Raw genomic sequence first — 55,922 nt, 5'->3', positions numbered from 1 at the left:
TACGGACTTCTTCCACAGCCGGCGTCGGCAGCGGGGGTAGGGAAGCTGCGCAGAGCTGACGGTAATGAACGACGGCGGCACTTGGGGCGCCGTCGAACACTATCCTTCCGTCATCCACCACCAGCACCCGGTCCATGTCCTGAACGAGGTCCAGGTCATGGGTGGACATCACCACCTGCTGTTCCAGTCCGGCAATGGTGCGGCGCAGGAGTTCCCGGTTCCGAAGGTCCAGCAGAGTGGACGGTTCATCGAGTACCAGTACGGACGGCGCAACCGCCAATACCGTCGCGAGGGCAAGAAGCTGCCGTTCCCCACCGGAAAGTTCATAGATGCTTTGGTCAGCAAGGGGCAGCAATCCAAAGCGCTCCAGGGTTGACTCAGCGGTCCGTCGACGCTCGTGCGGGTTCCGGATGGAACGCCTGAGTGACAGCTCCACGTCCTCCCGCCCGGTCGGCATCACCAGCTGGGAGAGCGGATCGGTAAAAACAAAACCCACTTCCCGGCGAACAGAGCGGACGTCCCGTACGGTGTCTTTTCCCTTGACGGTCACTTTGCCCGTGCTGGGCTCCATCAGGCCGTTCAGAAGCCTAAGCAGGGTTGACTTCCCTGAACCGTTCGCTCCGATCACACCCACACGCTGCTCAGTCAGCGTCAGGGAGATCCCGCTCAGCAGCACCTTGGATCCGGCGGTGCCGTCCGCGACGACCTCGACGCCCACCTGGTTGAGGACTATGGATTTCACGGCAGGCGGCTTTTGCTCCTGGCCGGACGGACCAGGAGGTCGGGGAAGGCTTTGTGAAGGGCGAGGGCGATGGTTACAGCGAGAACATTCTTAATGATGTCGCCGGGGTAGAAGGCAAGGTCGGCAAGAACAGCCTTCGACAGTTCGAGCTTGGCGTTGACCACCATTCCCAGCACTCCCAGAGCGTGAACCAGCACGATGCTGCTGACCATGGCAGCGCCAAACAGCAGGACGCCGCGGTTCTTCACTGTGCGCTGGATGATCACGACAGCGAGCCAACCCACCGCGGCGGCGGCTAGCGGGAACGCAATAATGTAGCCCGCCGATGGTCCGGCCAGAATACCCAGACCGCTGCGCCCGCCACTGAAGATGGGCAGCCCGGCCAGGCCCAACAGCACGTAGAGTCCGACGGCGGCAAAAGCACGTCCCGGTCCCAGCACCAGTCCGGTGAGCATGACCGCCAACGTCTGCAGGGTAATGGGTACGCCGAGCCCGCCGACGGGAATAGCGGCAATCAGAGCCGAGCCCGCAACGAGCGCGGCGAAAACAGCGATGAGACCGAGATCCGTGGCGTTCCAGCGCTTGCGTTGCACCGGTGAAGGAGTGGTGACGGCATTGTCAGTTTGGGTCATGGTTAATCCTGTTCTCGGGTGCAGGCAGGAACCGCCGGCACATAACTACGTCTGGATTCTGACGATACGTCCCGCCGACTACGCGTTTTTTGTAGGGGGTCTACTAATCCCGGGACGCGGCATTGTTTTTTGTGAGGACCAGCTCCATGCATACGAGCCCTGAGCGGCTGTCCCAGGACTGAACATCCGCGAACCCGAGGCGTCGGTAGGAACGCAGCGCAGGCTCGCGCCAGGGCCATACGGTCAGGCGCACTGCCGGCGATTGGAAGTCCTCCGCGACGCGCAGTGCCTGCTGAAGAAGAGCCGAGCCGATCCCGAGGCCTCGGGCTGACGGCACCACCCACAACCGCTTCACCTCACTTGCGTGGGCGTCAACCGTGAGCACGAGCATCCCCACAACGTCAGGGCCATCGGCGGCGATGAGGACGTGGGAATGCGCGAAGGCTCCTTCCGGATCATCGATTTCATCCTGGTATTTTGAGGGCAGCGGCAGTCCTTCGGCGTGTACGCCGATCCCGTGGATCGCCTTCTCCCGCTCGGTTTGGCGGTGATACTGCTCGAGGAGTTGTCCCACCGCCGCTTTATGCTGTGCTTCGGATACGTTTGCTGGGATTACGGTGTACATCCGCCGAGCCTAGCGGTATAGGAGGAGTGTGGCCCATTCTGCCGTTAACCTCTGCGTTTCAGGCGTTGCTTGCCCTGCCGGTAGACTGGTAGAGGCCGTTCTCTCGGCTACCTGCCCCGGCCCCAACAGATCCCATCCGTTGTGCTGCGGCGTTCCCTGTTGTGAAAGGCATTACCTGCTGTGATTACCGTCCAGGATCTTGAACTGCGCGCCGGCGCCCGTCTCCTTATGGACCAGGTGAGCTTCCGGATCGACAAGGGAGACAAGATCGGCCTGGTAGGCCGGAACGGTGCAGGAAAGACCACTCTGACCCGCGTCCTGGCGGGGGAAGGCCTGCCGGCTGCGGGAAAAGTAACGCGCAGCGGTGAAATCGGTTACCTGCCGCAGGACCCGCGCACCCCGGACATGGAACAGCTTGCGCGCGACCGTATCCTGTCCGCCCGTGGCCTTGACGTCGTGGTAGGCAAGCTCAAGCAGACCCATGAGGATATGGCCAGCGATGACGCCACCATCCAGCGCAAGGCCATGAACCGTTACGACCGCCTGGAGGCCGAGTTCCTCGCGGGCGGCGGCTATGCAGCAGAAGCTGAAGCAGCGTCAATCTCCTCGAACCTTGCACTGCCGGATCGCATCCTCAATCAGCCGCTCAAAACGCTGTCCGGTGGCCAGCGCCGTCGCGTTGAGCTGGCCCGGATCCTCTATTCAGGCGCCGAGACCATGCTCCTTGACGAACCGACAAACCACCTTGACGCCGATTCCATCTCCTGGCTGCGCGACTTCCTCAAGAACCACCAGGGCGGGCTGATCGTGATCAGCCACGACACCGAGCTACTCGAAGCCACCGTCAACAAGGTCTTTCTGCTGGATGCGAACCGGGCGCAGATCGACTTCTACAACATGGACTGGAAGCGCTACCTGCTCCAGCGGGAGACCGACGAGCGCGCACGAAAGCGCGAACGCGCAAACGCCGAGAAGAAGGCCCAGGTCCTGTTTGACCAGGCCAACAAGATGAGGGCCAAGGCAACCAAGGCCGTCGCCGCACAGAACATGGCGAAGCGGGCCGAGCGCCTGCTCAAGGGCTTGGAGGCTGTGCGTGAAAACGACCGCGTTGCCGCCCTCCGGTTCCCCGATCCCTCACCCTGCGGCAAAACGCCGCTTACCGCCGAAGGCCTCAGCAAGTCCTACGGCTCACTGGAGATCTTCACCGACGTCGATCTTGCCATCGACCGCGGCTCCAAGGTGGTCATCCTCGGACTCAATGGAGCGGGCAAAACCACCCTGCTCCGCATGCTCGCCGGCGTCGACAAGCCGGACACCGGCGAAATTGTCCCCGGGCACGGGCTGAAAGTGGGCTACTACGCCCAGGAGCATGAGACGCTCGACGTCGAACGCACGGTCCTGCAGAACATGCGCTCTTCTGCTCCGGACATGCAGGATGCCGAAGTGCGTGGCATCCTCGGCTCGTTCCTGTTCTCGGGGGACGACGTCGACAAACCGGCAGGCGTCCTCTCCGGCGGCGAGAAAACCCGCCTCGCCCTGGCCACCATTGTGGCGTCCAGCGCGAACGTACTGCTCCTTGACGAACCCACAAACAACCTGGACCCCGCCAGCCGCGCCGAAATTCTGGGTGCGCTGCGCAACTACAGTGGCGCCGTCGTCCTCGTCAGCCACGATGAAGGGGCAGTCGAAGCACTCAACCCGGAGCGTGTGGTTCTGTTGCCGGATGGCGTTGAAGACCTCTGGAACGAGGACTACCTGGATCTGATCACGCTGGCCTAGCAGGCCCTCGCCCGCAAACCAGCACCGGTCCGAAGGACAGCGTCCGGGATATTGTGGGCTGAGGTGAGCCCCGGTAGGCTGGGCGGAGGTCAAGCAGCGGCCCATGACTCTTCCTCACAGGGGTAAGAACATGGACCGTGAAATGCCTGTTGACCCATCCCACCGAAGCCTGCGCCCAACACTGACGCATCGCGCCGTGCTGCCCCCAGGCGGACAGACGTGAGCGGAACATTCGAACTCCTGACCGACGACACTGGCCAGTTCCGGGTGGTGCTCCTTTCAGATCAGACAGTGACGGCCTACCCGGAGCCGGTTAATCCTGCCGCAGGCGGCGCTGGCCTACGAATTTATCCCGGCCTGAAAACGAGATGGAAGGCGTCATGAACCTCAAAGACGAGTGGGAAAGGCTGGATTCGGAGACACGGAAGTGGCTGCTGGAGAATCCGGGATGCGTGATTCTCCCGCGAACCATGTCAGCAAGAATCCGCAGGGACGCCGCCGGGAAGATTGCGTGCGACAGGCACGGCCAGATCCCGCTCTCCAGGGAGGACCTGGACTTCATCCGGGACCAATCACACGGCGCCGGCTCAGTCACGGCGGAGCACCGGTTCTTTGATGCAAATCAGCCCTAAGGAATGATCAGCGACCGCCCGCGCGGAACTCCGGCGATCCAGTCAGGATCAGCATCAGGCGATCCGGGCGACGCGGCTTTGCTGGCACAGCGGATAGTCCTGCAGGAAAGGCGCCAGGCGCTCCTGCATGACCGCAAAATCGGAGCCGTACATGTACAGAGCGGGTTCCTGCGGCCCTTGCCAGTGGAGTGCCGCCACCGACGACCCGAATCCCTTGGCGTGCCGTGACATCGCTGCGTCGAAGGCATCTTCGATATCAGCGCGATTCAGGGGCTGCAGACGGGCGTTCAACGTGGCGATGACGATCGAGGGTTCCTTCTTCTTCTTCTTGGACGGTCCAACTATTTCCCGTGGGTTCCTTTACGGTAGAAGGGCTTTCGGCACAGGACAAACACCGGCTGCGGGGCCTTCTGAGGGAAGTGCCGCGAGCCCGGGCCAGGTGAAGGATATCCTGAAGGGCCGCGTTTTCAGCGGACGTCCATAACCTCTGCGTCAGTAATTCGCTGCAGGTCCCGGTAGGTGATGGAGAACATGGAGTTGTGGTCTCCGGCTCCGGCCCAGAGGATCTCGTGCTGCTCGAGTGTGGAGTCCAAAAGCGTCCGTATCTTGTGCGGGTGACCCAGTGGGGCTACTCCGCCGACTTCCTGCCCTGTGTGTTCACGGACGAAGCGGGCCGTGGCGCGCCGTATCCGTCCGGAGCCCAGCTGTGATGCGACGTGGTCCGTGTCCACCCGCGCGGCTCCACTGGCAAGGATCAGGAGCGGGCCGCCGTCGAGTTCGAATATCAGGCTGTTGGTGATGGCCGCGAGCTCGCAACCCAGCACCGATGCTGCAGCGGACGCCGTCGGCACTTTGGTCTCAAAGACCTTCACCGTGTCCCGGACCCCGGCCTCAACCAGGGCTCGCTGCACATTGGCAACAGCGTCCGGATTCATCGCAGATACTTCCTGTCAGTAGCCCTGCGCGTCCAGAATGGCATCTTCCTCTTCCTCGGAGGTTGCTTTCCTGGCTTTTCGGGGGAGCGGACGACGACGGTTCGGCGCTACGACGGCATGCTCGTCGTCAATGTCGCTCCCTGAGTGTCCTGCCAGATCTTCCTCGGCGTCAAGTGCCGCGTTCCTTGCCTGCTGCCTTGCCGCATAGCCGAAACCGACGAACATCAGGATGCCGAACGCAAACCACTGCAGGGAGTAGGAGAGGTGCGTGCCTTCCTCCACGGACGGTTTCGGGAAGGCGACCGGCATGTCTGCTGCGGAAGGATTTTCACCGGCGAGTTGGCCGTAAGCGCCGGTCATCAGGGGATAACCGAGCTCTGCTGCGTAAGTGGGGAGATCAATGCTGGCAAGCTGGCCTTCCGGGGCGCCACGTTGAAGTTGCGGTTCACCTGCCTTGAGGCGCACCACGACTGTGACTTTTCCTGCAGGAGGGTCCGGTATGGCATCCGGCCTGCCCGGATTGTTGTTCCCGATGGGCAGCCAGCCGCGGTCCACCACCACCGTCTCACCCGTCTCAAGCCGGAAAGGGACGAGCACCTCATAACCGGGCTGCCCGTTGAGAGGCCGGTTGCGCACAATCCGCTCGCCCTGAGTGTCGTAGGAGCCTTTCAGCTCAACCTGCGTCCACTCACGTTCCGGATCCAGGTGCTCAAACTGGTCACGGGCTTCTGAGAAGGCCAGCGGTTCTGCTGAGTAGTTGCTCGTCACCCTGTTGATCTCCGCCAGGGTTTCCGCCCGCCTGTCCATCTGCCAACGGCCCAGAAAGACACATGCCGAGGCAAACACTGCAGCCAACACCAAATAGCCCAGCCACTTGCTGGAAAAGAGAAAGCGGTACATTCAGTGGTCCCTGCCTGCCGGGAGATTTGCGCGACCGGAAGGAAGTTCACCAAGTTCCAGGGTTTGCTTCCAGAGTCCCCGCGTCTGCAGGTATTCCTCAAGCCAGGTCCGGTGCTCCTCGCACGCCAGCCAGATCTTACGCCGTTCCGGAGTATGGATTTTCGGATTGTTCCAAAGCAGCTGCCACGAGGCTGCGTTACGGCAACCCTTCCGTGAACACCTGGCCTCGGGGATAACGGTGTCGCCCCCGGCAAGATCAAAAATACTCATGAAGCTGCGCGTTCCTCGCCCTCTACGTTGTCCCCGTTGTCTTCCAGGAGTTCTCCCTGCAGCACCACAACCTGGTCATCAGCGTCCGAAGCCTCTTGCGCGAGATCCGGCATGTCTAACTCAGCCAAGGGGGCTGATTCCAACAATGAATCGCTGTGAATTTCCGCCTTATCGCCGCCGTTTGCAATGACAACAGCAATCCAAGGAAGGAACACAGCACCGGCAACAGCAATGAGCTTCAACCAGCCGTCCAGAACGAAGACGAGGACAAGGCAAACCATACGGATACCCATGGCCACCGCATACTTGATCATCCGCTGACGCATCTCTTCAGAATGCGCCGTGGCGGCATCGGTGATGCTGTGTACCTCGGCGTCACCTGAGGCGTTGTCCGGCTCCCTGGCTGCCCGGGAGGCCCGTCGGTGTTCAAGTGTCACGGCTGATAATCACGCTCCAAAGGCTTGCTTCAATTCTCTCACCATCGGAAGGGCCACCCAAACGGAGGCTAAGATCGGAGGCGGTAAACCCAGCCCTCACCGCGGTGCCGTACGCCGCAGAAAACCGGAGCCCCACATGACTGAAGCAGTACCCGCCGGCCGCAGCGTCCTCATCACCGGGGGAAACCGTGGAATTGGCCTTGCCATAGCCGAGGCGTTCCTGGCTAATGGTGACCGGGTGGCCGTTACCTTCCGCAGCGAGTCAGACCTTCCGGCGGGGATCCTCGGGGTCAAGGCGGACGTAACGGACGAGTCCTCAGTGGATGCAGCCTTCACTGAAGTCGAAGCCGCCCACGGACCTGTTGAGGTCCTGGTCGCCAACGCCGGTATCACCAGGGACACCCTGCTGATGCGAATGAGCGAGGACGACTTCACTTCCGTCATTGATACCAATCTCACCGGCGCCTTCCGCGTCATCAAACGGGCTTCAAAGGGCATGATCAAAATGCGGAAGGGGCGTGTGGTGCTCATCTCCTCCGTCTCCGGCCTCTATGGTGCGCCGGGCCAAATCAACTACTCCGCTTCGAAAGCGGGGCTGGTTGGCATTGCGCGTTCCCTTACCAGGGAACTCGGCTCGCGAGGCATCACGGCCAACGTGGTCGCACCCGGTTTCATCAACACTGATATGACCGCTGAACTCCCTGAGGCGACCCAAAAGGATTACCTGACCAAGGTTCCCGCAGGCCGCTTTGCTGAAGCCACTGAAGTCGCCAACGTGGTCCGCTGGATCGCCGGGGACGAGGCTGCCTACATTTCCGGCGCTGTGATTCCGGTCGACGGCGGCCTGGGAATGGGACACTAGCCGGGGCCCTCCCGACCAGGACGTCTGACCGCCTAACCCCCCGGGACTTTCTGCCCTAAGCACCACGTCTCTGCGGGTGTGTAATGGGCGTATCGACCGGCCCCAAAAGCACAGGCCGGATCCCGAGGAGGAACACAATGGCCGATCTCAAGTGGGCGCCGTCAGACGTCATGGAACCCATCCGGCGGTTCCTGGACGGCGATCTCACATTCTCGTCCATCCGGGTGGAGCAGTATATGGAGGGCGACAGCATGGTGGTCAAGGCTGAACTGCCGGGCATCGATCCTGAGCAGGACCTTGACGTCTCAGTTGCCGACGGCATGCTGCAGATCAAAGCTGAGCGCCAGGAGAAGTCTGAGCACAAGGCCAAAAACAGCTACCGTTCTGAATTCCGTTACGGCTCATTTAACAGGAGTATCGCACTACCGCCCGGCGCCAGGGAGGAAGACATCACGGCCCAGTATAAGGATGGTGTGCTGGAAGTGCGGGCACCTGCCAAGGAGCCGTCGGAAAGCGGGGAGAAGCGCAAGATCCGAATCGACCACAGCTGACGCCCCTCCCGGCAGGAGAAATCCCGAGTGCAACAGGTTTCACGGCGCGGGCAGGCGGTTAAGTCTGCCTGCGCCATTTCATGCCTTCAGCCAATGCCGATGAAAGCCGGCGAGCGGGAGCCCGCGCCTCAAACTAGGGCGGGCGTTCTTCTTTGTTGAGGTCGCACAAGCGAATTCATGCGGGCCGCTGGCATGATGGACTGCGGACGAACTGACTTCAGAGATTGTGACAAGAGGAGCTTGTATGGGACTGCTGGACAATAAGACCGCCATCGTGACGGGTTCGTCACGGGGTATTGGTGCTGAGGTCGCCAAGTACCTGGCGGCAGAAGGTGCCGCCGTCGTCGTGAACTACAGGCAGAAGGCCCCTCGGGCGAACAAAGTGGTGGCTGAGATTGAGGCTGCCGGCGGGCGGGCAGTTGCCGTAGGCGCGGATCTGACCACCCAGGAGGGTGTGCAGGCCCTCGTTACCGCCGCGATGGAGAACTTCGGCTCCCTTGACGTGCTTGTCCTGAACGCCTCCGGCGGAATGGAGTCAGGCATGGAGGAAGGCTACGCGCTGAAACTCAACCGCGATGCACAGGTTAACCTGCTCAACGCAGCTGCACCGCTCATGGCCGAGGGTTCCCGTGTGGTTTTCGTTACAAGCCATCAGGCGCACTTCATCGACTCCGTCGCCACCATGCCCGAATACGAACCTGTAGCCCGAAGCAAGCGTGCCGGCGAAGACGCACTGCGCGAGCTGGTGCCGCACCTGGCTGGGAAGGGTATCTCCCTCGTAGTGGTATCCGGGGACATGATTGAAGGAACCGTCACGGCGACCCTCCTGGACCGCTCAAACCCGGGTGCTATTGAGGCACGCCGCGCCGAAGCAGGCAAGTTGTACTCCGTCTCGGAATTCGCTGCTGAGGTTGCCAAAATGGTGACGGCCGACGTCGAATCCGGTCACACGGAATATGTCGGTGGCGCCGACTACTTCGGTAAGACCCTGAGCTGACCTCAGGAAGCGGCTGATCTCTAACGGCGGGGCTGGTTTTCTGTTTGCAGCCAGCCTCGCCGCAAGGGTCACACTCCGGCTATGTACCGGACTGCATCCAGGTAGGGCATGTTGATCGCGGAATCAGCAACGGCCCGCACGGCGGGCTTTGCGTTGAAGGCGACCCCGATCCCTGCCGCACCCAGCATGTCCAGGTCATTGGCTCCATCGCCGACTGCAATGGTATTTTCCATGGCCACCCCGTCCGCCGCGGCCCATTCACGCAGGTACTTTTCCTTTGCTGCACGGTCAATAACGGTGCCGAGGACTTTCCCGGTCAGCGCGCCGTCCACGATCTCCAATTCGTTGGCGATCCAGTGGTCAAGGCCCAAGTCTTCGGCGATTGGCTGCAGGATCTGGTTGAATCCGCCGGACACGACAGCCACTGTATGGCCAGCTGCTTTGAATGCGGCGACCAGCTCGGCAGCACCCTCGCTAAGCTTCACTTCGGCCCGAACGGAATCGACGACGGCGGCAGGCAGCCCGGCGAGTACAGCCACCCGCGCGTGAAGGCTTTGCGCGAAGTCCAATTCTCCACGCATGGCCGCCTCGGTGACTGCAGCCACCTCCTCGCGTTTTCCGGCGTAGCCGGCCAGGAGTTCAATGACCTCCTGTTGGATCAACGTGGAGTCGACGTCCATGATCAGGAACTTCCGCGACGCGTTCCGCAATGACGCCGGAACGATCGCAATATCCATGGTTTGCAGGCCGGAGCCGGCGATGCTTTCCCGAAGTTCGGCGATGTCAGAGGCCATGCCCTGCTCCACAGTGAAGTCGATCGTATGGACTTCGTACCGGCCATCTCCCGCGCTGGATTCGGCGGTCAGAGTTGCTCCCGATTCAACCAATACCGAACGCAGCTGCTCAAGGCTGTCGGAGGACAATTTCAGGCCGTAGCTGACCGCAGTCACGTTCGGAGTCATGCCTGTAATCTTAGTCAGCGCCGATGCACAGCCCGAATTCGTTTCGTTCAAGGTCCGGTTATCAGTCGCCCCCCATTTTGTCCTAGTGTCTACTCCTATGAGTGATGTTCTTGAAATGGCTGCTGTCAGCGTTGTCCGTGGAGCCAAAACCCTTCTGAACAAAGTCGACTGGCAGGTCAGGGAAGGCGAGCGCTGGGTCATTCTCGGCCCCAACGGAGCCGGCAAGACCACTCTGCTTCAGATCGCGGCCGCCCGCCTTCACCCCACGAGCGGCATGGCCGGGATACTCGAGGAAATCCTTGGTGCCGTGGACGTCTTTGAACTGCGCCCCCGGATCGGGTTGTCCTCCGCCGCCTTGGCCACTCAGATCCCCGAGCACGAAAAAGTCCTTAACGTTGTGGTGACTGCGGCCTACGGTGTCACTGGCCGTTGGCGTGAAGGCTATGAGAAGGATGACGAACGCCGGGCCTTCACCTTGCTCAACGAATGGGGGATGGGCCCCCTGCTTAACCGCACCTTTGCCTCGCTGTCCGAGGGTGAGCGCAAACGGGTCCAGATTGCCCGCGCCCTTATGACTGACCCCGAGCTCCTGCTCCTGGACGAGCCCGCGGCGGGGCTGGACTTGGGCGGGCGTGAGGACTTGGTTCACCGTCTCAGCGAGCTCGCCAAGGACGACGCCGCGCCCGCCATCGTGCTGGTCACGCACCACCTCGAGGAAGTCCCTCCCGCATTCACTCACGCCATGCTGATGCGGGATGCAGCTGTGGTGGCTTCCGGCCCCATCCAGGAGGTTCTCACTGCCGAGCACTTGAGCGAGACCTTCGGATTGCCGCTGGACGTGAGTGTGAACGCCGGGCGCTACACGGCGACCGCGCGCCGCTAAGCGCCGGCTCACAGCCACAGCGTGGAGCTTCTCAGCGGTATCTTTATCTTTTTGGCCGGCCTATGGGCGGGAACCATCAACAGCGTTGTCGGTTCAGGCACGCTGGTTACGTTCCCCGTGCTGATCGCCTTGGGAATGGCCCCTGTGACAGCATCCATCAGTAACGCCACCGGACTTGTGGCAGGAAATGCCGCCGGAGCCTGGGGTTACCGCAAGGAACTGGTTGGCCGCGGAAAGCAGTTGATTAGGCTTTTGCCGGCCTCGCTCCTGGGAGGAATTACCGGGGCATGGCTGTTGCTGCAGCTTCCAGAGCAGGTCTTCCACTATGCGGCACCCGTGCTGATAATCCTCGCGCTGCTGATGGTTGTGTTCCAGCCGAGGCTCCAGCGGTGGGTCCGGGAGCGTGAAGAGAATCCGGAGCACGCTCTCCGGGACAAAAGCCATGGCATCATCCTCTTGGTGCTGGTTTACCTGGCCGGCGTCTACGGCGGCTACTTCGTTGCAGCCCAGGGCATCCTGCTCGTGGGCATTCTGGGAATTTTCCTGACAGGCACCATCCAGAACGCCAACGCAATGAAGAACATTCTGGTGCTTGGGGTCAACATGGTGGCCGCAGTGTCCTACCTGATCTTTGCTTTTGGAAGGATCAACTGGGCAGCTGTAGGCATTATCGCGGTCAGCTCGGTGATCGGTGGTTATTTCGGGTCGAAAGTGGGCCGCAGGCTTTCCCCGACGGTCCTGCGAGGCGTTATCTTCACCCTGGGGCTGGTTGCCCTGGGCTTCATGATCGCGAATCTGCTGGAATAATCGGGCAGTGACTTTCCATTACCTTGAATCCGCCGATGACCCTCTGGTGTCCGATTACACCCAATTGACGGATGTGCACCTCCGCAAGATCCGGGAGCCTGCCGAGGGTATGTACATCGCGGAATCATCACGGGTACTGCGGAGGGCTTTGGCTGCCGGTCACCGTCCCAGATCCTTTTTCCTGGCGGAGAAATGGCTTGCCAATCTCAGCGATGTCTTCGAAAAGTATCCCGATGTGCCTGCCTTCATCGGAAGCGCCGCCCTGCTGGAAGAGATCACCGGCTTCCACCTGCACCGGGGCGCCATGGCCGCCATGGAACGTCCTGCGCCCATTCCGCTCAGCGAGCTGCTCGCCGGGGTCCGCCGGGTAGCCGTCCTTGAAGACATCGTGGACCACACCAACGTCGGCGCGATCTTCCGTTCCGCCGCCGCCTTGGGAATAGACGCCGTCCTGGTTTCCCCGCGCTGTGGCGACCCCTTGTACCGCCGAAGCGTCCGGGTGAGCATGGGCGCCGTGTTCCAAGTGCCCTGGGCGCGGCTCGAATCCTGGCCTGGCGACCTGGCTGCGCTCCGGGACCAAGGCTTCACCCTGGCAGCGCTGGAACTCACAGAGGACGCCGTCGACGTCGATGCCCTGGCAAGGGAGAACCCCGACAAACTCGCCCTGGTGCTGGGCACCGAGGGCGCCGGAATGAGTTCGGAGGCACTGGCCGCCGTCGACCTGGCCGTGAAGATTCCCATGCGCGCCGGTGTTGATTCCCTCAACGTGGCTGCTGCCTCTGCGGTAGCGTTCTGGGAGTTGCGTGCCCGGCCCTGACGTCCAGGGACAGTTCGTCAGCACTGCACTTATCGGGTAGTATTGATAGCTGGTTGTTGTGCGCCTTCAGGCGTATGCCCGGCCATCCCATTCATACCTGGCAGCTGGCCAAATCCAGTTGCGTGAACGAAGGTCCCATTATGAAGTCTGATATCCACCCGAAGTACGAAGCTGTTGTTTTCAACGACCTGGCTTCCGGCGTCAAGTTCCTGACCAAGTCCACCGTGTCTTCCAAGAAGACCATCGAGTGGGAAGACGGCAACACCTACCCGGTCATCGACGTCGAAATCTCTTCCGAGTCCCACCCGTTCTACACGGGCAAGCAGCGCATCATGGACTCTGCAGGCCGCGTCGAGCGCTTCAACGCTCGCTTCAAGGGCTTCGGCGGCAAGAAGTAACACTTCTCCCCAGAATTCTCTGAAAAAGCCCGCACCGGCAACGGTGCGGGCTTTTGCGTTCCTGGGGCAGGATTGAGGGTATGACTTTTCAGCCTGAAGCCGGCCCCGCAGATCACCACAGTAACGGCGATTCCCGCCGGCATGGAGAGTACAAGGTGCCCGGCGGCAAACTCGTGGTGGTGGACTTCGACGTCCACAACGGCCGCCTTGCCAACGTTTCCGTGAGCGGCGACTTCTTCCTCGAGCCGGACGAGGCCCTGCTGGACATCAACGGGGCCCTGACAGGGTTGCCCGAGGACGCGGCTGCAGCCGACATCGCGTCGACGATCACCGCCGCGCTTCGGGGGGATGCAGCACTTTTCGGATTCTCGGCCACAGCGGTGGCCGTGGCGGTCAGGAGGGCCCTGGCGAAGGCGACCTCCTGGTCCGATCATCATTGGAACGTCATTGCACCCGTGATCCTGCCGACGCACGTCAACGTTGCCCTCGATGAGGTCCTCACGGAGGAAGTAGGAGCGGGGCGGCGGAATCCCACCCTGCGGTTCTGGGATTGGGAAGAACCGTCCGTTGTGATCGGGAGTTTCCAATCGGTGCGGAATGAGATAGAGCCCGACGGCGTTGCGCGCCATGGCGTAACGGTGGTCCGCAGGATCAGTGGCGGGGGAGCGATGTTCATGGAAGCAGGGAATTGCATCACCTACTCGCTCTACCTGCCTCAAACCCTTGTGGACGGCATGAGCTTCGCCGATTCCTACAGCTTCCTGGACGCCTGGGTCCTGGCGGCATTGGAGAAACTCGGTATCAGTGCCTTTTATGTGCCCCTCAACGACATCGCCACTGACCAGGGCAAAATCGGCGGGGCAGCCCAAAAGAGGCTCGCGAACGGCGGAATGCTCCATCACGTCACCATGAGTTACGACATCGACGCCGACAAAATGGTGGAGGTGCTCCGGATCGGCAAGGAGAAACTCTCCGACAAAGGGACCCGCAGTGCCAAGAAAAGAGTGGATCCCCTCCGCCGCCAGACCGGACTGGCCCGGGGCGAAATCATTAAGGCGATGATGGATGTCTTCACCGAGCGTTACTCAGCAACCCCTTCAGAGCTGAGTGAAGCGGAACTCGAGGCGGCGAAGCAACGGGTGGAAGCCAAGTTCGGCACGCATGAATGGCTGCACCGGGTTCCGTAGAAGCATCGATTGCTCCCCACCGCCCCCTCGCCTCACAGGTTCGGCCGGAACCCCTGCCGACGTGGGCCCCCGGGCCGTTCTGAGCGGTCGAAACGGCAGTCAAGGAGCAATGGACGCTGTTTTTGCTGCACGAGCCTGGGCCACGAGTGCACGATGCAGATGGCTTCGTTGTTCGATGATGATCCGGCGCAGTGCTGCGGGGACTCGCGGGTGCCGGGCGAGCCAGTCGTCGGCACGGACAATCACAGGATGGGCTTCGGGAGCGGTGATATTACCACTAAGGTCCTGCCCCAACGGGAACAGCCCGCGAACGATCCGGGTGGCTATTTCGATGCTTCGTTCGGCCCACACTTGCTCCAGGCAGAGGAAGTAGGGTTCCACATAGTCTTCGAGTAGCCCGGCCGGTGCTGTATTGAAACCGGCGATGGTCGCGCTGAGGAGTTCGTTGGACAGTGACCTTCCGTTGACTGCCTGGTCCCAGGCCGCTGCCTTTGCTGCCGGTTCAGGGCGTGCCGCGAGGGCAATGGCGTGCCCGGCACGGCCTGATGCCGTTTTATCCCGGGCCAGTTCGCTGTCCAACTGCGTCGGGCTGGCCTGCCCCAAGGCGGCCAGAGCGTGCCACAGATTCCAGCGAAGGTCAGCGTCCACAGCCAGCCCCTCCGGAACGGAACTGCCCTCGAGGAGGTTCCGGAGCAGTTGGAGCTGCCCGGGGTCCCTGCGGCTGGTGTCGGCCACGGTGCGGGCCCACGCGAGCTGCTGGTCCGAGCCAGGAGCCGCCGCCTGCAGTTCAGCCGCGGCGGCAGCCAAAAAACGTCTCCGCGTCGATTCCCTGTCGATCGCCGGGACGTAACGCTCCAGGGCCGTGCTTGCATTGTTCAGCACCGTCGAGAGAACACCGCTGCCGGTCTCTGAAGGGGCAAAGGCAAGCACTGCGTCAACGTATCCGGCTGCCGGGGTCACGCCATCGCGCGCGGAATCCCAAAGGGCGGTCCAGCAAAGGGCCCGTGCCATGGGGTCAGGAATGGTATGGAGGGAGGCACGAACCGTGGCCTCAGAGGCAGGATCGAGCCGGACCTTGGCATAGCTCAGGTCATCATCATTGACGAGCAGGAGTGCCGGCCGGCGCTTGCCCTCAAGCCCGGGAACATGGGTCCGGCGCCCCTGTACATCAACGTCTATGCTGTCCGCACGCACCAGGGAACCGGCGCTGTCAAAGTCATAGAGGCCCACCCGCAGGCGGTGCGGCCGCAGTTCTTCACGTCCCGTCACCGGGTCCTCCGCCTCCTGGACGAGGTTCACAGACCCAAGGACGCCGTCGTGCTCCTCAAACTCTGCCCGGACGGTGGAGATCCCGGACGTCTGGAGCCACTGCTGCGCCCAGGTGCCGAGGTCGCGGCCGGAGGCTGTGCTCAGGGCGGCAAGCAGGTCAGTCAGTGAAGTGTTGCCGAAAGCATGATCGCGAAAGTATTGGCGGGAACCGGCGATGAAGGCGTCAAAGCCCACGTACGCCACGAGCTGTTTGAGCACTGAAGCGCCCTTGGCATAGGTAATACCGTCAAAGTTCTGCTTGGCCGCTTCGAGGTCGGGAATGTTCGCGACGATCGGGTGCGTCGTGGGGAGCTGGTCCTGGACATACGCCCAGGCTTTGCGTTTGTTGGCGAAATTCACCCAGGCGGTGTCCCAGTTGGTTGCACGGTCAACCCCGAGAGTTCCCATGTAATCGGCGAAGGATTCCTTGAGCCACAAATCGTCCCACCAGCTCATCGTGACGAGGTCGCCGAACCACATATGGGCCATTTCGTGCAGCAGGGTATTCGCCCTGCCCTGATATTGGGCGCCGGTGGCGCGGGACCTGAAAATGTAGTTCTCCGTGAAAGTCACCAGTCCCGGGTTTTCCATCGCGCCCAGATTGTATTCCGGAACGAAGGCCTGGTCGTATTTGCCCCAGGGGTACGGGTAACCGAAGAGATCATTGAAGAATGCCAGGCCGCTCTTCGTCAGGCGGAAAAGTTCGGCAGTGTCAAAGGATGCAGCCATTGACATTCGGCAGTACAGCGCCAGGGGGACCTCGAGACCTGTCCCGTCGCTTGCGGCGCCACTCCAGTGGTCCGCGGCACGGAAGTAGGGTCCGGCGAGGACTGTGGTGATGTACGTGGACATGGGTTTTGTCGGGGAAAAGTCCCAGCGGCTCGTGGCGGGGTCTCCCGGAAGCGGCACACAGCTGCTTTCGGTGCCGTTGGACGCCACAAGCCATCCTGTGGGCGCCAGAACGTGGAAGGTGAATTCGGCCTTGAGGTCGGGCTGTTCAAAGTTGGCGAACACCCGCCGGGCATCCGCCGGCTCGTACTGCGTGTAGAGGTAGCACTGGCCGTCTGCCGGGTCGAAGAAGCGGTGCATTCCTTCCCCGGAGCTGCTGTAGAGCGCCGTGCCCGCGACTGTCACCTGGTTTTCTGCCCGGAGGTCGTCCAGCCGGATCCGGGCACGGTCAACAACGTCCTCGACAACAAGGTTCTTGCCGTTCAGGACGACGCTGCTGACGTCTCCGCCAATGAAGTCCAGAAAGGTTGAAGCTCCTGGTTCAGACGCCGAGAAGCTAACGACGCTTCGACTGGGATACCCGGCGACATCGGGGTTCGGTGCCTGCGAGAGATCCAGGGCAACGTCGTAGCTCCGGGTAGTGATCAGGGCTGACCGTTTTGCCGCTTCATCCCGCTGCAGATTCTCATTTGACACCCAGCTATTGAATCACGACGGAATCATCAGCAGGGCCGCACCGAGCCCCAGCACAGCAATGAGAAACCACGAGGCAAGAGCCGCCAGCAGGGCCCTGGAACCAGTGTGGAGGAGTGTCCGGATACGCACGGCCGATCCGAGACCAAAAAGGGCCATACCGAGCAGGAGTTCCTGGACCGCATTCCCCACGTCCAGCCATCCCGGGGAGAGCCATCCTGTGGACCTCAGCACCACCATGGCCAGGAATCCCAGCACAAACAGGGGCACCAGGGGAGGGAACGCCCCGTCACCGGATACCAAACCGGCGGCGGCGTCACCTGACCGCTTGCGGGAAGCCTTCCTGGACACAAACCGTTGCTGGAGTCCGGCAGCGGCAACCATTGGGGCCAGCAGGATGACCCTGGTCAGTTTGACGACGACGGCGATTGCCAGGGCGGACGTTCCTGCCGTCTGCGCTGTTGCCACCACCTGGCCAACGTCGTGGACTGATGCGCCCGTCCAGGCGCCGAAAACCTCCGGGGAGAGCCGCAGCGGATGGGTCAGAAGCGGGAGCACTCCGATGGCCAACGTGCCGCACAAGGTCACAAGCGCCACCGGCAGGACAGTGTCTACGTGGCGGATTCGCCGGACGGCAGCCATGGCTCCGATGGCCGAGGCGCCGCAGATGGAGAAGCCCGTGGCGATCAAAAGCGAAGCCTCCCTCGGAAGCCTGAACAGTCGCGATATGCCGTACGTGCCGGCGAAGCTTGCCAGTACTACTGCGGCGATGAGCAGCAATGAGGTCCAACCAAGTCCGAGCACCTCTGGCACACTCACTTTGAGGCCGAGGACCACAATTCCCGCCCGCATCAGGTGCTTGCCGGAAAAGTCCAGCCCAGGCCTCGCACGGCCTGCCACCCAGGTTCCGGACCCGGGGAAGTTCGCGGCGAGAAGTCCCAGGACAACAGCCAGGGTCATGGCCGGGAGGGCGGGGATGACGGCGTGCAGGGCGAAGGCGGCAGCCACCGCAGGCAAGCCAGTCAACAGTCCTGGCAGCAGCCTCGTGAGCTGCCATCTCTTATGACCGGCAGGGAACGAGCGGAAACTGGGCGGTGGCACTCACCTACCATGCCGGAAGGGCGCAGTTAAACACGAACCGGGCTCAAGACGTCAACGCGCCACATTGGGACGCGGTAATGATTTCGCAACAAAAAGATGGTTGGCTATTGGACATGTCTGACCTATTCCAGGATTACTCCGCAGCCGCAGGGCGTAGCGGCGCCTACGACGAGATGTTCGCACCCGGCCAGCTGGCACGCGACTCGTACGGACAGGTGGCCGACGCGCTGAGCGAGCTGTCCCTCGCAGATGTCAGCGCCCGCGCCGATTCCATGGCGCGGACCTTCCTGGACCGCGGCGTGACGTTCGACTATGCGGGGGAGGAGCGGCCGTTCCCCCTGGACATCGTCCCCCGTGTAATCCCGGCGGACGAGTGGAGTGTCCTCGAAAAGGGAGTGGCGCAGCGGGTCCGCGCCCTCGAAGCATTCCTCAACGATGTCTACGACAAAATGACTGTCGTCTCGGATGGCGTCATTCCCCGGCAGCTGATCACCACGAGCGCCCACTTCCACCGCCAAGTACACGGCTTCGAGCCCGCTGGTGGCGTACGTGTCCATATCTCCGGCATTGACGTGGTCCGCGACGCTGAAGGGACATTCCGGGTGCTGGAGGACAACGTACGTGTCCCCTCAGGCGTGAGCTATGTCCTTGAAAACCGCCGGGCGATGGCGAAGGGGCTTCCTGAAGCCTTTGGCCAGCAGCTCATCAGGCCGGTGGAGGAGTACCCCCGCCGCCTCCTGTCTGCCCTGCGCAAGACCGCACCGTCCGGCGTCGACGATCCCACAGTTGTGGTTCTCACGCCTGGAGTCTTCAACAGCGCCTACTTTGAGCACACCCTGCTGGCCGGCCTGATGGGAGTCGAGCTCGTCGAAGGCCGTGACCTGATTTGCCGTGGCAACCGCGTCTACATGCGGACCACTGCCGGTGAACAGCGCGTGGACGTGATCTATAAGCGTATCGACGACGAATTCCTGGACCCGTTGCAGTTCCGTTCGGATTCCATGCTCGGCTGTCCCGGCCTGGTGAACGCTGCCAGGGCAGGCGGAGTGACAATCGCGAACGCGGTGGGCAATGGAGTGGCCGATGACAAGCTCGTCTACAGCTACGTTCCGGACCTCATCCGGTACTACCTCAACGAAGAACCCGTGATTGCTAACGTGGATACCTTCAGACTCGAGGAGAAGGAAGCCAGGGAACACGTCCTGGACCGGCTGCACGAGCTGGTGGTCAAACCTGTAGACGGTTCGGGAGGAAAGGGCCTCGTCATCGGTCCGGACGCCTCCAAAGACGAACTTGAGGCACTTCGCAAACGTGTTATCGCTGACCCCCGCGGCTGGATTGCCCAGCCCGTGCTTCAGCTGTCGACGGTTCCTACGCTCAGCGGTGATAGGTTTGGTCCCCGGCACGTTGATCTCCGTCCTTTTGCTGTCAATGACGGCGACGACGTCTGGGTGCTTCCCGGTGGTCTCACCCGTGTGGCGCTCAAGGAAGGGTCGCTCATAGTCAACTCCAGCCAGGGCGGCGGCTCCAAGGACACCTGGGTGCTCGCGGATTCGCCGCAGGTCCCGGTGGAAACCCTCCCGCGTCCCACTGTTACCGTTCGCGAACGCGTGTCAGTCTGGCCCGTGGAAAGCAACTGGCGCGATCGCCAGAGCGAGCAGCAGCAGCAGTGAGCCGGGCCGTTGACGTGAACGCACTTCCCCCAACACAGATTTCGGACCCGCAGGAGGTAACCGCGAATGCTTAGCCGAATTGCCGAGTCCCTTTTCTGGATCGGGCGCTACGTCGAACGGGCAGATGGTACAGCCCGCATCCTTGACGTCCACTTGGAGCGGCTTAACCATCTGCCCATGGAGGAGCAGCGCAGCGTCGCCCAGGCGCTGCTGGCGGTCATGGGTGCCCGGCCTCAAAGCGAAGAGTTCGGGCTCAACGAGCTCCTGCATGCCTTGGCTTATGACAAGCACAGCGCCACCTCCATCGCCGGCTCCCTCGGGGCTGCCCGCGAGAACGCCCGGCGCGCCCGGGAAACTGTCTCGTCGGGACTCTGGGAGAGCCTCAACACCACGTACTACGGGCTCAACCAGCACCGAAAAGACGTCGTGGGCACGTACCGTTTCTGTAACTGGGTGTTGGAGCGTACGGCCATGGTCAGCGGCCTCGCTGACACCACCGTGAGCCATGACGACAGCTGGCTGTTCCTCGTCCTTGGCAGATCTCTGGAACGCGCCGATATGACTGCCCGCATGCTTTCCACCCGGGATGTCCTCTCGGCCGGCATGTCCTGGGTCAACATGCTCCGGTGCGCCGGCGCCTATGAATCTTTCCTCCGCACCCGGCGGGCGGCCTTCGGCGACCAGCACGCCGCCGAATTCCTGCTGCTGGACAGGCTGTTCCCGCGGTCCATCGTATACGCGCTGCGAGATGCCGATGAATGCCTCGCCAAGCTGGACCCGTCGGCCCAACGTGTCGGCTTCATCAACGACGCCCGCCGGATCGTGGGCCAGGCACGCACGTTCCTGGAGTTCCACCGCACTGATGACCTGATGTCTGAGCTGCCCGAGCACATGGAGCGTGTCCAGAAGGCAGTCTCACAGGCATCCGATGCCATTTCCCGTAAATATTTCAATCAGGCGGACGAACTTGCCTGGGTGGGAGAAGTTTCATGACCCGTCTCACGATCGTCCACAAGACCGGCTACAAGTACAACAAGCGGGTCACCCTGTCTTACAACGAGGCCAGGATGACCCCGCTGACCGATCCGCAGCAGGTAGTCCTGGAATCGTCCATGAAGGTCTCTCCAAGCCAGGCGGCCGTCAGCAGCTATCGCGACTACTGGGGTACCCGGGTCACAGCGTTCGATGTGCAGATGCCGCACGAGCATCTGGAGGTCCTGTCCACCACCACGGTAGAAATCCATCGGGTGGAACGGATTCCGTCCGAAGCTGACCTTGTTGGCTGGGAAGTACTTTCCGAGCCCGAAACGCTGAACAGGTTCAGCGATTGGATCCCTCAGTCCCAGCTCACAGGACCGGGAACGGAAGTCCTCGGCATCATCCCCGGAGTCGTCGCCGGCCTCACGCCGCATGAAGCGGCCTTGGCCATCTTTGAATGGATGCGCGGCGAGATGACGTATATGAAGGGCACCACTGGCGTGACCACAAACGCCGAGGAAGCCTGGAGCCAGCGCCAGGGCGTCTGCCAGGACCTGGCGCACCTCGCCATTGGTGCACTGCGCAGTTGCGGTGTCCCCGCCCGGTACGTCTCCGGTTACCTGCACCCGCGTTCGACGGCGGAAATCGGCGAGGCGGTGGCCGGCCAGTCCCACGCGTGGCTGGAGTGGTGGGACGGAGAATGGCGCAGTTGGGATCCGACCAACCATAAGCCGGCTGGCGACTTCCACGTCACTGTGGCCCGGGGCCGGGACTACCGGGATGTACCGCCCCTGAAGGGGATCCTGTCAGGTGGCGGCGGGTCGGTACTCAATGTCAGCGTGGAGATCACCCGCTTCGCCTGACTCGTCCGCTGCAAAGCCCGGCCGGCGTCCCCGCATCAGTCTGGCGCACTGAAAACAGTGCCAGGAGGCCCGCAAGAAACCCGGCACGGAGTATTCTGGCACCAGAGGCGGGGCACTGTTCCCGCAAGGAATTGGGGTTGGAGATGCACGCGGATGACGACGCCGCCCAGCCATATGTTTCAGGCAGCCTTCGGATCGAAGACCTCCTGAAGGATTTTGTTTCCAGGGCGGGCGAGCTTCTCCAGTCCCAGGAACGGATGGCAGGGCTCCTCGAAGCAGTCGTGGCTGTAGCCGAAGACCTCAGTCTGGATGCCGTGCTTGAGCGGGTTGTCCAATCCGCATGCCGTCTCCTCCAGGCCCGTTACGGAGCCCTCGGCGTCATTGGCGAAAATCAGGCCCTCAGCACTTTCGTCAGTGTGGGGATCGACGGCGAGCTGGAGCGCCGTATAGGCCCGCTTCCCACAGGGCACGGCGTGCTGGGCCTCCTGATCCGGGAACCGCGCCCGCTTCGCCTCCACGACCTCCGGCAACATCCGGAGGCTTACGGTTTCCCTAAGCACCACCCGTCAATGCGGACCTTCCTTGGTGTTCCCGTACGGGTCCGTGGTGTAGTTTTTGGCAACCTGTACCTGACTGAGAAGCACGGTGGGGGTGATTTCACGGTCGAGGATGAGGAACTTGCGATGGCGCTGGCCGCTGCGGCGGGGGTGGCGATAGAAAACGCCCGGCTCTACGACGACGCCCGCCGTCGGGCCCTGTGGCTGGAGGCGTGCATGGAGGTCTCGGGCCTGATGTTGGGCAGTGACCACTACTATTCCTCTGGAGGCCTGGATCCCATCGCCGACCGGGCCCTCCACGAATCCGGATCGGTACTGGCTATCATCGCTGCGCCCTCGGAGGATGGCTCCGAATACATTGTGGCGGGAGCCGCAGGAAAGCATTCCGCCCAGTACCAGGGCAAGCGGCTTGAACTCGACGTGAAGAAGCTGGAAGGCGTGCTGCACGGCGGGGATCCCGTTGTTTTCGACAAGACGGCGGAAGTGCTTGGCCCTGTCAGCCTGACAGCAAGAGGCCCGCTCCTGGCCGTCGCCCTCAGCACTCAGGGCGCGCACCACGGGCTGTTGTTGCTGATGCGCGACGGCGGCCAGGGCCCGTATTCCCGCACAGATGTGGAGATGGGGGCCGTGTTCGGATCCCATGTTGCACTGGCCCTTGAGCTGGCGCGCGTGCATAGGCTCCGGGAGCAGCTGATCGTATTCACCGACCGCGACAGGATTGCCCGGGACCTGCACGACCTCGTCATCCAGCGGCTTTTTGCCGCAGGCCTCAGCGTCCAGAGCCTTAATCGCTTTACGGGGGATGCCCGGGCACTCGAACGCATCCGCGCCATCACTGGAGAGCTGGATGAGGTTATCAGAAGCCTCCGCGACACCATCTATTTCCTCAGGACAAGCGGAGGGGAATCAGAGCCCCTCAGCAGCAGAGTCCGTCAAATCGCCATGAGCGCGGCGAAGTCATTGCCCTTCTCACCGGGCCTCACTATCCGGGGACCAGTTGATTCTCTCGCTGGGGAACTTGCGGACAACATAGTGGCTGTGGTCTCGGAGGGATTGAGCAATGCCATCCGGCATTCGGGTGCGGGATCCATCGAGGTCTCGGTGACTGTCCGAGACGGACGGGCGGTGGTTGCCATTGCTGACGATGGTATGGGTTTTACCGAGCTCAAGCGACGAAACGGCCTTACGAACATGGAGGACCGGGCGCAGCTGATGGGCGGCACCTGCACGATCTCCAGTGGAGAAGGAACGGGGACCAGGCTGGAGTGGTCAGTACCCGTACAGCCCGGCTAATGAAGTCCCGTTTGATGGGTGGACTCTTACCTGCCGGGTTTGGTCCCGGGAGAGGCCATCGCGGTTTTATTGGCGATGTATACGGCGGCCTGTGTACGGCGTTCGAATCCGAGCTTGGCCAAAAGGGACGAGACATAGTTCTTGACGGTTTTTTCTGCAAGGAACATTTCCGTTGCTATTTGCCGGTTGGTCAGGCCGCCGCCCACAAGCTCAAGAACGCGCTGTTCCTGCGGAGTCAGCGCGGACACATTAGGGTCCGGCGGGGAAGCCGAGACCAGTTTCTGAACCGTACTGGCAACCACGCCTTGCTCGAAAAGTGACTCTCCGGCAGCGGCACGCCTGAGCGCTCCGATGAGATCCGTCCCGCCGATTTCTTTCAGGACGTACCCCCGGGCTCCTGCCAGGATCGCCCCTCTCAAGGCCTGCTCGTCGTCGTAACTTGTCAGGATGAGGCAATTGATCGTCGGGTCCACTGAGCGGACGTCCCTGCAAACCTCAATGCCTGTGCCATCAGGAAGCCTGGCATCAAGAACGCAGACGTCAGGCCGCAGGGCAGGAATGCGTCTGGTCGCCTCCACAGCGGAGCCCGAACTGCCCGCCACAAGAAATCCTTCGTCCTCCAGCAGTTCCTGCAGGCCGCGTCGTACCAGTTCGTGATCATCGAGAATAAAGACCCGGATCAGATCCGGGGCCTGGGCTGGTGCCTCTGACGGGCTGTCTTGACGAGGAAGCATGATCCTTCTGTCCGGCCATGTTGGCCATCTCCGAGTGAACAGAACCTCCGCTGCTTAAGGGCTCACGGAAGGCACTGCGATGCGGCTTCATTGTCGCCGCCCGATGGAAAAAACAATAAGGTTCCCGCATCCGGCTCTGCAATTCTCGGTCACCGGGGGATTGGCGGACAAGGGCCGTTGGTCCTGCTATTCAAGGGCGGATCGACGGACATCGCTGACCCTGATGTTCCACCCCACTATCAATGGCAACCCTACCGGTTCCTGCAGTAAGAGGTCAGTGACCCGCGCGTCATGTCGCGGTTACCAGGGACTGGGCCGGTAATCCTTGAGGAAGACGCCGTATTGGTCCTCCCCGTTCTCGCCCATCACGATGGGATCGTACACACGGGCGGCGCCGTCCACCAGGTCCAAGGGTGCGTGGAACCCTTCCTCCATCAAGCGCACTTTGGTGAAGTGAGGGCGCTCATCCGTTATCCAGCCCGTATCAACTGCAGTCATCAGAATGCCGTCCGTGTCCAGCATTTCCTGAGCACTGGTGCGGGTCATCATGTTCAGAGCAGCCTTGGCCATGTTTGTGTGGGGATGGCCGGGACCTTTGTAGGCACGTGAAAACTGCCCCTCCATCGCGGAGACGTTCACGATGTACTTACGGTGTGCCGTGGACCGCTTCATAGCTTCACGGAGCCTGCTCACGAGCAGGAAGGGCGCCGTGACGTTGCAGAGCTGAACCTCAAGCATTTCCAGCGGATCCACCTCATCCACCACCTGGGTCCAGCTGTTGATGGTCGCAAGGTCGGGAACCAGGCCACCGGCGTCGATCGCTGTTCCTGATGCGATCCTCTCCAATGACGCTGAACCGGTGGAGAGTGCAAGGGACGTAATGGCATCACCGGCAAGGACTGGATGCTCCAGAACACTGCTTGCCAACGCCAGCGGATGTTTGTCATGGGCGTGGCCGAAGGTGACAAGCTCGGGGCCGCCGTTGGCGGCTTCCAGCGCAACAGGCAGGGCCTCGTCCTCAGCATCCACCAAGGGCTTGTAGGCGTTTCCGGTCCGTCGGACGGTCTGTGCGGCGTTGTTGATGATGATGTCCAGGGGACCGGCTTCGTTCAATGAATCCGTCAGCGCCATCACCTGGGAGGGGTCACGCAGGTCAATGCCGACTATTCTGAGCCGGTGCAGCCACTCCCCGCTGTCCTCCGTGGCAGCGAACCTGCGGGCAGCATCCTTGGGGAACCGGGTGGTGATGGTCGTGTGGGCGCCGTCCCTGAGGAGCCGGAGCGCAATGTACATGCCGATCTTCGCCCGGCCGCCGGTCAGAAGTGCCCTGCGGCCGGTGAGGTCGGTCCTGGCGTCCCGTTTGCCGTGGTTGAAAGCAGCGCACTCGGGACACAGCTGATGGTAAAACGAGTCCACCTGGGTGTAATGCTGCTTGCAGATGTAGCAGGGACGGGACCTGATCAGGTGCCCTGCCACTTTGCCAGTGGCGGAAGGTTCCAGTTTGTTGCCCCGGGTCTCGTCATCGATACGGTCCGGGGCTGCGGTTGCAGTCTGCGCAATCACGGCCCGGTCTGCTTCGGAAATCAAATCCCGTTTGGTGACCCGGCGGTGCCTTTTGACGGCTTTGAACATTTTTCCCGTGGCGCGGCGCACCGAGACATAGTCGGGGTGCTCTTCGTCATAGGCGTGAATCGTGTTCAGAACCTTGAGGCAGGCCTGGATTTCCTCAGGCGTCAGATCGGGGGAGTTCATTGTTCCGATTTTACAGCCTGAGGAGCACCGGCCTGCCCTGCTTCAGGTAGGGCGTCCTTCAGGAACGCGTAGTGACGGACTCCTTGGCGGGCGCAGGTGCGGCTGCCCCGGCTGCCTGGACCTCGGCGGCCCTTTTGACGGAATCCCGGACCTCCGGGTAGTTCTCGGTCGCAGCCTGCACAGCATTGGGCACAAGGTGCAGGTTTGCTGCAGCCAGTGCCTTCTCATCGTCACCCGGTTCCGGAACCTGCTGGCCTTTGGAGAGCACGGTAATGCCGGATTCAGTAACTTTGAAGCCGCGGGCCCGGTCCAGTTCGGGGTCCAGCCCGATGGCGGCGCCCGCAGGTACCTTCACGTTCTTGTCGAGAATGGCGCGCTTCACCACGGCGCCTTCGCCTATCTGTACCTTATCCATCAGAACCGAATCCAGAACGCGGCTGGCGGTGCTCACGTAGACGTCGTTGGAGAGCACGGATCCCTCGACGATGCCGCCGGAAATCACAACGCCGTTGGCAACGATCGAATCCAGGGCGGTGCCCACGGCATTGTTTTCACCGCGCACGAACTTTGCCGGCGGTGAGACGGTCTGGCGGGTATAGATGGGCCATTCCGAGTTGTAGAGGTTGAAGACAGGCAGGGGCGAGATGAGATCCATGTGGGCGTCGTAGAACGAATCGATAGTACCCACGTCCCGCCAGTACGTACGGTCACGCTCAGTGGAGCCCGGGATGTCGTTGAGGGTGAAGTCGTAAACTCCGGCTTCTCCACGGTCAACAAAGTAGGGGATGATGTCCCCGCCCATGTCGTGCTTGGTGTCCAAACGCTCCGCGTCGACCTGAAGTGCGTCCACCAGGGCATCCCGGTCGAAGACGTAGTTGCCCATGGAGGCAAGGAACTGTGTGGGATCAGCCGCCAGGCCAGGAGTGCTGGAGGGCTTTTCCACGAATGCCGCAATCTTGCGCGGATCATCCTGGTCCACTTCGATGACACCGAACTGGTCGGCCATGTTCAATGGCTGCCGGACGGCAGCGACGGTGGCTTTGGCCCCGCTGGCGACGTGGGACTCCACCATCTGCGCGAAGTCCATCCGGTACACGTGGTCCGCTCCAACCACGACGACGATGTCGGGGTTGGCGTCGTGGATGAGGTTGAGGGACTGGTAGATGGCGTTTGCGCTGCCAAGGAACCAGCTCTTGCCAACGCGCTGCTGCGCCGGCACCGAAGCAATGTAGTTCCCGAGCTGCGTGGACATCCGCCACGTCTCGGAGATATGTCGGTCAAGGCTGTGGGATTTATATTGAGTAAGAACCACGATCTGCAGGTATCTGGAATTCACCAGATTCGACAATGCAAAGTCGATGAGCCGGTAGCTGCCCGCAAAAGGAACCCCGGGTTTGGCCCTGTCCGCCGTAAGCGGCATGAGGCGGTTTCCCTCGCCGCCTGCAAGGACAATGGCCAAAACTTTCTTATTCAACGGCATGTGGTCGCTCCCTGTACGCCTTCGTCACTCCCCAACAAGCCCGGTAAGCCCGGACTCCTTCACACTAGAACAGTTAAGCGGGAACGACTACCTTGGGTAGCGTGCGTATAGACATTGTGACCAAAGAATTCCCGCCCGAGATCTATGGCGGCGCCGGAGTCCACGTGGCTGAACTGAGCCGCGTGCTGGCCCGGCACGTGGATCTTCAGGTGCGGGCCTTCGGAGCTCCGCGGGACACCGACTACCACGGTGCCGGAGTGACCTCCTACTCCGTCCCGGACGATCTTGGGGGTGCTAATGCTGCCGTCCAGACCCTGGGCGTCGATCTGCGGATAGTCCCGGACATTGCGGGTGCGGACCTGGTGCATTCGCACACCTGGTATGCAAACATGGCAGGCCATCTGGCATCACTGTTGCACGGTATCCCGCACGTACTCAGCGCCCACAGCCTCGAGCCGTTGCGCCCTTGGAAAGCCGAGCAGCTGGGCGGAGGCTACGCATTGTCCTCGTGGGTGGAAAAGACTGCCTACGAGGCCGCCGCCGCCATCATCGCTGTGTCTGAAGGTATGCGCCAGGACATCCTGCGCAGCTACCCGGACGTTGATCCTGGAAAGGTCAAGGTGGTGCACAACGGCATCGATGTCAGCCTGTGGAGCCGGGACGAGGGCACCGATGCCATTCGGGCCCTGGGCATTGATCCTGAGCTGCCGAGTGTGGTGTTCGTGGGGCGCAACACCCGCCAAAAGGGCGTGCCATATCTGCTTCGTGCGGCGGCCAAGCTCCCTGCCGACGTCCAACTGGTCCTCTGCCTTGGCGCCGCCGACACGCCCGAGCTCGCAGCGGAAACTGCCCGGCTGATCGAGGAACTGCAGAAACAGCGCACCGGAGTCGTGCTGGTGGAGCGGATGCTTCCCCGGCATGAGCTCATCCAGGTCCTCAGCCATGCAACAGCCTTCGCCTGCCCCTCCATCTACGAGCCTTTGGGAATCGTGAACCTCGAGGCGATGGCCTGCGGTGCCGCGGTTGTGGCAAGCGCAACGGGCGGTATTCCCGAGGTTGTCCAGCACGGGGAAACAGGGCTGCTTGTTGAGCTGGAGCAGGTCACTGACGGCACTGGAACCCCACTGGATCCCGAGAAGTTCGTAACAGAATTTGCAGCAGCCCTTACCGAGGTAGTGTCGGATCCGCAGCGCGCCCGCGCCATGGGCAAGGCCGGCAGGCTCAGGGCTGAGCAGCACTTTTCCTGGGAGTCGATCACGGAAACCACCCTTCAGGTTTACCGCTCTGTTCTGTCCTGAAGTCAGGCGTCTGATTCGCCCGGCTCGCGTAACATGCGCGGCCGGTCGGGGTAAAAGCTAAACGACGACGACGGCGCCGTTCCCCTCAACAGGGGAGCGGCGCCGTCGTTGTCCGCCCGGCAAATTGCCGGAACTGTGTTGGAGTCAGCTCTGCGTTGGCTTTCCAGCAGACTGGCGGCCGAGGATGGCTCTCTCGTCAACAGGTGCCCGCCCGCAGGCCCGCTGCGCCCGGAAATAGTCGCGGGCTTCGTCCTGGCGGGTCTGCTCAGCGCCTGTAGCAATGGCTGCACGCAGATGCTCGGGGCCGTAGCCGAAGGCGTCAACCAGGTCCAGCGCGTGGGGGCGGATCTTGATAAGCAGCCGGTTGATGTAGTCGCCCACAGTGCGTCCGCGCTGCATGGACAGCCGGCCGTTCATCAGGTACCAGGAAAGGTTCTTCTCTATCAGCGAGAGGCCAAAGAGATCACGAAGCCAGGTAAGCACAGTTTTAGTGCCCGGATCAGCTACCTGGCTGAGTGCTTCCGTAAACGCCTCCCACTGGAGCAGCTCGGCATGGGCCTGTGCAGCATCGATCAAATCGTCCTGATGGAGGTTGAAAACTGCCGCGGCCTGGTGCTGGGGCAATTTGTTGGCACCCTTGAGCGCTGACCCCACCTCGGCGACCATCGATTGGACGCGCTCGGTCAGCAATGCGCGCTGGCCCTCTTCATGCCGAAGCGCTATGGCCGCCTTCTGGGGTGATCCGGTGTCAGCCACGAACTGCGCCACCTGGCGCAGGCCGGTGCGGTGGATCGCGACGTCGGCCGCCTGGCCCACAACGTACCGGGCCAACACGCCGAAGTCCACGTTGCGGAATTCGTTCGCGTAGTCGGCGAGGAGCCGCTTGGCAACAAGCTGCAACAGGACAGTGTTGTCACCCTCGAACGTGACGTAGACATCGAGATCTGCCCGCAGTGACGCAAAGCGGTTTTCAATCAGGAAGCCGGCCCCGCCACAGGCTTCCCTGCATTCCTGCAGGGTGTCCAGCGCGTGCCACGTGCTCAAGGGTTTGAGGGCAGCGGCGAGGGTTTCCAGATCCTGGCGGTCCCCGTCGGAGTCGTGAGCTCCGGAGAAAACGTCGTCGAATTTCTGCAGCAGCTGTTCGTGGGCAAAGCTCGCGGCGTAGGTGGTTGCCAAGCGGGTAAACAGACGGCGCTGGTGCCGTTGGTAATCCAGCAGCACCTCCTCCTCGGTGGGGGAGGAGGCGTTGAACTGGCGCCGTTCTGTGGCGTATTGGATGGCCGTCTTCAGGGCAACCTTGCTGGCTGCCACGGCGGCCCCATCAAGGGACACCCGTCCCTGGACCAGGGTTCCCAGCATCGTGAAGAACCGGCGGCCCGGGCTGGCGATGGGAGAGGAGTAGGTCCCGTCGACGTCGACGTTTCCATAGCGGTTCAGGAGGTTTGTACGGGGGATCCGGACCACGGAGAAGTGGAGACGGCCGTTGTCGATGCCGTTGAGCCCGCCCTTAACGCCGTCGTCCTCACCACCGATGCCGGGAAGGAACTCTTTGGTGTCAGGATTACGCAGGTCGACATAGAACGCGTGAACCCCGTGGTTGACGCCCAAAGTCACCAGCTGGGCGAACACCACGGCACCCAGGCCATCGATGGCCGCATTGCCGATGTAGTCCTTCCAGGCTGCCCTGAACGGCGTGTCGATCACGAATTCCTGGGTAGCAGGCTCGTAGGTGGCAGTTGTGGCGATGCTGGCGACGTCCGAGCCGTGGCCGGTTTCTGTCATCGCAAAGCAGCCGGGAATGTCCAGGTTCATGATGCCGGGCAGCCATTTGCGGTGGTGCTCCTCAGTGCCCAGGTGCATCACTGCGGAACCGAAGAGGCCCCACTGCACACCGGCCTTGATCTGCAGCGACGGATCCGCCGTCACCAGCTCCTCAAACCCTGCGATGTTTCCACCGTGGTCATCCGATCCGCCAAGCGACGCTGGGAAGGCACGATGGACTGCGCCGTTGTCCACGAGGTAACGGAGCTGGCCGAAAGTACGTTTGCGATGCTCTGTGTGCGTGAGGCCTTCAGTTTTGTGTAGCTCTGAACGGGCGGAGAGCTCACGGGCCTGCCTGCGGATATCCGCCCACTTGCCCAGGAGCTGTTCGCCCAGCGCTGCAACATCAACGGCCGGGTGGCCTGCGATCGCCCGTGGCGCACTGACACCTGCGGAGTTGGTGCCGACGCGGTCCACTACTTCTGTCATGTCTGTTCCTTCTGTTTTTCTGGCAACGTCCTGAAGAGTTTTTGACAGGTTCTTCTACGTTTTTGATGGTGGCTGGGACAAAGCGAGGGTGGTGATTTCCAGTTCCGGGGCGATTCCGACGCATAACCAGGACGTGATTTGACGAGCCATGGCCTCCTGGTCGGGCTTGTCGGGTGAAGCAGGGCTTGCCAGCCACTGTTCACCCGCGTTCCTGACCAAGCCAATCGCCGCATTGGGCCAGTAGCCGATGACGGCCTCCTTGCCGCTGCCTCCACCCAGATGCGCGCGCATGGGACGGGCGATCATGTCGCTGATCGCTTCAAAGAAGTGGCCCAGTGCGCCCGCTGTGGCAATGGCAGCCCCGGTGCGGTCCGACTCGGCCGCGGAGTATTTCGTGACAAAGGTGTAGACACGGGGGCTTGTTTCAGCCATCTGCAGATACGCCGAAACCATTGCGAACAAACCTTCCCGGGGTGTCTGTGCGCTTTGGGCCGCCTCCTGGATGCGGCGTTGCATCTGGTTCAGGACCACCTCTCCAACGGCTTGCTGGAGTCCTGCCTTGTCCCCGAAGTACCGGTAAAAGACTGACTTCGAGGTGCCGGCTGCAGCAGCGATTTCCTCCATGGAAGCATCACTGCCCAGCGCGTGAACCGCCTTACGGGCGGACTTTATGAGTTCACGACGGCGTTCCTCACGGTGGGTCTGCCACCGGGAAGCCCTGCCGTCCACGGCGGCGTCGGCAGACTTCTGGCCCTCAACTGAAAGGATGTTCACGATACCCAGCGTATCAGGTACGCTGGGTATCGGTAATCAGCTTCGTTTGAAGGAGAGAGCACATGTCCGAAACCGGACGCGAGGAATCATTCGTTCAGCCAACCCAGGGGATCCAGAGGCAGCTACGGAAAGCCGTGGTGGTTGGCGGCAACCGTATTCCCTTTGCCCGCACCGGAGGGGCGTATACGAAGTCTTCAAACCAGGACATGCTGACGGCTGCCCTGGATGGACTGATAGCCCGTTTCGGCCTGCAGGACGAGCGGATCGGTGAAGTGGCTGCAGGTGCAGTCCTGAAGCACTCGCGCGACTTCAACCTCACCCGTGAGGCAGTCCTGGGATCCCCTTTGGCGGCAGAGACGCCCGCTTACGATGTGCAGCAGGCTTGCGCAACAGGGCTTGAAACTGTCCTTGGACTCGCCAACAAGATCAAGCTCGGGCAGATTGACTCCGCCATCGCCGGCGGCGTGGATTCTGCCTCGGACGCCCCGATCGCGGTCAGCGAAGGTCTCCGTGAGGTCCTCCTTGACCTTAACCGTGTTAAGACCCTTCCGCAGCGGCTTAAGGTACTAAGCAAGCTCAGGCCCAAAGACCTCGCGCCGGATGCGCCGAACACCGGCGAACCGCGGACAGGACTCTCAATGGGAGAGCACCAGGCGCTTACCACTGCTCAATGGAAGATCACGCGGGAGGCCCAGGACGAGCTCGCCTACAACAGCCACCGCAACCTTGCTGCTGCCTACGATGCCGGTTTCTTCGACGACCTCATTACCCCATACCGCGGCCTGACCAGGGACTCGAACCTGAGACCCGACACATCCCTTGAGAAACTCGCTACGCTCAAGCCTGTGTTCGGCAAGAGCCTTGGCTCCGAGGCGACCATGACTGCCGGTAACTCCACACCACTGACGGACGGGGCTTCCACCGTACTGTTGGCCTCCGAAGAATGGGCCGATGCCCACGATCTTCCTAAGCTGGCCGCTGTCATCGACGGGGAAGCGGCTGCTGTCGACTTTGTCCATGGCAAGGACGGACTGTTGATGGCGCCCGTATTTGCCGTCCCGCGACTCCTTGCCCGGAACGGGCTCACGCTCGACGATTTCGACTTCTTCGAGATCCATGAGGCATTTGCAGGAACCGTGCTGAGCACCCTCGCTGCCTGGGAAAACGACGAATTTGGCCGCAGCCGGCTTGGCCTGGAAGGTGCCTTGGGTGTCGTGGACAGGTCCAAACTCAATGTAAACGGCTCATCGCTCGCCGCAGGCCACCCCTTCGCCGCCACCGGAGGACGCATTGTGGCCTCCCTCGCCAAGATGCTGCATGCCAGGGGCCACGTGGATGGACGGCCCGCCCGCGGACTCGTCTCGATCTGCGCTGCTGGCGGCCAGGGTGTTGTGGCCATACTGGAATCACACTAGGGGGAAGCAATGACCGATACCTACACTCAGTTCGTCAGCAGCGGGCCCGGCCGGAAGGTTGCCCGGAAGATCGGGCTGCCGCAGCCGGTGATCCTCCGGCGACACAAACCCGGCCAGCCGCTGATCCCCGGCCCCGTCCTCATCGAAGGTTCTACCAAGGGGGCAGATGAACTTGCATCAACGCTCTTGTCTTGGGACATCGACGTCCGCCGGCACCCTGTGCCAAAAGAACGCCTCGGCGCCGTCATCCTGGTACTGGACGAGTTGACCCACCCTGACGACCTGGAAAAACCCGTACTCACAGCCGCAACCTCCCTCAGGGACCTCGCTCCCAACGGCAGGGTGATCACAATCTCCCGGCATCCGGGAAGCGCCCCCAACGCCGCTACAGCGGCGGCCCGTCAAGGAGTGGACGGATTGCTGCGCTCCCTGGCCATGGAGCTGCGATCCGGCGCCACCGGGAACGGCGTCCTCCTGGCGGACGGTGTGTCCACCACCAGCCCGAGCGTCCTGGCGGCTGTGCGGTTCCTGCTTTCCGGAAAATCCGCCTTCATCGACGGTCAGACCCTTACGGTTCGTTCGCCGTTGGGCAAACTTCCCGACGACGTCGAGAAACCGTTGGCAGGGAAGGTTGCTGTCGTCACCGGGGCGGCACGCGGCATCGGCGCCGCCATCGCCCGCACCCTTCACCGCGACGGCGCCACCGTCATAGCCGTGGACGTACCGGCGGCCGGCGACCACCTTGCCGAGGTCGCGAATCAGGTCCACGGAACCGCCTTGCAGTTGGACATCACACGGGAGGACGCGGGGCAGAAGATCATCGACCACGCGGTGTCGCGCTACGGCCACCTGGACATTGTGGTCCATAACGCCGGCATTACCCGTGACAAGCTGTTGGCGAACATGGACCACAGCAAGTGGTCGTCCGTTTTGGCCGTCAACATTTCAGCACAGCTGCGCATCAACGAGGCATTGCTGGCATCGGAGTACTTCCGCAGCTCCCCGAGAATCGTGTCGGTGGCGTCCACCAGCGGAATCGCCGGCAACCGCGGCCAGACCAATTACGCCGCTTCCAAAGCCGGCGTCATGGGGATGGTGGGGGCAACCGCTCCTTTGCTCGAGCCTTACGGGGGCACTATCAACGCTGTCGCCCCCGGCTTCATCGAAACAGAGATGACCCGGCGTGTTCCATTAGTGCGGCGGGAAGTCGGGCGGAGGATCAACTCCCTCAGACAGGGCGGCCAACCCGTTGACGTGGCCGAGGCCATTGCGTTTCTGGCGAGTGATGCGGCTGGGGGAATATCCGGCGTAGTGCTTCGGGTATGCGGGCAGAACATGGTGGGGGCATGAGCGATCCTGGCCCCGTTGTCATGGGGGATATGCCCTCCCTGTCAAAGCTCTACGTCAACGCCGCTGCCACAGCTGCGCGGCGCCGCCTGCTCGGGACGGATCTGGGCACAGCCTTGCCCGAAAGCAGCCACGAGGTGCGAGGGGTGAAGGTCGACGTCGAGAAACTCACTGCCTACCAGCACCTCATTGGCGAGCCCGCCACTGACGTGCTGCCGGCTGGTTTCATTCATGCTCTTGCCTTTCCCGTGGCTATGAGTGTCATGAACCGGGATGACTTTCCGTTGCCGCTGCTGGGCATGATCCATCTGCGGAACAGTGTGGAGCAAAGAAGGGCCATCAGTTTTGCAGAGCCTCTGGATATCACCGCCTCAGCGATGAATCTGCGGGGCCACCGGAGCGGCACACAACTGGACATGGTTGCTGAGGTCCGCAGCGGAAAAGGCGACGACGTCCTTTGGCGTGGGGTCTCCACGTATCTGGCCAAAGGCGTCTTCCTGCCAGGCATAGACAAGCAGTCGGCGCACAAGGCCGCTGCCGATTTCAGGCCTCCGAACCCCACTGCGCTCTGGCAGCTTGGCGTGGATACCGGCAGGGCGTACGCCGCAGTCTCAGGTGATTTCAATCCCATTCACCTCAGCGCGTTGAGCGCCAAGGCCCTGGGTATGCGCAGATCCATTGCCCATGGAATGTACCTCGCTGCCAGGGCGCTGGCGGATGTGGGGGCAGTCAAAGGCGAGGCCTTTAATTGGGAAGTCTCCTTTGAAGCGCCGGTTTTCCTTCCCGCACGGGTGGCCCTTGATATCACCACTGTCCAGGCCGATGGGGGCGCCTGGGAGCGGTCTGATTACGTGGCGTGGAGCCCGAAGGCCGGGCGAAAGCATTTCACCGGCTCAGTCACCGTCCGGTGAATCCGGTTGTGCTTTGATCTGACTTATTCCTGATCTGAGTACGCGCAGGATTCTGTGCAGGCTGAGCAGAAGGGATTCAGCCGCACTTGGCGCGTCCGGGTCCGTATCATCCGAGGCCAGTCGTTGCGCAAGGGTACGCACTGCTGTGTCGGCCTCGTCCCGTAGGTTTTCCAGCCGTTTCGTATCGCCTTCCTCCACAGCCAGCAGCAAAGCCCCGACGGCGGAAAGCCCCTTACTCAGGGGTTCGCTGTAGGGAAGCGGAATGACAAAAAGAGTGTCCTGGTCCCAGATAACGTCGGCCAGGACCTCAGTCATGTCCTGGACATGGAAGGTTATCCGTTCCAAATCTCGGAGGTTCCGGTAGTCCAGGTTTACGTCCCTGGGGTGGAATTTCCGCCGAGGATTCGCTCGGCGGCTGGCGTCGGCTTTTTCCACAGCAGCCCTCAGCGAGCGGGCCGATCGGGCAAGCTCATCCGAACGGCGGGACCAGTCCTCATGCTCCGGTGGCCACTTTTCTTCCACAGCCTCAGCCATGTCGGAGATTTGCTGAGCCAAGGCCCTCCGAAAGTCTGTCAGGCTCACGGCCACGGCATTGAAATGCAGGGGCGGGAACACAAGCAGGTTGACGGTGATGCCTATGGCAACACCAGTACCCATCTGCAGGAGGTAACCGAACGAAAAATCATCAGGGTTATGCCCGCCCACCAACAGCACCAGCAAGGCCGCGGTCGGGATCCAGTCCCGGCCCGCGCCCAGACGGGGGAGGCCCGCAAGCATGATGCCAAGGCCCATGACCACCGCAACTGTAAGAGGGGATGGCTGGCCGAGGCTCACCAGCATAAACGCCAGGCCAATGCCAAGCCCGAGCCCGATGAGTGTTTGGAGACCCTGCCGCATGGAACCCGCAACGTTCTCGTACATCACTACGAGGGCGCCGAGGGGCGCGTAGTACGGGTATTCAGCAGCGGAGCCGGGCATCCACGGGGCAATCAGAAAGGCCAGGCCCGCCGCCAACGCCGCCTTTGCTGCAAGCTGGAGGCGGGACAGCGCGAACACCCCTGAAACGCCGTCCGCCACCAGTCCCCACCCAGGAATCCGCGCGAACCCCCGGCCTCGTACTCTCGGTATTTGTGTGCTCATCCGGCCCCACCCTAGGGCGGGCCCTTAGATGTTACAAATGGATTAACCTGCTAGCTCCTGATAGCTGCTTCTCCAGAGGTGGAAGAAGCGGCGACCGCTTGCCGAACAGCGTGGGCGAGACGGTGTGCCCGCCCCGGGGTCCGCCCTTCTTCCTGCCGCCTGGGAACGTATCCGAAACCGATGCCGTACGAAGGGTCGGCAAATCCAAGCGCTGCATTCGCTCCCTCGTGCCCGAAAGCGCGGTAGCTGCCGAAGTTCCGGCTCGGATGAGCCTTCATAAACCCGACGGCGAAGGCGTTGTCCAGCCCTGATGACCTGTCCAGACCCCAGACTTGTTCCTGTGTCATGGCGCTGATGGTGGCTTCCGTCAGGAAGCCCGCACGGCCGTCGACCCCTGTGCTGGCGGCAGCATACAGGCGTGCCAGTCCCTCGGCGGACCCCACACCTCCCGCGCTGCTCATCCCGTTTGCCCGAATGACCCTGTGGTTGGGAAGCTCCATGATGGAGCTGACTCCGCTGTTGCCGTTCAAGCCCTCCAGGCTCAGCGGGTCCTGCCACGGCAGGCCGTCATCGACGTCGTACAGAACGTCACGGTAACGCGGCTCCTGGTCCTCAGGGAGGCCAAGGAAAAAGTCGATGTCAAAGGGTAAGCGCAGACGGGAATCGTACAGTTCCTGAAGGGAGATGCCCGTGGTGCGGCGGCAGAGTTCCTCCATGAGGATTCCGATGGTGAGGGCGTGATATCCGAAGGTACTTCCCGGTCGCCACAGCGGTTCCGCAGCAGCCAGCCTTTCAGCCGCAGCTTCCGTCGTAAACTCGTCCAAGCGGAAGCCGCCTTCAAGCCCCATTAGCCCAGCCTGATGTGAGAGGGCCTCGGCCACTGTCAGCCGGTCTTTGCCGTAGACAGCGAATTCGGGCCAGTAGTGGGCCACAGTCTGTTCAAGGTCCAGAAGCCCGTCCTGCAGCAGAAGCGCAACCACGCAGGCAGCCACCCCCTTGGTGCAGGAGTAGGTTCCGGTGATGTCGCCAGGAACGAAATCGGGGCCGCCGACCAGATCCAGCACCTTGCGCCCATGAACGTAGGCCGAAAGCTGCGCGCTATAAAGAGGGTCCTCGGAGAGGAACGATTCGAACAGGTCCAGTACGCCCACGAATTCGGGGTCCGCGAGTCCATCTGAAAGTTGCATGGTTCCAACATACTCACAGATGCACGGGGATCCTTTTCACCCTGCCCCGTGCCCGGGAGAGACTTCCTCCCCTGCCTTCACCGGACCGGGCGGAGTGCCATCGCCAAAAGGCCTGCCGCCAAGGGATTCACGCCCGTGTGGTGTGAGCCAGCCCGAAAGCTCCGGGCCTCGGGGGACTATGCCGGTGGGATTAATATCCTCATGGACGATGTAATAGTGCTGCTTGATCTGTACGAAGTCGATGGTGTCCCCGAAGCCCGGGGTCTGGAACAGGTCCCGCGCATAGCTCCAGAGAACAGGCATCTCGCTCAGCTTCTGGCGGTTGCATTTGAAGTGCCCATGGTAGACAGCGTCAAACCTGGCCAGAGTGGTGAAGAGTCGGACGTCAGCCTCGGTAATGGAATCACCCACGAGGAACCGTTGTCCCGCCAATCGGTCCTCCAACCAGTCCAATGCAGTCCACAACCGGTCATGGGCGGCATCGTACGCTTCCTGCGATCCGGCAAAGCCACAGCGGTAGACCCCGTTGTTGATTTCGGCGAAAACCCTTTTGTTCACCTCGTCTATTTCCTGCCGAAGCTGTTCGGGATACAGGTTTGGGGCTCCGGGACGGTGAAACTCGCGCCATTCTATGGAGAAGTCGAGAGTAATCTGCGAAAAATTATTGGTTACCACCTGGCCGGTGGCAATTTCTACGACGGCAGGAACGGTGATGCCCCGCGGATAGTTGGGGAAGCGCTTAAAGTACGCCTCCTGGAGCCGCTCGATGCCAAGAACAGGATCCCGGCCGCCCTCGTCCAGGTCAAAGGTCCATGACCGGGAGTCATGTGTCGGCCCGGGTTGGCCGAGGGAGATGACCTCTTCCAGGCCCAATAACCGCCGCACAATGACCGAACGATTCGCCCAGGGGCATGCCCTTGCCGCGATGAGCCGGTAGCGGCCGGGCTCCACTGGCCATCCCGGTTCACCATTGGGCCCGGCTGCACCACCGGACGTGATGCGGTCCTCAATGTAGGTCGTGTCCCGTTTAAATTCACCACCCGTAACGTAGGCACCCTTGGTGCTGAAAGCCGTCGAGGTGGTGGATTCCGTGCTCTGACCTGTTTCCTGGCTCATCTTTACAGACTAAACCCGGGTCCCCTGGGAGCGGCAAGCTGGGAAGGTCAGGGAATTACGGCCGCGAAGACAGCTGAAATGGGTTGCCAGGCAAAGAACCAGGCGGCGCCCACCACGCTGCTAAAAAGTACGATCCACACACCGGAGGGGATCGACGTCGCCCGATACAGCAGATACGCATCCGAGGTGGCCAGTTGTTCCCTGCGTCTGAAATGTACGTGGATAAGTTTTCCGAGGTCCCGTACCGCAGCAACCAACAAGGCCAGGCCTAGAACGATCACCAGATGGCTGTTCAACTCCGGCGGCACGAAGAGAATCAGGGAGCAGGCCAACAGGATTGCCGCGGCCATGATCAGCACTCCCGCTGCGTTGCGGATAAAAAGAAGCGCGGCCAGCAGGATGAGCACGCCAAGGGACATTGCAGCCGGACCCCAACCGTTAAAACCTGCCCAGACCAGGGAGGCCCCCACCATCGCCGGCACCGGGTAACCCCAGAATCCCGACCAGATGGCAGGGAAGCGGCCACGGCTGAAAGACACGGTGGTCCCTGAATGATTCAACCTCAGCTGGATGCCGCCCAGGCGCTGACCGCTGGACAGCGCCGCAAAGGCATGGCCCAGCTCATGGACAACCGTGGCCAGGAGTCCGAAATATCTCCAGGTGGCCTTGGGCACGGAAAGCACAGTTGCCGCAGCAACGACCACAAGGAGTTCTGTGACGGGCACGACGGGAACGGCTGCCTGGGAGAATCCAGCAACGATCCGCTCCCACAACATCTCCAGCGGGTTCATTCGGAAAGGAATTCGAAGTCAGCCATAGGAACTTAGGCTAGCGCGGGCGACTCCAGCGAGTCTAAAGCTACGGTTCGTCGTCCCAAGGCCCTGATTCTTCAACGGCCTGCTCCGGCTTGTGCTCCTGGCCGGGGTCTCCGCTTCCCACGTAGGCAGCTGGGACAGTTCCTCCGGCATGAGTCTGCTGTTCTTCCCGGATATTGGCTGGTTTCGAGGCTTCCGCCGGGGGCCGGCCTTCAGGATCAGCAGCGTCCTCGGGAGGCTGCCCGGCGTTGTCACGTTCGTTCACGGAGAACCTCTCTGGGCTGGAGGATACGGATCATCGTGTAGCAAGCCTACCGAGAGCCAATAGAGTAGGGCCATGGCGGATCACACGGGAACTGATCAGACGGAAAACTCGCAGGCGCTGCTCAGGGAGCTGGCAGCGGCCCATGGAGTCGGAACAGTGTTCCAGGGCTGGGATGGTGCAGAACGGAAGGTATCTGATGCCACGCTGAAAAGCGTACTTGGTGCCCTGGGAATCAATACCGATACTGATGACGGGCTTCGAAGAGCAATTCACGACGTCGAACTGGCACCATGGCGGAGGATTCTGCCACCCGTGGTGGTGGTCCGGGAAGGCCAGGAATTCCGTGTCGAGGTACACGTACCGCAAGGAAGGGCGGTCCGGGTCTCTGTAACGAGCGAAGATGGCCTCCACCACGATGTCCTTCAAAAGGATGACTGGGAAGAACCCCGCTTAATCGACGGCATTCCCACCATTCGGGCAACCTTCGCCATTCCCGATTACCTGCCCCTTGGCTGGCACACGCTTCACGCGGACGTCGAAGGCACAGCTGCCGAGTGCGCACTGGTGGTCACTCCGGAAATTTTGAAGACAAGCACCGACCTGGTCCAGAACCGGAGTTGGGGTTTGCTGGCCCAGCTCTACTCGGTGAGATCCAGCCGCTCCTGGGGGATCGGCGACTTCAGTGACCTCACAGATCTGGCGGCAATTTCCGGCGAGGATGGGGCTGGCTTCATTCTGGTCAACCCGTTGCACGCAGCCGAGCCCCGCACCCCCATAGAAGACTCACCCTATTTGCCTACAACCAGGCGCTTTTTCAATCCTCTGTACATCAGGGTGGAGGAGATTCCCGAGTACGCCTATCTCGAGCCGGGCAGCCGGGCTCATGTCGAGAAGTATGCAGCCCAGCTCTATCCTGCGAATCAGGCAAGCGACCTGCTGGACCGCAATTCCAGTTATGGCGCCAAACTGGCAGCGCTGGAACTGATTTTCGACGTTGAGCGCAGTGCCTCGCGATCCCGCCAATTCAAAAAATTCCGTGCAGACCAAGGATCGGGACTCGCTGACTTCGCGCTCTGGTGCGCGCTTGCTGAAAGGCTCCACCCTTCGGCGCCTGAATGGCACGCTGAGGCGGCGTCACCGTCCACCCCGTATTCAAATGAGCAACGCGAACTACTGGCAGACCGCGTGGAGTTCCACAGTTGGCTGCAATGGATCTGTGACCAGCAACTGGAGTCCGCACAGCATGCAGCCAAGCAATCCGGCATGGCACTGGGAGTCATCCACGACCTCGCTGTAGGCGTAAAGACAGACGGCGCAGATGCGTGGATGCTCGCAGATGTATTGGCGCACGGTGTGACGGTGGGCGCTCCTCCCGACATGTTCAACCAGCAAGGGCAGGACTGGTCCCAGCCCCCGTGGCATCCGGCAAGGCTCGCCGAAGCAGGGTATGCACCCTACCGGGACATGCTCCGAACCATCCTCCGGCATGCAGGGGGCGTGCGGGTGGACCACATCCTGGGGCTCTTCAGGCTCTGGTGGATTCCGCAGGGGAGTGGACCCGAACAAGGCGCCTACGTCTACTACGACCATGAGGCATTGATCGGCATCCTGGCTCTTGAAGCCCAAAGAGCCGACGCTGTGGTGATCGGTGAGGACCTTGGTGTCTTTGAGCCCTGGGTCCGGGGCTATCTGTCGGAGCGGGGGATTTTCGGAACGTCCATTCTGTGGTTCGAGCAGGACGCCGACGGACCCTTGGGGCCCGACAGATACCGGCAGCAGTGCCTGACCAGCGTCAATACCCATGATTTACCTCCAACAGCCGGCTATCTCGCCGGCGAACATGTGACCCTCCGCGAATCCCTCGGCCTGCTGCGCCGTCCGGTGGAGGAAGAACGGGAAGAAGCGGCAGCTGAACAGGAGGCTGTGCTGGCCCTTCTTCGCGAACAGGGGGTGCTCCAGGACGCACCGGATTCCCAGGATTTGAAGGATCCACAGGAACCGGCCCTGCCGCAACATGAAATTCAACGGATTGTGGAGGCCTTGTACGCCTTCACGGTGCTGACGCCGTCGTCGCTTCTAGGTATCGCACTGGTGGACGCTGTGGGGGAGACCCGCACGCAGAACCAGCCCGGAACTCATGAGCAGTATCCCAATTGGTGCATCCCGCTGGCAGGCCCGGACGGTCCTGTTCTGATTGACGATTTGGAAGAGAACCTGCGCTATCGTTCATTGGTTGACGTCGTGAGAAACAGGCTTTTAAAGCGGGCTTGACCGCGGCCAGGAAAATTGCCTCTGTTGACTTCCTCACACTTGCCCCGTCCTTGCATTTTCCGGCTTCAGGCAGCCCCATACTGGATCTTGAGCGGCATGGTGGCGCGGTTGAGCGAGGGAGGAACTTCGTGGTTAAGAAGGAATATGTTCCAGGAGCGGCAGTGGCTGGGGGCGTCGTCTTGTTCTGGCTGGTTGGACTTTCGGGTGGATTCTCATTCCTCAGCGATCCCAAGCCGCTTCTAATCACGCTGACCTGGCTGATGCTGGTTTATGTGGCAGTCGCGGCTACATTGATTGCCGGTTCCCTAGCGGTGACGGACCTCGTCCGTCGCAGGTTGCGCAACAGGCAATAGTCCAGGTTTCCCAAGTACCCGAAAGGGGCCCAGGAACCCGCCTATGGGCCCTTCCTCCGCTCCATCTGCAGTCCTAAACTGAAGGCATCAGCAGCCGACACCAATCGGCTCGGAGCAGGGGAGGACCAGCAATGGGACTTGGCGACAAGATGGAGAATGCCGGCGAGAAAATGACCGGTAAGGCCAAGGAAACAACAGGCAAGATGACCGACGACGAGCGGCTCGAAGCTGAAGGTGAAACAGACCAGACCAAGGCAGATCTTAAGCAGGCAGGCGAGAAGGTCAAGGACGCCTTTAAGCGCGACTGACGGACCTTGATGCCGGGGGTGCTTCCAGCGAACGGGAAGCACCCCCCTATTTTTGCCCCGGCGCCGAACCAAACCTGGTACATCTGAACCGCAGCGCGGGCGGGTCGCGGGACGAAATACGGTGCACCAGCCCATGATCCGACAGAATAATGAGGGCACGTGGATTATTTGGGGGATGCCGTCTTTCGGCGGTGCTGCAGCCCGGAGTCCTTGGGCTACCTCACCATTTCATCGAAAGGCACCACCATGACCCATCCTCCCGCTGAGTACCCTGCGGATAACAGCGAGTCAACAGCACCGGTTTCGGGCCAATCGGCACCGGTTTCGGGCCAATCGGCTCCGGTCGGGTCACCGTACCCGCCGCAGGCACCACCCCAGTACCAGGCTTACCCGCCGGCCGCGCCGCAGTACCAGCAGCCTCCCGCTGAACAGCCGCAGTACCAGGCCTATCCGCCGGCCGCGCCCCAGCAGTATCAGGGCCAATACCCTCAGATGTCCCAGCAGCCTCCGATGCCAAACCCGGCCTACGGCTATCCGCAGCCGAAGTCCAAGATTGCCGCCGGGCTCTTGGGGATTTTCCTCGGCGGACTCGGCATCCACCGCTTCTATCTTGGGTACACCACTATCGGGGTCATCCAGCTTGTCCTGACAGTCGTTCTGGGAATCTTCACCTTGGGCCTGGTAGGGCTTTGGGGCGTCGTGGAGGGCATCATGATTCTTGCTGGTGCGAGCTACTTCCAGCGGGACGCCAAGGGCATCCCGCTGCGCGAGTGATTCCGACGAATCAGGATTAAGCCGGGGAGCACCAATGACACAAATCATCTATGACAGGCAAGAACAGCTCGAGCAGATAAACGCGGGGCTGTTGCAAGGGGAGACGGTATACGCGGTCTACGACTGTATCGGCGTCGGAACAGGCTTTGTAGGCATCACGAACATGCGCATCATCCTGCAGGACAAGAGCTTCGTGGGAAACAAGGTCGCGGTAGTTTCCGTGCCCTACAAGAACATTCGCTCGGTCTCCATGCTGTCCAACAAATCCATGCTGGGCCGCTTCGCATCGTCCTCAAGCATCGGGATCGATACAGGCGGCAGCATCAAAGAAGCCGATTTTCGCGGTGACGACAAAGCTAAGCACGCCCACGATCTGATTCTGTGGAACGTGCTGCAAACAAGGTAGAGCTTTCCGCAAAGGGCGGTCGGGTGAACCGGCCGCCCTTTGTTGTCGGTGGCCCGTGTTAGGGTGCCTTGGTTATGGGCCCCTTGTCTCTAGATGGTGCCCACCAGATGACTACGGGACGACTTCCTCTGCCAAGTCCTCCATCGACTTTGGCGTCTGGCGTCCGAGGCGTCGGTCCAGGGCGACACGCAGCTTCGCTGCCGCCGCCCGCGCGCGCTGGTCAGACGCTACTGCCGAGGCGCTTTTGGCGGTATTCGGCTTCGCAGGGCGGATTTCCACGTCCTCGTCCTTTGCAATCACAGACTTCCAGGCGACGTCGAGCAGCCGCAACTCTTCGTCCCGGGCCAGCTCGCTCTGGCTGAGGACGGAAAGGGCTGACAAACCAAGAGCTTTTACATCGGCGTCGCTGTCCAAGGCCCTGTCCATTGCCCACTGCGTGCGCCGCCACCATTCTGACCGGCTGTCAGCATCAGACTTCTGCGCCAAGGCGAATGCATCGGCTTGGGCTTTTTGGCGCAAGGTCAGGAGCCCGATGACTGCTGCGGCGACAGCAGCAAAGAGGATAGCAAGCGGTCCCAACGCGGCGACTATCTCCCACCATTGGGCTGAAGCAGGCTGAGCGACGACAGTGGATGCGGCGATGGATGGTGAAGGTGTCACAGGGACAGCCTACGGTGGGCCAGGGCGCCAGTTCCGCAACCGCGCATGCGGTTCCCGACTGCGTGCTTACTTACTGGCTCCTGGGGCAGAACTCCCCAAAGTTCTTCTGGGCCACGGCCTGCAGCTCACCTTGTTTCTCGACATCGGGCGAGTCCTTGGCCGATTCGTCCGTCAGTTCCACCAGCGCCTGCACAGTGGACTTGAGGTCATCCGAGGAAACGGGCCCAATGGTCCGAATCTGGTTGGCGAGGTTGACCGCCCCGGTCTTGCCGGTCGGAGGTTTGGACATAACGTCACGGATCCGCTCGCAGGTTTCTGCATTGGTTAGTTGCGGATGTGCGACGCAGGCTGAGGCTGAAAGTGTGAGCGCGGCAGCAAGTAGGGCTGTGGTGAGTTTCTTCATGATTCCCTTATTGTAAGCAGGGCTGGGCGCGTTGGGAGATCGTCGACGACGGGGCCTTCGTCGCGTTCCTCATGGCCTTTCTCGCCGTGACCTTGACTGCAGCCTGGGCGGCGTGGCTCTTATGGGGCGAATCCCGGGCCGGTATGCTGCTGGCGTTGGCCATCTTGCCGGTGGAAGCGGTTTTCGGGCTGGGTTTTGCCCTACCGTTTCCGTTGCTGATTGGTGTCCTTCGGGCGGCGCTTCTCATCCGGACATGGAGGTCCTTAAAGCCAAGATGCACGAGTTTTTTCAGCGCCGCCGGACATTCCTTAGACCCCATCCACAAATGCCAACCAGACGCAACGGGCACCTTCGGTGCTGATCAAAACGAGGAGCATCATGTCACTGAAAGAACGGCTGCACGGCGACGTCGTCGTCCACATGAAAAACCGCAACAAGGTAGCGCTCACCACAGTGCGGAACGTCCTTGGCGAAATCGAAACCCGCGAGAAGTCTGGCAAAACGCCGATTGAACTCGACGACACCCAAGTGACGTCGCTGCTGCAGAAGGAAGCGGCCAAGCGCCGTGACACGGCCCGTATCTACTCTGAGGCCGGAGAATCGGACCGCGCTGCTGCGGAAATTGCTGAAGCGGAAATCATCGAGGCTTACCTGCCCAGGGCACTGACACGTGATGAGGTGGAGGCTATCGTCGACGAGGCGATCACAGCCTTGAAGGCCGAGGGACAAGAGTTGTCCATGCGCTCAATCGGGGCCGTCATGAAGCTTGTCACCGCCAGGGTAGCAGGCCGTTTCGATGGCAAAACCGTCAGCGAGATCGTCCGCGGCCGACTGGCCTAGTCGAGCCCGAGGAGCACGCGCAGCACGTGGAGCACGTGCAGCACCAGGAGTGTCTTGAATTTTCCTTGTGAGCGCCAGCGAGCCGCGTATTCTCGTAGCTAGAACAGCGAGCCTGGGGGAGTGATGACAGAGACATCAACCGAGGAGCCACAGACTGTTGAAGACGGCGGCTCCCTTCAGCAGGTCCATGTCCCCGCTTGGGAGGCCAAGTACAAGCTGAGCGAGAACCCGGAGGAGCTCGCCCACCTTGTCTGCTGCCGAGACCTCGACTGGCGTCAGGCCATCTGTGGTTACATCGAGGAAGAACCGACACTCATGTACGAAGCGGACAACATCTGCACGATGTCCATTGAGACGGCCGAAAGCATGGGATCGGTCATGGGATCGCGCCGGTGCCCCATCGACAACCAGGAATGTCCACCGGAGGACGAGGTCGACAGGATGATTGCGGAGCGCGCTTCCAGGACCTGATTTTCCCGCTGCACGACCAAGGTAATATCCTCACACCCCGGCGTCGCCCGCATGCCGTCATCATGATACAGACAGAAAAAAGCCCCGGAAAATCATTGATTTTCCGGGGCTTTCCCTTTGTGCGCGGAGGGGGACTTGAACCCCCACCCCCTTTCGAGGACTAGCACCTCAAGCTAGCGCGTCTGCCATTCCGCCACCCGCGCAGGTGGTAATTCGGAGCACGATTTCCGCCCTTCGGCGGTTCGCTTCTCTCCGAAGCAGCGAGAAAAACTCTAACACGAACTCTGGGGAAAGTTGGAATCGGGACGAATGGGGCCCACTGGGTAGGCTTGGGACCACGAGCCCACCGATTTGAGGAGAGAGCCATGACTGTCATCCGCCCCGAGGACGAAGTCGTCCGGATCTGCCAGGAATTGATCCGCATCGACACGTCCAATTTCGGTGACGGTACGGGCCCGGGAGAGCGGTCGGCTGCCGAGTATACGGCCGGGCTCATAACAGAGGTCGGCCTGGAAGCCGAGATCTTCGAATCCGCCCCGGGCCGCGCCAACGTGGTGACCCGTATTGCAGGAGAAGACCCCTCCGCCAGCGCACTGGTGGTCCACGGCCATCTTGATGTGGTGCCGGCCCTCAAGGACCAGTGGAGCGTGGACCCATTCGCGGGCGAACTGAAGGATGGCCTGATTTGGGGCCGCGGGGCGGTAGACATGAAGGACATGGACGCCATGATCCTTTCAGTCATGAGGCAGTTTGCCCGGACCGGCCGCAAACCCAAGAGGGACATCATCTTTGCGTTTTTTGCGGATGAAGAGGCTGGCGGAACCTTCGGTTCCCGCTATGCCGTCGAGCAGCGCCCTGAACTCTTTGAGGGGGCTACGGAGGCTATTTCCGAAGTCGGCGGTTTTTCCGCCACCATCGGAGGCCAGCGAACCTACCTGCTGCAGACAGCCGAGAAGGGGCTCTCCTGGCTGCGCCTGGTGGCCCACGGACGGGCAGGGCATGGCTCGCAGATCAGCACCGACAACGCCATCACCCGGCTGGCCAGCGCCGTCTCACGGATCGGCGAGTACCAGTGGCCGATTGAGCTGACCCCCACCACCCGGCAGTTCCTCGATGGTGTGACCGAACTCACCGGCGTCGAGTTCGATGCCGACGACCCCGAGCGGCTCCTCAAGGAACTGGGTACATTGGCGCGATTCGTAGGAGCGACCCTTCAGAACACCAGCAACCCCACACTGCTCAAGGGCGGCTACAAGCACAACGTCATCCCCGAGTCCGCGGAAGCCCTGGTGGACTGCCGGACCCTTCCCGGCCAGGAAGACCAGGTCCTCGAGATCGTCCGCGACCTTGCGGGCAGCGGAGTGGAGGTAAGTTATGTTCACCAGGACGTTTCGCTGGAAGTGCCGTTCGCCGGAAACCTGGTGGACTCGATGATCGACGCCCTCCATGCCGAAGATCCCGGTGCGAAGGTTCTTCCCTACACACTTTCCGGAGGCACGGACAACAAGGCCCTCAGCAGGTTGGGGATTGCAGGCTATGGCTTCGCACCACTCCAATTGCCTGATGACCTGGATTTCACGGGCATGTTCCATGGAGTGGACGAACGGGTTCCCGCCGACTCGCTCAAGTTCGGTGCCAGGGTCCTCGACCGGCTCCTGACGACTTACTGACCCCTGACGCCGCTGAAGTTCCAGTCACCGAAGGTAGAACCGTGATGATGGATGAGATCCTGCCGGACAGGCTGCTCGAACGGATCCGGAGCCGCGCCGCCGGCTACGACCGGGACAATTCGTTCTTTTACGAAGACCTGGACGAGTTGCGCCACGCCGGCTACCTGAAGATTTTCGTGCCCGTGTCCGACGGCGGCCTGGGCCTTGGGCTCGAAGCGGCAGCCGGGCTGCAGCGCAGGCTCGCTACGGCTGGTCCTGCTACAGCCTTGGCAATCAACATGCACCTGGTCTGGACCGGGGTGGCTTACGTGATGGCAGCCAGAGGTGATAACTCGCTGGATTTTGTTCTCCGCGAGGCGGGGGAGGGGGAGCTGTACGCCTTCGGCAATTCAGAGGCAGGCAATGATGCAGTCCTGTTCGACTCCATCACCGAAGCCCTTCCGCAGCCCGCCGGCGGATACAGCTTCACCGGCCGAAAGATCTTCACGAGTCTTTCCCCTGCCTGGACGCGGCTCGGCATCTTCGGCAAGGACAACGCGGCCCGTGATGGCGAGGGCGAACTTGTTCACGGATTCATCCATCGTGACACTCCCGGATACAGGATCCTCGATGACTGGAACACGCTCGGCATGAGGGCCAGTCAGTCCTGCACCACCGTCCTGGAAGGTGCCTACGTCCCGCCTGAACGGATCTTCCGGAAGTTGCCGGTTGGCCCCAATGCGGACCCTCTGATTTTCGCCATCTTCGCCTGTTTCGAAACGTTGCTCGCAGCCGTCTACACCGGCATCGGCGAACGCGCTTTGGAACTCGGAGTCCAGGCAGTCAAGCGCCGCACATCATTGAAGAACGATGGCCGTCTGTACTCGCAGGATCCCGATATTCGCTGGAAGGTGTCGGGGGCAGCAATGGCCTTGGAACGCCTCTACCCGCAATTGCAGCTGATTGCGCGTGACGTGGACGAGAAGGTGGACCACGGAAGCCAATGGTTTCCCAAACTCGTGTCCCTCAAAGTGAACGCCACCGAAACTGCCCGGGCAGTGGTGGACGCGGCCATCCGGGTCTCCGGCGGTTCAAGCTATTTCAAGGGAAGCGAACTGGAGAGGCTCTACCGGGATGTGCTGGCAGGGATGTTCCATCCGTCTGACGACGAGTCGGCCCACAACACAGTGGCTAACGCTTGGCTGGGACCGCTGGAGAGTTTCTGATTCGCTTTCGGGCAGCAGCGGACCACCCGTCCTGCTAAACCGTTCGCTGCACCTGGGTCACCCGGCGTCGCAGCCAGAACCGTCTCCCGCCGCCCACATAGAGGCGGCTGCGCTCTAATTCCCACTTGCCGTACTCGGAATGTTCAACAAGTCTCCGCCGGGCCTCAGGCAGCGAATCCTCAGGACCAATCGTCAGTACGAGGTACTCGTACTGCCTCACATAGTCCCGCTCGCGTTCGACGGAGCTGCGCAGAAAATGTTCCTTCATTGCTCTCCATTTTCGTCTTTTTCCGGCTAACGTGAAGTCATGAGCATCGATCCGCGTGTCGCGCTTCAGTCTTTGACCACTGCTTTGGAAGAACACCTGATCGCAGCCTCAGCACGGCGGGGTGAGGGTGACCCCACGGTTGAGGCTGCATTTTTTGCTGTCGCTGATGCTTTCGAAGTCTACGACGATTCCCTGTATGAAGCGTACGGAGAAGTCACGCCTCTCGAAGTTATCGATGAGGTCGAGGACGATGAGGATGACCTGGAAGAAGACGTGGACGACGACGATCTTGAGATCGTTGAGTCCGACAGCTAACTGCGCGGAGATCGGCAGCTAACAAACGTCCGGCAGCTGACTGTCAGGACGCGAGAGAAACATCCTCCAGGGCGCGGGCAATCTCTGGCGGCAGGGGAGCCAGCTGGGATGCCAGGATCTCCTTCAGCTGGACAGGAGTACGCGCACCTACCAGCGCGCTGGCCACTCCATTCTGGGCAATCAGCCAGCTCAGGGAAACGTCGACGGGAGTCCTGCCGAGGCCCCTTGCCGCCATGGCAACGGCCTCCACTATCCTCGATGACTCCGGCACGAGATAAGGTTCCACATAGCCGGCCAGCCTTTTGTGGGCTGCACGGGAATCTGAGGGGATGTGGCCTCGGTATTTGCCGCTCAGGACTCCCCGGCCCAAGGGCGCCCAGGCCAGAAGACCCAGGCCTGCGTCCTCAACGGCTGGAAGGATCTCGTCTTCGGGCCCGCGTTGCAGGAGGGAATACTCTGACTGGTTGGCGACCAGAGGGAAACCCGCAATGGCTGCCGCCTTGGCCGTTTGCCAGCCGTTAAAGTTCGACACGCCCGCATACCTTGCGCGGCCGCTGCTCACAGCGAACTCCATGGCCGAGAGTGTTTCCTGGAGCGGGACATTGGGGTCCCAGGCGTGCGCAAACCACACATCGACATAGTCGGTGCCCAGACGTGCAAGGCTGGCGTCAAGCCCCGCCAGCATTCCGCTTCGGGAGGTGTCCACCCGGCGTCGGCCATCCGACGTCGAAAGTCCAGCTTTGGTGGAGATGACCACTTCGGAGCGGGCGACTACGTCTCCCAGCAAGCCGCCAAGGACCGCCTCTGCCTGGCCCTCTGCATAGGAGGCAGCGGTGTCGATCAGCGTCCCGCCGGCATCAACGAAAGTCCGCAGCAGTTCAGAGGCGTCCTGCTCATCGGTTTCACGCGCCCAGGACATGGTGCCAAGAGAAAGGGCGGACACGCGCAACCCACTGTTGCCGACATAACGCTGCTGCATAGCAGCAAGCTTACGGGGATTCCCCAGGTGCAATGACGTAGGGTCTATAAACGTGAACTGGATTGAAGCGGCCCTGCTGGGCCTTGTACAGGGACTGACGGAATTCCTCCCGATCTCCTCAAGTGCCCACCTCCGGATTGTCGGTTCCTTCCTGCCCAACGCCGCAGATCCCGGTGCAGCCTTTACCGCCATCACGCAGTTGGGTACGGAGACAGCGGTGATCGTGTACTTCTGGCGGGACATTGTGCGGATCACGGGAGCCTGGTCGGCATCCCTCCGGGGCAAGGTCTCGCGCCAGGACCCAGATGCCCGGATGGGTTGGCTGGTGATCCTCGGCAGCCTGCCGATCATCATCCTGGGGCTGCTGTTCCAAGACCAGATTGAGTCCGTCCTGAGAAGCCTCTGGATCGTGGCAACCACCCTCATCGTCTTCGGGATGATCCTTGCTGTCGCTGACGCCGTCGGCCGCCAGCAGACGGACCTCACCAGACTGACCTACAAGCACGGCATCATCTACGGATTCGCCCAGGCAATGGCCCTGATTCCAGGCGTTTCCCGATCCGGTGGGACCATCACCGCCGGACTTCTGATGGGGTACACGCGCGAAGCCGCCGCCAGGTACTCGTTCCTGCTCGCCATCCCAGCCGTTTTCGGAAGCGGCCTGTACCAGCTTTACAAGGTGGTCTCCAAGGACGGTGTGTCCGGTCCCTATGGTCTACCTGAAACTGCCCTTGCCACGGTCATTGCGTTCGTCGTGGGTTACATCATCATCGGCTGGTTCCTGAAGTTCGTTTCAACCCGGAGCTACAGGTTGTTTGTCTGGTACCGCATCTTCCTTGGAATGGCGCTCTACTTGCTGCTCGGTTTCAACGTCATCAGCGCCTAGCACTAGGCTTGGGCTGTGAAATCCTGGAAATCCCGTCCCGTCCCACAGCTGCCCGGGCGTATGCCCACCGTTCGGCTTTTCGACTCGGCTAAAGACTCCCTTGTGGCTTTCGACGGGCCGGGGGAGCCGTCGATGTATGTCTGTGGCATCACGCCTTATGACGCCACGCACATGGGTCATGCGGCCAGTTATGTGGCTTTCGACCTTCTGAACCGCGTGTGGCGGGATGCCGGCAAGAGGGTCTCCTACGTCCAAAACGTGACGGATATCGACGATCCCCTGCTGGAGCGCGCCACCGCCACCGGGATGGACTGGAAAGAACTGGCTGCCAGCCAGATCGAGCTCTTCCGCTCCGATATGGAGGCCCTCAACATCCTGCCGCCCGATCATTACGTTGGCGCCGTCGAAGCCATCCCCATGATCGTTCCGGCCATCGAACGGCTGTTGGAGCTTGGACTCGCCTACCGCGTTCCGGGAACCGCCGGAGAGCCCGACGGCGACGTCTACTATGACGTCGAAGCCGCCAGTAAGCATTCGGTAGGAGCGGACGCCTGGACCCTCGGTTCCATTTCAGGCCTCGGCGAGGCCGAGATGCTGGAGTTGTTCTCTGAGCGGGGCGGCGACCCTGGGCGCGCGGGAAAACGGCAGGCATTGGACCCGCTCCTCTGGCGCGTGGCCAGGGAGGGTGAACCCAGCTGGGCCGGAGGGGAACTTGGCCAGGGAAGGCCGGGATGGCACATTGAATGTACCGTCATCGCACAGCAATACCTGCCGGCTCCGTTCACAGTGCAGGGCGGCGGATCGGACCTGATCTTCCCGCACCATGAGATGGGCGCAGGTCATGCCTACTCGCTGTCAGGGCTGCCCCTTGCCCAACACTTCGCACATGCGGGGATGGTGGGGCTCGACGGCGAAAAGATGAGCAAGAGCAAAGGCAATCTTGTCCTGGTTTCCAAGCTGAGGGCCGCAGGGGAGCAGCCTTCCGCCATAAGGCTCGCCATCCTGGCACATCACTACCGCACTGACTGGTCCTGGACAGAGGCGGAATTTGAGGAAGCGAAAGCCAGGCTTGCCCGCTGGACGCTGGCTGTTTCGGTAGCACCGGAAGGATCCGGAGCAGGCCTGGTAGCCACATTGCGGAGTGAGATGTCGCAGGATCTCAATGCACCCGGCGCCCTGGCAGCTGTTGACCGCTGGGCAGCCAGCGCCCTGGACCTACACGAATCGAAGCTGCATGACGCGGAGCTCCAAGGCGCAGGTTCAGAGCTGGATGCAGCGCTGATAAGCGACGCACTCGACGCCTTGCTCGGCATCCAGCTCTAAACACCTCTAGGGCTTGTCCTTGCCGCGACGCTTCAAATAACGCTCGAACTCACGGGCTATGGACTCCCCGCTGGCCTCCGGAAGATCGGCGGTGTCCTTCGCCTCCTCGAGTTGGCGCACATACGCGGCAATTTCCGGATCCTCCGTTGCGAGCTCGTCCACACCCCGCTCCCACGCGTCAGACTCCTCGGAAAGTTCGTGGGTATCCAGGGGAATCTGCAAGAGTTCCTCGATACGGTGCAACAGGGCAAGCTGCGCTTTAGGTGAGGGAGCCTGTGCAACGTAGTGGGGCACGGCCGCCCAGAGGGAAATTGTAGGCAGGCCTGCCAGCAGGGCAACTTCCGCAAGTACGCCCACTATGCCCACTGGTCCTTCGTACTGGGAGGCCTCAAGGTCCATCCGTTCGCGCAGCGCGTTGTCATCGGTGGAAGCACTGACGGGAATCGGCCGGCTGTGCGGTACATCGGCCAGCAGAGCTCCTACAAGAACCACGTAGTCGACGTTGAGGGCTTCGGCGTGTACCAGCAGCTCTGCCGTGTAGGCGCGCCATTTATATGACGGCTCTGTGCCCTGCACGAAAATGATGTCCACGTTGGTGTCGGGCGCACTGGCCTTGTAGATCCGCGTTGATGGCCATTTGATCTTGCGCTCACCGGATTGCGTACGCCGGATGGTGGGACGGGTGAACTGGAAATCGTAGTACTCGTCCGCGTCAATGGCGGCAACCTTCTTGCCGTCCCAGAGCTTGTTAAGGTAGCGAAGCGCATCGCTGGCGGCTTCTCCGGCGTCATTCCAGCCTTCGAAGGCGGCAAGCATCACAGTGATGCGCTGCCCTTCGGGCACAGGCTGTAGCAACCGGTCCGGTTCGACCGTACCCTCCGGCGCCGTGATGTCTCCGTCAAAGCTATTCATTCCTTCACCCTACGTCCAAGAGCCGACGCTACGCATTGAATGAATCGCTGCAAATCAGGATGGAACCAGCGGGGAACCCGGAACCTCAGTCCGGAATTCGCCGAGGGCGTAGCGCGGACAGCCAGCCATTCGCTCCCCGTAGACTTGAAGGCATGCGATCGTCAGCCTCCCCGCCAGTACTGAAAGCAGCCTTGTGGGACATGGATGGCACCATCGTGGATACTGAGCCCTACTGGATCGAGGCCGAGTACGCACTGGTGGCAGCGCATGGCGGTGAGTGGTCGCACGAACAGGCGCTCCAGCTTGTAGGGCAGTCCCTGGTTTTCTCAGCCGGCATCCTGCAGGAGGCCGGGGTGAAAATGTCCCGCAGGGACATCATCGACACTCTGACCGCCCAGGTCATCAGCAGCGTACGGGAGACCGTCCCGTGGCGTCCCGGGGCGCGAGAACTGCTGGAGCAGATGCATGCCGCGGGGATCCGCTGCGCACTGGTGACCATGTCTGAAGGACCGCTGGCCAGGGAAATAGTGGCCAGCCTGCCCAGGCCTTATTTTGAATATCTCGTGACGGGTGACACGGTGAGCCGGGGGAAGCCCGATCCCGAGGCCTATCTGAAAGCCATTGAGCTCCTCCAACTAAATGATCCCGAACTGATTGCTGATGACTGTGTTGCGCTTGAAGACTCCGAACCGGGAGTGGCCGCAGCCGTAGCATCGGGAGCCGTAACTGTGGCCATTCCGCACATCATGGCTCTGGCGGAAGACCCCCGCCATGCCATGTGGGACACACTCGAAGGGCGCAGCGTCGCGGACCTGGAGCAACTTGTGGAGCGTCGACGGAAATTCCCGTTGGCCCCATTTCCGGTGGAAGCCGCAGAACCAGGGAGTAACAGCGTTGACTGAATCCACAACAGGTGCCCGTAACGGCCGGCGAAACGGGTTCGGCGAGGGTATCGCCCTGGGCCGAATCGCGGGAATCCGCGTGGTGCTTTCTTATTCCTGGTTTGTCATCGCTGCCTTTACAGTTTTTGTCTACGGGCCCGTCCTTGCGCAGGATTTTCCGCGGCTCGGAATGACCGCCTACTTCGTGGCGTTAGCTTATGCCTTGCTCTTACTGCTCAGTGTCCTGGTTCACGAGCTCGCCCACGCGCTGACCGCGAAGATTTATGGCTGGACCACGGAAAAGATCGTGCTGAACCTCTGGGGCGGGCATACGAGTTTTGAGGAATTCACGCCGACACCCGGACGGTCCCTGATAGTTGCCCTGGCCGGCCCGGCGGCCAACTTCGTGCTCGCTGCCGGTGGTTGGGCTGTGATTTCCGCAGGATCACTGACGGGAGTAGCCGATATTCTCATCAACATCTTCACGTGGGCCAACTTCGTGATTGCGATCTTCAACATCCTCCCAGGGTTGCCGCTGGACGGGGGCAGGCTGGTTGAATCAGCCGTCTGGGCTGCCACCGGAAACCAAGCCAAGGGCACCATCGCCGCGGGCTGGTCGGGAAGGATAATCGTCGTCGCCCTCATCGCCTTGTTCGTCGGCCTACCAATGTTGCGCGGCGAGCGGCCTGACATCACCCTAATGATTGTCACGGTTCTGGTGGCCGGTTTCCTGTGGGTTGGTGCTTCGGCTGCCATTCAGCACGGCAGGCTGCGGAGCCGCCTGCATTTGGTGGCCGCTGCCGCATTGGCGGAACCCGCCGTCGGCCTCTCCGAAGCGTCCACGGTGGCGGATGTCCTGCGTCTCTCACCTGCCGGTTTCCCGGCGGTGGTCCTGTTCGGAA

58 protein-coding genes and 1 tRNA gene (1 of these 59 running past the window's edge) are annotated in these 55,922 nt (G+C 61.6%); 32 read left to right on the top strand and 27 right to left on the bottom strand.

What is annotated here, in order from left to right; genetic code table 11:
• The 3 genes from RIN13_RS08120 to RIN13_RS08110 form a co-directional block, all read right to left on the bottom strand.
• A protein-coding gene (locus RIN13_RS08120) for an ABC transporter ATP-binding protein (RefSeq protein ID WP_309106830.1) crosses the window boundary here: on the bottom strand, positions 1 to 742 show its 5' portion. The gene continues 35 nt to the left of window position 1, outside the view; only the first 742 of its 777 coding nucleotides appear in the window; it begins with the start codon at positions 740 to 742; the stop codon falls past the left edge of the window.
• The gene (locus RIN13_RS08115; protein ID WP_309106829.1) at positions 739 to 1,374 is read right to left on the bottom strand and encodes a biotin transporter BioY; all 636 of its coding nucleotides are present in this window, start codon (positions 1,372 to 1,374) and stop codon (positions 739 to 741) included. The genes RIN13_RS08120 and RIN13_RS08115 overlap by 4 nt, the downstream gene beginning before the upstream one ends.
• 103 nt (positions 1,375 to 1,477) lie before the next feature.
• The gene (locus RIN13_RS08110; RefSeq protein WP_309106828.1) at positions 1,478 to 1,999 is read right to left on the bottom strand and encodes a GNAT family N-acetyltransferase; all 522 of its coding nucleotides are present in this window, start codon (positions 1,997 to 1,999) and stop codon (positions 1,478 to 1,480) included.
• A 180-nt stretch (positions 2,000 to 2,179) separates the two neighbouring features.
• Here RIN13_RS08110 and RIN13_RS08105 point away from each other — a divergent pair, with 180 nt between their 5' ends.
• On the top strand, positions 2,180 to 3,778 hold the full coding sequence (locus tag RIN13_RS08105; RefSeq protein WP_309106827.1) for an ABC-F family ATP-binding cassette domain-containing protein: 1,599 nt from the start codon (positions 2,180 to 2,182) through the stop codon (positions 3,776 to 3,778).
• Between the two features lie 380 nt (positions 3,779 to 4,158).
• Positions 4,159 to 4,410 (top strand): hypothetical protein, encoded by a 252-nt coding sequence (locus tag RIN13_RS08100; protein ID WP_309106826.1) that lies wholly within the window; start codon positions 4,159 to 4,161, stop codon positions 4,408 to 4,410.
• 54 nt (positions 4,411 to 4,464) lie between these two features.
• Here RIN13_RS08100 and RIN13_RS08095 read toward each other — a convergent pair whose 3' ends face one another.
• The 5 genes from RIN13_RS08095 to RIN13_RS08075 all read right to left on the bottom strand — a co-directional run bounded on the left by RIN13_RS08095 (position 4,465) and on the right by RIN13_RS08075 (position 6,952).
• Entirely contained in the window at positions 4,465 to 4,701 is a 237-nt protein-coding gene (locus RIN13_RS08095) for a hypothetical protein (RefSeq protein WP_309106825.1), read from the bottom strand.
• 176 nt (positions 4,702 to 4,877) lie between these two features.
• Entirely contained in the window at positions 4,878 to 5,345 is a 468-nt protein-coding gene (locus RIN13_RS08090) for a YbaK/EbsC family protein (RefSeq protein ID WP_309106824.1), read from the bottom strand.
• 15 nt (positions 5,346 to 5,360) lie between these two features.
• On the bottom strand, positions 5,361 to 6,245 hold the full coding sequence (locus tag RIN13_RS08085) for an SURF1 family protein (RefSeq protein ID WP_309106823.1): 885 nt from the start codon (positions 6,243 to 6,245) through the stop codon (positions 5,361 to 5,363).
• Positions 6,246 to 6,515 carry a hypothetical protein gene (locus RIN13_RS08080; protein ID WP_309106822.1) on the bottom strand — a complete coding sequence of 90 codons (270 nt, stop codon included), beginning with the start codon at positions 6,513 to 6,515 and terminating at the stop codon, positions 6,246 to 6,248.
• Positions 6,512 to 6,952, bottom strand: coding sequence for a DUF3099 domain-containing protein (locus RIN13_RS08075; RefSeq protein WP_309106821.1), 441 nt, complete (start codon positions 6,950 to 6,952; stop codon positions 6,512 to 6,514). The genes RIN13_RS08080 and RIN13_RS08075 overlap by 4 nt, the downstream gene beginning before the upstream one ends.
• Positions 6,953 to 7,088: 136 nt before the next feature.
• On the opposite strand from RIN13_RS08075, the gene fabG reads away from it, so the two are divergent.
• From fabG to RIN13_RS08060, 3 genes are all read left to right on the top strand, one after another.
• The gene (gene fabG, locus RIN13_RS08070; protein ID WP_247040559.1) at positions 7,089 to 7,814 is read left to right on the top strand and encodes a 3-oxoacyl-ACP reductase FabG; all 726 of its coding nucleotides are present in this window, start codon (positions 7,089 to 7,091) and stop codon (positions 7,812 to 7,814) included.
• Between the two features lie 137 nt (positions 7,815 to 7,951).
• The gene (locus RIN13_RS08065) at positions 7,952 to 8,365 is read left to right on the top strand and encodes an Hsp20/alpha crystallin family protein (RefSeq protein ID WP_309106820.1); all 414 of its coding nucleotides are present in this window, start codon (positions 7,952 to 7,954) and stop codon (positions 8,363 to 8,365) included.
• A gap of 244 nt (positions 8,366 to 8,609) precedes the next feature.
• Positions 8,610 to 9,362: an SDR family oxidoreductase gene (locus RIN13_RS08060; RefSeq protein WP_309106819.1), complete on the top strand. Its 753-nt coding sequence runs from the start codon at positions 8,610 to 8,612 to the stop codon at positions 9,360 to 9,362.
• 68 nt (positions 9,363 to 9,430) lie between these two features.
• On the opposite strand, the gene serB is transcribed toward RIN13_RS08060, so the two are convergent.
• Positions 9,431 to 10,324, bottom strand: coding sequence for a phosphoserine phosphatase SerB (gene serB / locus RIN13_RS08055; RefSeq protein WP_309106818.1), 894 nt, complete (start codon positions 10,322 to 10,324; stop codon positions 9,431 to 9,433).
• Between the two features lie 97 nt (positions 10,325 to 10,421).
• On the opposite strand from serB, the gene RIN13_RS08050 reads away from it, so the two are divergent.
• The 5 genes from RIN13_RS08050 to RIN13_RS08030 all read left to right on the top strand — a co-directional run bounded on the left by RIN13_RS08050 (position 10,422) and on the right by RIN13_RS08030 (position 14,416).
• Positions 10,422 to 11,207 (top strand): ABC transporter ATP-binding protein, encoded by a 786-nt coding sequence (locus tag RIN13_RS08050; protein ID WP_309106817.1) that lies wholly within the window; start codon positions 10,422 to 10,424, stop codon positions 11,205 to 11,207.
• 21 nt (positions 11,208 to 11,228) lie between these two features.
• The gene (locus tag RIN13_RS08045; protein WP_309106816.1) at positions 11,229 to 12,014 is read left to right on the top strand and encodes a sulfite exporter TauE/SafE family protein; all 786 of its coding nucleotides are present in this window, start codon (positions 11,229 to 11,231) and stop codon (positions 12,012 to 12,014) included.
• A gap of 7 nt (positions 12,015 to 12,021) precedes the next feature.
• Positions 12,022 to 12,831, top strand: a complete 810-nt coding sequence (locus tag RIN13_RS08040; RefSeq protein WP_309106815.1) for an RNA methyltransferase — start codon at positions 12,022 to 12,024, stop codon at positions 12,829 to 12,831.
• A 140-nt stretch (positions 12,832 to 12,971) separates the two neighbouring features.
• Complete coding sequence (locus RIN13_RS08035; protein ID WP_028267311.1) at positions 12,972 to 13,229, top strand: type B 50S ribosomal protein L31; 258 nt, start codon at positions 12,972 to 12,974, stop codon at positions 13,227 to 13,229.
• Between the two features lie 80 nt (positions 13,230 to 13,309).
• On the top strand, positions 13,310 to 14,416 hold the full coding sequence (locus RIN13_RS08030) for a biotin/lipoate A/B protein ligase family protein (protein WP_309106814.1): 1,107 nt from the start codon (positions 13,310 to 13,312) through the stop codon (positions 14,414 to 14,416).
• 99 nt (positions 14,417 to 14,515) lie between these two features.
• Here the strand turns inward: RIN13_RS08030 and pepN are convergent, their stop codons facing one another.
• The gene (pepN, locus tag RIN13_RS08025) at positions 14,516 to 17,149 is read right to left on the bottom strand and encodes an aminopeptidase N (protein ID WP_309106813.1); all 2,634 of its coding nucleotides are present in this window, start codon (positions 17,147 to 17,149) and stop codon (positions 14,516 to 14,518) included.
• Between the two features lie 12 nt (positions 17,150 to 17,161).
• Complete coding sequence (locus RIN13_RS08020; protein ID WP_309106812.1) at positions 17,162 to 18,172, bottom strand: putative sulfate exporter family transporter; 1,011 nt, start codon at positions 18,170 to 18,172, stop codon at positions 17,162 to 17,164.
• A gap of 188 nt (positions 18,173 to 18,360) precedes the next feature.
• Here RIN13_RS08020 and RIN13_RS08015 point away from each other — a divergent pair, with 188 nt between their 5' ends.
• The 4 genes from RIN13_RS08015 (at position 18,361) to RIN13_RS08000 (ending at position 23,611) form a co-directional block, all read left to right on the top strand.
• A complete protein-coding gene (locus RIN13_RS08015) occupies positions 18,361 to 19,920 on the top strand; it encodes a circularly permuted type 2 ATP-grasp protein (protein WP_309106811.1) in 1,560 nt (519 codons plus the stop codon).
• Positions 19,921 to 19,986: 66 nt separating this feature from the next.
• Complete coding sequence (locus RIN13_RS08010; protein ID WP_309106810.1) at positions 19,987 to 20,913, top strand: alpha-E domain-containing protein; 927 nt, start codon at positions 19,987 to 19,989, stop codon at positions 20,911 to 20,913.
• A complete protein-coding gene (locus RIN13_RS08005; RefSeq protein ID WP_309106809.1) occupies positions 20,910 to 21,761 on the top strand; it encodes a transglutaminase family protein in 852 nt (283 codons plus the stop codon). Before RIN13_RS08010 ends, RIN13_RS08005 begins: the two co-directional genes overlap by 4 nt.
• 143 nt (positions 21,762 to 21,904) lie before the next feature.
• On the top strand, positions 21,905 to 23,611 hold the full coding sequence (locus RIN13_RS08000) for a GAF domain-containing protein (RefSeq protein ID WP_309106873.1): 1,707 nt from the start codon (positions 21,905 to 21,907) through the stop codon (positions 23,609 to 23,611).
• Between the two features lie 26 nt (positions 23,612 to 23,637).
• Here RIN13_RS08000 and RIN13_RS07995 read toward each other — a convergent pair whose 3' ends face one another.
• From RIN13_RS07995 to glgC, 3 genes are all read right to left on the bottom strand, one after another.
• Entirely contained in the window at positions 23,638 to 24,345 is a 708-nt protein-coding gene (locus tag RIN13_RS07995) for a response regulator transcription factor (RefSeq protein WP_309106808.1), read from the bottom strand.
• Positions 24,346 to 24,645: 300 nt separating this feature from the next.
• The gene (locus tag RIN13_RS07990) at positions 24,646 to 26,097 is read right to left on the bottom strand and encodes an SDR family NAD(P)-dependent oxidoreductase (protein ID WP_309106807.1); all 1,452 of its coding nucleotides are present in this window, start codon (positions 26,095 to 26,097) and stop codon (positions 24,646 to 24,648) included.
• Positions 26,098 to 26,155: 58 nt separating this feature from the next.
• On the bottom strand, positions 26,156 to 27,577 hold the full coding sequence (glgC, locus tag RIN13_RS07985; protein WP_309106806.1) for a glucose-1-phosphate adenylyltransferase: 1,422 nt from the start codon (positions 27,575 to 27,577) through the stop codon (positions 26,156 to 26,158).
• Between the two features lie 101 nt (positions 27,578 to 27,678).
• Between glgC and glgA the strand changes: the two genes are divergently transcribed.
• On the top strand, positions 27,679 to 28,875 hold the full coding sequence (glgA, locus tag RIN13_RS07980) for a glycogen synthase (protein WP_309106805.1): 1,197 nt from the start codon (positions 27,679 to 27,681) through the stop codon (positions 28,873 to 28,875).
• A 144-nt stretch (positions 28,876 to 29,019) separates the two neighbouring features.
• On the opposite strand, the gene RIN13_RS07975 is transcribed toward glgA, so the two are convergent.
• Positions 29,020 to 31,125 carry an acyl-CoA dehydrogenase gene (locus RIN13_RS07975; RefSeq protein ID WP_309106804.1) on the bottom strand — a complete coding sequence of 702 codons (2,106 nt, stop codon included), beginning with the start codon at positions 31,123 to 31,125 and terminating at the stop codon, positions 29,020 to 29,022.
• Between the two features lie 54 nt (positions 31,126 to 31,179).
• Positions 31,180 to 31,899 (bottom strand): TetR/AcrR family transcriptional regulator, encoded by a 720-nt coding sequence (locus RIN13_RS07970; RefSeq protein WP_309106803.1) that lies wholly within the window; start codon positions 31,897 to 31,899, stop codon positions 31,180 to 31,182.
• A gap of 62 nt (positions 31,900 to 31,961) precedes the next feature.
• Between RIN13_RS07970 and RIN13_RS07965 the strand changes: the two genes are divergently transcribed.
• The 3 genes from RIN13_RS07965 to RIN13_RS07955 are packed head-to-tail and all read left to right on the top strand — an operon-like array spanning position 31,962 to position 35,572.
• Positions 31,962 to 33,314, top strand: a complete 1,353-nt coding sequence (locus RIN13_RS07965) for an acetyl-CoA C-acetyltransferase (protein ID WP_309106802.1) — start codon at positions 31,962 to 31,964, stop codon at positions 33,312 to 33,314.
• Positions 33,315 to 33,323: 9 nt separating this feature from the next.
• Positions 33,324 to 34,664 (top strand): 3-oxoacyl-ACP reductase, encoded by a 1,341-nt coding sequence (locus tag RIN13_RS07960; protein WP_309106801.1) that lies wholly within the window; start codon positions 33,324 to 33,326, stop codon positions 34,662 to 34,664.
• Positions 34,661 to 35,572 (top strand): MaoC/PaaZ C-terminal domain-containing protein, encoded by a 912-nt coding sequence (locus RIN13_RS07955; protein WP_309106800.1) that lies wholly within the window; start codon positions 34,661 to 34,663, stop codon positions 35,570 to 35,572. The genes RIN13_RS07960 and RIN13_RS07955 overlap by 4 nt, the downstream gene beginning before the upstream one ends.
• On the opposite strand, the gene RIN13_RS07950 is transcribed toward RIN13_RS07955, so the two are convergent.
• The 5 genes from RIN13_RS07950 to RIN13_RS07930 form a co-directional block, all read right to left on the bottom strand.
• Positions 35,555 to 36,712: an FUSC family protein gene (locus RIN13_RS07950; RefSeq protein WP_309106799.1), complete on the bottom strand. Its 1,158-nt coding sequence runs from the start codon at positions 36,710 to 36,712 to the stop codon at positions 35,555 to 35,557. The two genes, RIN13_RS07955 and RIN13_RS07950, sit on opposite strands and share 18 nt — an antisense overlap.
• A 50-nt stretch (positions 36,713 to 36,762) precedes the next feature.
• Positions 36,763 to 37,899: a serine hydrolase domain-containing protein gene (locus RIN13_RS07945; protein WP_309106798.1), complete on the bottom strand. Its 1,137-nt coding sequence runs from the start codon at positions 37,897 to 37,899 to the stop codon at positions 36,763 to 36,765.
• A 36-nt stretch (positions 37,900 to 37,935) separates the two neighbouring features.
• The gene (locus RIN13_RS07940; protein WP_309106797.1) at positions 37,936 to 39,015 is read right to left on the bottom strand and encodes a glutathione S-transferase family protein; all 1,080 of its coding nucleotides are present in this window, start codon (positions 39,013 to 39,015) and stop codon (positions 37,936 to 37,938) included.
• A gap of 47 nt (positions 39,016 to 39,062) precedes the next feature.
• A complete protein-coding gene (locus tag RIN13_RS07935) occupies positions 39,063 to 39,806 on the bottom strand; it encodes a M50 family metallopeptidase (RefSeq protein ID WP_309106796.1) in 744 nt (247 codons plus the stop codon).
• Positions 39,807 to 39,873: 67 nt separating this feature from the next.
• The gene (locus RIN13_RS07930) at positions 39,874 to 40,095 is read right to left on the bottom strand and encodes a hypothetical protein (protein WP_309106795.1); all 222 of its coding nucleotides are present in this window, start codon (positions 40,093 to 40,095) and stop codon (positions 39,874 to 39,876) included.
• Between the two features lie 72 nt (positions 40,096 to 40,167).
• Between RIN13_RS07930 and malQ the strand changes: the two genes are divergently transcribed.
• From malQ to RIN13_RS07905, 5 genes are all read left to right on the top strand, one after another.
• Complete coding sequence (gene malQ / locus RIN13_RS07925; RefSeq protein ID WP_309106794.1) at positions 40,168 to 42,366, top strand: 4-alpha-glucanotransferase; 2,199 nt, start codon at positions 40,168 to 40,170, stop codon at positions 42,364 to 42,366.
• A gap of 128 nt (positions 42,367 to 42,494) precedes the next feature.
• Complete coding sequence (locus RIN13_RS07920) at positions 42,495 to 42,719, top strand: hypothetical protein (protein WP_309106793.1); 225 nt, start codon at positions 42,495 to 42,497, stop codon at positions 42,717 to 42,719.
• 131 nt (positions 42,720 to 42,850) lie between these two features.
• Positions 42,851 to 43,027, top strand: a complete 177-nt coding sequence (locus RIN13_RS07915; RefSeq protein ID WP_309106792.1) for a CsbD family protein — start codon at positions 42,851 to 42,853, stop codon at positions 43,025 to 43,027.
• Between the two features lie 246 nt (positions 43,028 to 43,273).
• Positions 43,274 to 43,801 carry a TM2 domain-containing protein gene (locus RIN13_RS07910; protein WP_309106791.1) on the top strand — a complete coding sequence of 176 codons (528 nt, stop codon included), beginning with the start codon at positions 43,274 to 43,276 and terminating at the stop codon, positions 43,799 to 43,801.
• 34 nt (positions 43,802 to 43,835) lie between these two features.
• Entirely contained in the window at positions 43,836 to 44,207 is a 372-nt protein-coding gene (locus RIN13_RS07905; RefSeq protein ID WP_309106790.1) for a PH domain-containing protein, read from the top strand.
• 111 nt (positions 44,208 to 44,318) lie between these two features.
• Here RIN13_RS07905 and RIN13_RS07900 read toward each other — a convergent pair whose 3' ends face one another.
• Both RIN13_RS07900 and RIN13_RS07895 read right to left on the bottom strand, forming a co-directional pair.
• Complete coding sequence (locus RIN13_RS07900) at positions 44,319 to 44,867, bottom strand: hypothetical protein (protein WP_309106789.1); 549 nt, start codon at positions 44,865 to 44,867, stop codon at positions 44,319 to 44,321.
• Between the two features lie 70 nt (positions 44,868 to 44,937).
• A complete protein-coding gene (locus RIN13_RS07895; RefSeq protein ID WP_309106788.1) occupies positions 44,938 to 45,270 on the bottom strand; it encodes a hypothetical protein in 333 nt (110 codons plus the stop codon).
• Positions 45,271 to 45,648: 378 nt separating this feature from the next.
• Between RIN13_RS07895 and RIN13_RS07890 the strand changes: the two genes are divergently transcribed.
• Entirely contained in the window at positions 45,649 to 46,110 is a 462-nt protein-coding gene (locus RIN13_RS07890) for a GatB/YqeY domain-containing protein (protein ID WP_309106787.1), read from the top strand.
• Between the two features lie 123 nt (positions 46,111 to 46,233).
• The gene (locus RIN13_RS07885) at positions 46,234 to 46,581 is read left to right on the top strand and encodes a hypothetical protein (protein ID WP_309106786.1); all 348 of its coding nucleotides are present in this window, start codon (positions 46,234 to 46,236) and stop codon (positions 46,579 to 46,581) included.
• A gap of 120 nt (positions 46,582 to 46,701) precedes the next feature.
• Here the strand turns inward: RIN13_RS07885 and RIN13_RS07880 are convergent.
• Positions 46,702 to 46,784: transfer RNA gene (locus RIN13_RS07880), tRNA-Leu, on the bottom strand.
• A 162-nt stretch (positions 46,785 to 46,946) separates the two neighbouring features.
• On the opposite strand from RIN13_RS07880, the gene RIN13_RS07875 reads away from it, so the two are divergent.
• Entirely contained in the window at positions 46,947 to 48,251 is a 1,305-nt protein-coding gene (locus RIN13_RS07875; RefSeq protein WP_309106785.1) for a M20/M25/M40 family metallo-hydrolase, read from the top strand.
• A 44-nt stretch (positions 48,252 to 48,295) separates the two neighbouring features.
• Positions 48,296 to 49,456: an acyl-CoA dehydrogenase family protein gene (locus tag RIN13_RS07870; RefSeq protein WP_375164743.1), complete on the top strand. Its 1,161-nt coding sequence runs from the start codon at positions 48,296 to 48,298 to the stop codon at positions 49,454 to 49,456.
• 34 nt (positions 49,457 to 49,490) lie between these two features.
• Here RIN13_RS07870 and RIN13_RS07865 read toward each other — a convergent pair whose 3' ends face one another.
• The gene (locus tag RIN13_RS07865) at positions 49,491 to 49,724 is read right to left on the bottom strand and encodes a DUF5703 family protein (RefSeq protein WP_309106783.1); all 234 of its coding nucleotides are present in this window, start codon (positions 49,722 to 49,724) and stop codon (positions 49,491 to 49,493) included.
• A 39-nt stretch (positions 49,725 to 49,763) separates the two neighbouring features.
• On the opposite strand from RIN13_RS07865, the gene RIN13_RS07860 reads away from it, so the two are divergent.
• Positions 49,764 to 50,039, top strand: coding sequence for a hypothetical protein (locus RIN13_RS07860; protein WP_309106782.1), 276 nt, complete (start codon positions 49,764 to 49,766; stop codon positions 50,037 to 50,039).
• Between the two features lie 43 nt (positions 50,040 to 50,082).
• Here RIN13_RS07860 and RIN13_RS07855 read toward each other — a convergent pair whose 3' ends face one another.
• Positions 50,083 to 51,018: an aldo/keto reductase gene (locus RIN13_RS07855; RefSeq protein WP_309106781.1), complete on the bottom strand. Its 936-nt coding sequence runs from the start codon at positions 51,016 to 51,018 to the stop codon at positions 50,083 to 50,085.
• A 52-nt stretch (positions 51,019 to 51,070) separates the two neighbouring features.
• On the opposite strand from RIN13_RS07855, the gene RIN13_RS07850 reads away from it, so the two are divergent.
• Together RIN13_RS07850 and mshC are read left to right on the top strand one after the other, a co-directional pair.
• Positions 51,071 to 51,904 (top strand): undecaprenyl-diphosphate phosphatase, encoded by an 834-nt coding sequence (locus RIN13_RS07850; protein ID WP_309106780.1) that lies wholly within the window; start codon positions 51,071 to 51,073, stop codon positions 51,902 to 51,904.
• 15 nt (positions 51,905 to 51,919) lie between these two features.
• A complete protein-coding gene (gene mshC / locus RIN13_RS07845; protein ID WP_309106779.1) occupies positions 51,920 to 53,227 on the top strand; it encodes a cysteine--1-D-myo-inosityl 2-amino-2-deoxy-alpha-D-glucopyranoside ligase in 1,308 nt (435 codons plus the stop codon).
• 6 nt (positions 53,228 to 53,233) lie between these two features.
• On the opposite strand, the gene RIN13_RS07840 is transcribed toward mshC, so the two are convergent.
• Positions 53,234 to 54,139 (bottom strand): PAC2 family protein, encoded by a 906-nt coding sequence (locus RIN13_RS07840; RefSeq protein WP_309106778.1) that lies wholly within the window; start codon positions 54,137 to 54,139, stop codon positions 53,234 to 53,236.
• Between the two features lie 152 nt (positions 54,140 to 54,291).
• Here RIN13_RS07840 and RIN13_RS07835 point away from each other — a divergent pair, with 152 nt between their 5' ends.
• Entirely contained in the window at positions 54,292 to 55,041 is a 750-nt protein-coding gene (locus tag RIN13_RS07835; RefSeq protein ID WP_309106777.1) for an HAD family phosphatase, read from the top strand.
• Positions 55,034 to 55,922: site-2 protease family protein (locus tag RIN13_RS07830; RefSeq protein ID WP_309106776.1), on the top strand; the 889-nt coding region annotated here is incomplete at its 3' end. The genes RIN13_RS07835 and RIN13_RS07830, both read left to right, overlap by 8 nt.

It is taken from the genome of Arthrobacter sp., assembly GCF_031179985.1.
GTDB lineage: Bacteria > Actinomycetota > Actinomycetes > Actinomycetales > Micrococcaceae > Arthrobacter.
This window is presented reverse-complemented; position numbering and strand designations above follow the sequence as displayed.

Coding starts and splice junctions, on each gene's coding strand:
- RIN13_RS08115 (WP_309106829.1), bottom strand. CDS start 1,374: ATGACCCAAACTGACAATGCCGTCACCACTCCTTCACCGGTGCAACGC.
- RIN13_RS08110 (WP_309106828.1), bottom strand. CDS start 1,999: ATGTACACCGTAATCCCAGCAAACGTATCCGAAGCACAGCATAAAGCG.
- RIN13_RS08100 (WP_309106826.1), top strand. CDS start 4,159: ATGAACCTCAAAGACGAGTGGGAAAGGCTGGATTCGGAGACACGGAAG.
- RIN13_RS08090 (WP_309106824.1), bottom strand. CDS start 5,345: ATGAATCCGGACGCTGTTGCCAATGTGCAGCGAGCCCTGGTTGAGGCC.
- RIN13_RS08085 (WP_309106823.1), bottom strand. CDS start 6,245: ATGTACCGCTTTCTCTTTTCCAGCAAGTGGCTGGGCTATTTGGTGTTG.
- RIN13_RS08080 (WP_309106822.1), bottom strand. CDS start 6,515: ATGAGTATTTTTGATCTTGCCGGGGGCGACACCGTTATCCCCGAGGCC.
- fabG (WP_247040559.1), top strand. CDS start 7,089: ATGACTGAAGCAGTACCCGCCGGCCGCAGCGTCCTCATCACCGGGGGA.
- RIN13_RS08065 (WP_309106820.1), top strand. CDS start 7,952: ATGGCCGATCTCAAGTGGGCGCCGTCAGACGTCATGGAACCCATCCGG.
- RIN13_RS08060 (WP_309106819.1), top strand. CDS start 8,610: ATGGGACTGCTGGACAATAAGACCGCCATCGTGACGGGTTCGTCACGG.
- serB (WP_309106818.1), bottom strand. CDS start 10,324: ATGACTCCGAACGTGACTGCGGTCAGCTACGGCCTGAAATTGTCCTCC.
- RIN13_RS08050 (WP_309106817.1), top strand. CDS start 10,422: ATGAGTGATGTTCTTGAAATGGCTGCTGTCAGCGTTGTCCGTGGAGCC.
- RIN13_RS08035 (WP_028267311.1), top strand. CDS start 12,972: ATGAAGTCTGATATCCACCCGAAGTACGAAGCTGTTGTTTTCAACGAC.
- RIN13_RS08030 (WP_309106814.1), top strand. CDS start 13,310: ATGACTTTTCAGCCTGAAGCCGGCCCCGCAGATCACCACAGTAACGGC.
- RIN13_RS08015 (WP_309106811.1), top strand. CDS start 18,361: ATGTCTGACCTATTCCAGGATTACTCCGCAGCCGCAGGGCGTAGCGGC.
- RIN13_RS08010 (WP_309106810.1), top strand. CDS start 19,987: ATGCTTAGCCGAATTGCCGAGTCCCTTTTCTGGATCGGGCGCTACGTC.
- RIN13_RS08005 (WP_309106809.1), top strand. CDS start 20,910: ATGACCCGTCTCACGATCGTCCACAAGACCGGCTACAAGTACAACAAG.
- RIN13_RS08000 (WP_309106873.1), top strand. CDS start 21,905: ATGCACGCGGATGACGACGCCGCCCAGCCATATGTTTCAGGCAGCCTT.
- RIN13_RS07995 (WP_309106808.1), bottom strand. CDS start 24,345: ATGCTTCCTCGTCAAGACAGCCCGTCAGAGGCACCAGCCCAGGCCCCG.
- RIN13_RS07990 (WP_309106807.1), bottom strand. CDS start 26,097: ATGAACTCCCCCGATCTGACGCCTGAGGAAATCCAGGCCTGCCTCAAG.
- glgC (WP_309106806.1), bottom strand. CDS start 27,577: ATGCCGTTGAATAAGAAAGTTTTGGCCATTGTCCTTGCAGGCGGCGAG.
- RIN13_RS07975 (WP_309106804.1), bottom strand. CDS start 31,125: ATGACAGAAGTAGTGGACCGCGTCGGCACCAACTCCGCAGGTGTCAGT.
- RIN13_RS07965 (WP_309106802.1), top strand. CDS start 31,962: ATGTCCGAAACCGGACGCGAGGAATCATTCGTTCAGCCAACCCAGGGG.
- RIN13_RS07960 (WP_309106801.1), top strand. CDS start 33,324: ATGACCGATACCTACACTCAGTTCGTCAGCAGCGGGCCCGGCCGGAAG.
- RIN13_RS07955 (WP_309106800.1), top strand. CDS start 34,661: ATGAGCGATCCTGGCCCCGTTGTCATGGGGGATATGCCCTCCCTGTCA.
- RIN13_RS07950 (WP_309106799.1), bottom strand. CDS start 36,712: ATGAGCACACAAATACCGAGAGTACGAGGCCGGGGGTTCGCGCGGATT.
- RIN13_RS07945 (WP_309106798.1), bottom strand. CDS start 37,899: ATGCAACTTTCAGATGGACTCGCGGACCCCGAATTCGTGGGCGTACTG.
- RIN13_RS07940 (WP_309106797.1), bottom strand. CDS start 39,015: ATGAGCCAGGAAACAGGTCAGAGCACGGAATCCACCACCTCGACGGCT.
- RIN13_RS07935 (WP_309106796.1), bottom strand. CDS start 39,806: ATGAACCCGCTGGAGATGTTGTGGGAGCGGATCGTTGCTGGATTCTCC.
- malQ (WP_309106794.1), top strand. CDS start 40,168: ATGGCGGATCACACGGGAACTGATCAGACGGAAAACTCGCAGGCGCTG.
- RIN13_RS07915 (WP_309106792.1), top strand. CDS start 42,851: ATGGGACTTGGCGACAAGATGGAGAATGCCGGCGAGAAAATGACCGGT.
- RIN13_RS07910 (WP_309106791.1), top strand. CDS start 43,274: ATGACCCATCCTCCCGCTGAGTACCCTGCGGATAACAGCGAGTCAACA.
- RIN13_RS07905 (WP_309106790.1), top strand. CDS start 43,836: ATGACACAAATCATCTATGACAGGCAAGAACAGCTCGAGCAGATAAAC.
- RIN13_RS07895 (WP_309106788.1), bottom strand. CDS start 45,270: ATGAAGAAACTCACCACAGCCCTACTTGCTGCCGCGCTCACACTTTCA.
- RIN13_RS07890 (WP_309106787.1), top strand. CDS start 45,649: ATGTCACTGAAAGAACGGCTGCACGGCGACGTCGTCGTCCACATGAAA.
- RIN13_RS07885 (WP_309106786.1), top strand. CDS start 46,234: ATGACAGAGACATCAACCGAGGAGCCACAGACTGTTGAAGACGGCGGC.
- RIN13_RS07875 (WP_309106785.1), top strand. CDS start 46,947: ATGACTGTCATCCGCCCCGAGGACGAAGTCGTCCGGATCTGCCAGGAA.
- RIN13_RS07870 (WP_375164743.1), top strand. CDS start 48,296: ATGATGGATGAGATCCTGCCGGACAGGCTGCTCGAACGGATCCGGAGC.
- RIN13_RS07865 (WP_309106783.1), bottom strand. CDS start 49,724: ATGAAGGAACATTTTCTGCGCAGCTCCGTCGAACGCGAGCGGGACTAT.
- RIN13_RS07860 (WP_309106782.1), top strand. CDS start 49,764: ATGAGCATCGATCCGCGTGTCGCGCTTCAGTCTTTGACCACTGCTTTG.
- RIN13_RS07855 (WP_309106781.1), bottom strand. CDS start 51,018: ATGCAGCAGCGTTATGTCGGCAACAGTGGGTTGCGCGTGTCCGCCCTT.
- RIN13_RS07840 (WP_309106778.1), bottom strand. CDS start 54,139: ATGAATAGCTTTGACGGAGACATCACGGCGCCGGAGGGTACGGTCGAA.
- RIN13_RS07835 (WP_309106777.1), top strand. CDS start 54,292: ATGCGATCGTCAGCCTCCCCGCCAGTACTGAAAGCAGCCTTGTGGGAC.